The sequence below is a fragment of the Ensifer sp. ENS02 genome (genome assembly GCF_014851885.1).
GTDB lineage: Bacteria > Pseudomonadota > Alphaproteobacteria > Rhizobiales > Rhizobiaceae > Ensifer > Ensifer adhaerens.
In genome coordinates this window covers 56,679-114,349 of the sequence record NZ_JACVAO010000010.1, presented here as the reverse complement: position 1 = coordinate 114,349, position 57,671 = coordinate 56,679, and the positions used below count along the sequence as shown (strand labels likewise).

Below are 57,671 nucleotides of genomic sequence, written 5' to 3'. Positions count from 1 at the left end.
GTCCACATGCGGCGCAATGCGCGCGAAGGCCGCATCGACATCCTCGTGCTCGAAATAATGCAGCAGATTTCGCCGCCCGTAAGGCTCATCCGAACCAAACTCTGTTCGCCAGACGGTCCGCTCCAGCGAACGTCCTTCATGGATCGCGAAGCCGCCTTCGAAGAGGACGAAGTTTCCGAAATCCTCGCGAACCGTCAGGCCAACAATCTTCTCGTAGAATTCCCGGGAGTGATCGATGTCGCGGACGAAAGGGATCGGATTGATGAACCGCATGCAAGTCCTTTCGTAACGTCCCGAGCAGATAGACAAATCTATCTTCGCTGCCGCGCGGAAGCCAAGAAATTCAGGCGGCGCGCCAGCTGTCGTCTTCACCCCGCTGAAGCAAGGGCGTTTGAAACACTCCGACGACACGCTCCGGCCAATGCGGTGCACGGTCCGCAAGCGGCTGGTGCCAGCGCTCGGTCTGCAGCATGGCCGCGCCGATCGCGACCGGCTCGATGCCGCAGGCTTCCATCAGCGTCAGCCCGGCAAGGATCGACGTACCGCTGGAAATGACGTCATCGATCAGAGCCACGCGCTTACCCTCAAGCAACGGCAACATGCGCGGATCGACGTAGAGACGCTTCTTCTGGTCGGGCGTGGTGATCGAGGAGAGCGGCACGGAGAGATCGTCGACATACCAGAACTTCTTGGACGTTCCGAGTGGCACGTAGCGGCTATGGCCGAGCTTGCGGGCAACGGCAGACGCAAGCGTGAGGCCGAGCGTCGGCAGACCGGCGACGACTTCGGGCTCATAGGGTGCGAGCTTCGCCGCAAGTTCCGTTGCCAGTGCGTCCTCAACAGCAAAGCTCGCCTGATTGACGATCAGCGAGGCCAGCGCATGTTTGCCGTCGGCGAGTTGACGGATCGGCAGGAGAATCTGCCTGCCATCGCCGAGGGACGCCGGGAAGAAATCGCGATAACCCGCCTGAATATCGAAGCTTTTCGGCGGGTAGATTTCCTGCCAGAAGTCGTGGGGCTGCATCGGTCCGGTCCTCGTCTGCGCGCTTTCGCCCGAAATGAAAGGCGATCAAAAAGGCCGGCTTGCTGTTCTGGTTCCGGCCGTTTTCGTCTATACCGTTTGCGACTTCGATCAAACCGAAAGGGCGCTGCGGCTCAAGCAAAGCACGCGGAATTCACAAGCCCTTCGCGCAATGAAACATGGGAATGCCTGACGATGCGCCTGCCAGACGGAATAGCCGACGACCTCACCTTCCTCACCGACTTCCGTCGCGACCTGCATGCCCATCCGGAACTCGGCTTCGAGGAGGTACGCACCAGCGATCTCGTTGCCAAGTGGCTTGAGGAAGCGGGTCTAAAGGTCCACCGAGGCTTGGGAAAAACCGGCGTCGTCGGCACGCTGCAGGTCGGCAACGGCACACGCTCGATCGGCCTTCGCGCCGATATGGACGCGCTCGCCATGCCGGAGATCGCCGACCGTCCCTACAAATCCCGCGAGGCCGGCAAGATGCATGCCTGCGGCCATGATGGTCACACCACCATGTTGCTCGGCGCCGCCCGCCATCTGTCGAAGACCCGTAATTTCTCCGGCACGGTGCACTTCATCTTCCAGCCGGCCGAGGAAGGGCGTGGCGGTGCGAAACGTATGGTCGAAAACGGCCTCTTTGAGCTGTTCCCTTGCGACGCGGTTTACGGCCTGCACAACATGCCGGGCCTTGACCCGGACGAGATGGCCGTCGTCGCCGGTCCGCAGCTTGCCTCTTCGGATAGCTGGCGGCTCACCTTTCGCGGCGTCGGCACCCATGGCGCCAAGCCGCATCTCGGCCGCGATCCGGTGACGGCCGCCGGCACCTTCCTTGCCTCGCTGCAGTCGATCGTCGGCCGCGTCGTCGATCCCTTACAGCCAGCCGTCGTCAGCGCCTGCTCCGTGCGCGCCGGCGACCCGAAGGCGCTCAACGTCATCCCCGATACGGTGGAAATCGGCGGCACCGCCCGCGCCTATACGCCCGAAGTGCGCGATCAGCTCGAAACCGAGATCGGCCGGCTCGCGCGTGGTACCGCCGAGATGTATGGGATTTCCGTCGACTACGAATTCGAACGCCGCATTCCGCCCGTCGTCAACGACGCCGATGCCACTGCCCGGGCGTTGAGCGCCGCTCAGGCGGTGTTCGGCAAGAAGACCCGGACGTCATTTCCGCCGTCGACCGCCGGCGACGATTTCGCCTTCTTCGGGCTGGAAGCGCCCGGCTGTTACGTCTGGCTCGGCAACGGCCCCGCCGTCGACGGCGCGCTGCACCACAACACTGCCTATGATTTCAACGACGACGCGATCGGTCCGGGCGCCACCTTCTGGTCGACCCTCGTGGAACAGGAACTGGCACGCGCCGAGTAACGCTTTGATCGCGAAGAAGCAGGCGGGAGCGTGCGATCTCAAGGATTTAGAACCTGCGCTTGAAGGGCGAGGCAAGCTGTCATACGGAAATGACGTCGGACTTCAACGGCCGCTCTGCCTTAGCGGCCTTTGAATGTCAGGCTTCAAGGATCTCCAGGATCGGGCTTTCCATGACCTTGCCCGTCGCCACGTCGGCAATGCCGCGATCGGTCTGGTGCGGTCCGGCGTTGCAGGCGAGCGTCGCGCCGAAGCAGGCCTTGAAGACCAGATAAGGCGGCTGCCAATCGACGATGCGGCCGACTGCTTCGCGGAGTGCTGCAAAGCTATCCGCCACCTCTTCCAGCGGCTCCTCGGAAACCAGCCCCGCGAGTGGCAGAGGCAGGAGTGCATTGACCTTGCCGCCGGACACAGCGGCCATGCCGCCACCGGCAGCAATCACCGCATTTGCAGCGACCGCCATATCCTGCGCATTGCCGCCGAAAACCGTGAGGTTGTGGCTGTCATGCGATACCGTGGTTGCAAAGGCGCCGCGCCAGGCGCCCCAACTCGACAGCAGACCCACAGCCGGTCGGCTATCGGCGCGCCCGTGACGATGCGCCACGGCGATCAGAGTCGTCCCCTCGGGCGGAACGACGAAGCCGCCCTCAACCGCGGCAACGGCATCGCCCCATTGGGTAAAACGCGGCCGGTCGATGGTCGCGACGCGGACCTTCGTGCCATCTGCTGGAATGCGGAAGTCGTTCTCCGACAGCGGCGCGATCTTCATCGTTCCGTGCAGGGTCTCGGCGGCAATGCCGCTGAGCGGCTCGATCATCCGTCCGGCGTCTGCAATCGTCTTGCCGTCGACGATGACCGTGCGCGCACGGAAATCAGCGAGATCTTCGAAGACCACGATGTCCGCCCGACGCCCTGGCGCCACAAGTCCAAGATCATGCCGGCCCAGGCGGACCGCGCCATTCAGCGTTGCCGCCCGAAGCGCCCATTCGGCGGGCAGGCCATAGCGCACCAGCCGGCGAACGACATCGTCGAGACCGCCGGCATGGGCAAGATCGTCCGGGAAAACGTCGTCGGTGCAGAGCGTTACCGTCTGAGGAAGATGGCCCAGAGCCTTGATCGTTTTGACGAATTCCGGCAGCAGGTGATCGTGCGAACCGCGCAGTTCGATCGAAAGCCCTGCCCTGAGTTTTGCCAGCAGATCGTCGCCGGAAACGAGTTCATGGTCGGAGCTGACGCCGGCGGTCACGAAGGCCTGGAGATCAGGCCCCGCAAGGCTGCGCGCATGGCCATTGACTGGCTTGCCGGCGGCAAGCCCCGCCTGAACGATCCCGGTGATGCGCGCCTCACCGTCGATGACGCCGCGCATGTTCATCATTTCGGCGATGCCGCCGATTTCCGGCCAGCTCAAAATGTCGGCGATCACATCAGCGTCGAAATCGGCACCGGCCAGCTCCAGGCCGGGTGCTGACGGCACGCTCGACGGTGCCAGCAGCACCGTGCGCAGCGGCAGATCGCGACTGGCGTTTGCGGCCCAGCGCACGCCGGCCACACCGTTGACATTACCAAACTCATGCGGATCCCAGACGACGGTCGTCACGCCACGCGGCAGCACCGCATTGGCATAGGTCGCCGGCGTCACCATCGAGCTTTCGACGTGCATATGGGTGTCGATCAGACCGGGCGAAACGTAAGCGCCCGTCGCATCGATCATGGTTGCCGCATCGGAGCGCGTGCCCGGTTCGTGGACACTTGCGATCAACGATCCAACAAGGCCGATATCAGCCGGGCGAAGCTCGCCCGTCACCACGTCGACGAGCGTACCGGCCGAAATCAGAACGTCGAACGGTTCAGCACCACGCGCTGCCGCCACTGCCCGGCTACGGAGCGCCGCATCCATCAAGTCCTGAGGCTGCTCTATGGAACTCACTTCTGCGCTTCCTTCATCAAAGCGCCCAGGATCTGAGCCCTGGTCGTCTCGACATGGGCATCGACGGCATATTCGGCATTGAAGATCGCATGGCTTTCGCGCGTTTCGACGACGGTGCGCCCCCGGGCCAGCGTCCCTCCGAGTTCGACATCGATGCGCGCCTTGCGAAACGAGATTGCGCCCGGATTGACGAAGGCAACGGCAGCGCAAGGGTCGTAGATCGCCATGCCCGGCCGGCCGCGACTGGTGCCGATCGAAATGAAGCCGGCAAGCAGATCGGCGATGAGGGCGGCATGGACGCCACCCGCCGAGCGGATCGGCGCGACGTCATCGGGGTAGGCAAAGACCTTGCGGCAGAGATCGAGATCGACCATGCGCAGCGGCAGGCCATGAGCGATCACGATCGCCAGCGCTTCCGGATCGGCGAAGGCGTTGAATTCGGCAGATGCCGTATGGTTGCCGCTGGTGACGCCGCCCCCCATCCAGGTGAGGTCGGTGATCCGGCTCGCCAAGTCCGGACGGGCAAGGCAAAGGGCAGCGAGATTGGTGAGCGGCCCGAGCGCCAGAATCCGCTTCGGCCCCTCCTGCTCCAGCCAGGCGCAAAGTGCCGCAAAGGCTTCGCTTACCGGCAAGGCGTCGGCCTCCGGCAGCGTCAATCCCGCTGTCGGCATGCCGGCTTCGCCAAGGATGCGTTCGGCAGTTTCGAGCTTGCCGAGCACCGGCAGGGCGCGCCCCTCATGGATGGGGAAAGCCCAGCCGAAAGCGCGCGCGGCGCCGGCAGCGTTGCGCTTCACCTGGTCAAGCGGCGTGTTACCGAAAACCAGCGAAACGCCGTCGATCTCTTCACCGGCATGAAGGACGACAAGCACTGCGGCAATGTCGTCGAACCCCATGTCCGTATCGATCCAGACACCCATCGGACCTTACCCGAACTTCTTGAGGCGTGCGGCCTTCTCGACCGGCAGGTCGAAGGCAATGGCAGAACCGGTTTCACGGGCTGCAAGTGCTGCATCCTCTTCCGCCTTGATGGCGCCGAGCGGCGTATCGAGCAGGTACTCGCGCGTGCTGCCGGAGAAAGAGGCTCCGCGCACGGTGCCTTGGAAAGGACCTGAACCAAGGGTCACCATGCGCGGACGCCACGCAAGCCCTGCCGTGTCAGGCGGCAGGGATCCGGAGAGATCGATCGGGCCGTTCTCGGCCTTCAGCTTGCCGCCCTCGACGGCAAAGATGTTTTCGAAACCGACGAAGTCGGCGACGAAGCGCGAGATCGGGCGGTTGTAGATATCCTCGGGCGTGCCGATCTGCTCGATCGCGCCGTTCAGCATGACGACGATGCGGTCCGCCAGCGACAGGGCCTCGCCCTGGTCGTGGGTGACGAAGATCATCGTGACGCCGGTTTCCTTCTGCACCCGCTGCAGTTCCGTGCGCATTTCGAGGCGCAGACGAGCGTCGAGGTTCGACAGCGGCTCGTCGAGCAGCAGCACCTTCGGCTCCATGACCATGGAACGCGCCAGCGCGACACGCTGCTGCTGGCCACCGGAGAGTTCGCCCGGCTTGCGGGCGGAAAACTTCGAAAGCCCGACCGACTTGAGACCGGCGGTCACCTTGCTCTCGATCTCGTTGGCCGGCAGCTTCTTCAGCCGCAGGCCGAAGGCGACGTTTTCGAACACAGTCAGGTGCGGAAACAGCGCATAGGACTGAAAGACCAGGCCGACCGAGCGCTTGTTGGCGGACACGCGGGTGATGTCGGCACCATCGAGCTTGATCGCGCCGGACGCGGGCGACAGCAGGCCGGCGATCGAGCGCATCGTCGTCGTCTTGCCGCAACCGGAGGGCCCAAGGAAGGCCACCAGTTCGCCCTTGCGGATCGAAAGGTCGAGGTCCTTCACCGCAACGGTATCGCCATAGGCGAGCGTCAGTTTTTCAAGGCTGAGGAAGGGGGCGTCAGACATAGCGAGAGAATCCCAGGAAGCGTTCGGCAAGGAAGACGATGCCGATGGACATGAAGGCGAGCAGCGCGGAGAGGGCGGCGACCGACGGATCGTAGGTGATCTCCATGTAGGAGAGCATGTCGATCGGCAGGGTGCGCACACCCGGACCGGAGAGGAAGAGCGATACCGGCACCTGGTTGAAGCTCGTGACGAAGCCGAGGATGAAGGCGGCGAGGATGCCGCTGCGGATGTTCGGCATCACCACGCGGAAGAAGGCGCCGGCGCGCGAGGAGCCGAGCAGCACAGCTGCCTCCTCGATATCGGAGCGCAGGTTGTTGAGGCTCGCCGAGACGACCCGGACCGCATAGGGCAGAACCAGCGCGGTGTGGGCGAGGAACAGCGTCAGCGTGATGTTGAGGCCAAAGGGCACGACGATGTAACGCAAGAGCGCCAGGCCGACGATGATACCGGGCACGATGATTGGCAGCGACACGATCGTGCGGATAGTTTCGCCAAAAGGCAGCTTGTAGCGCGAGAGGGCGTAGGAGGCGGGAACGCCGAGCACGAGAGCGGCCGCCGTTCCGCCGATCGCCAGCAGCATCGAGATCGCGAAACTTTCCTGGAAGCTCTCGACCGTGAACACCTTGGCGACCCACTTGAGCGAGAAGCCCTGTGGCGGGAAGGCCAGCGTCTCGCCGCCGGAGAGCGACGCGGCGACGATGATGAAGAACGGCCCGATCAGGAAGCCGATCACCAGGAAGAGGACGAGCGGAGTAAAGATACGAGGTGTCATCGCTTGTTCCTCGCGGTGGCAAGCCGTTTCAAAAGAAGATTGGCGGCAAAGCTCATGACGATCAGGATGAAGGCGATGACGCTGGCCGCGACGAAATCGTTGGCGACGGTGACGCGCTGATAGAGCAGCGTTTCGAGCATCAGCACCTTGGAGCCACCGAGGATCGCCGGTGTGATGTAGGCCGTGAGCGAGCCGGTGAAGACCAGCGTGCCGCCGATCACCAGGCCTTCCTTGGTCAGCGGCAGGATCACCTTGAAAAACACCTGGAACCAGTTGGCGCCGAGTACGCGGGCAGCCGGGATCGCATCCTTCGGCATGTTTTCAAGCGCGCTGATCAGCGACAGGATCATCAGCGGCAGGAAAAGCTGCAAGAGACCGATGAACACGGCGGTCTCGGTAAAGAGGAAGCGGATCGGCTCATCCGAGAGGCCGACAAGCTGGAGCGCCTGGTTGACGATGCCGGTGCGGCCGAGAATGACGATCCAGGCATAGGTGCGGGCAACCGACGAGATCATCAGCGGCAGCACGACAAGGCCGATCATCTGTCCCTTGTTGCGCGGCGTCAGATTGACGATCGCAAAGGCGGCGGCATAGCCGATGACCGCCGAAACGACGGTAACCATCAGGCCGAGCCGGAAGGTGCGCAGGAAGACGGTGCGGTTCAGCGGATCGGAAAAGAAGGTCGTATAGGCCGACAGCGACCAGCTGTCGGCGCTGCGAAAGCCTTCCGCCAGCAGGATCACCACCGGCGCCAGAAAGACGATCGCCGCAAAGACCGCTGCGGGCAGAGCGAGCGCCAGGGCTTCGGCGCGGTTCTGGAACATCCTTCTTCCTTTCAAGGCATTCCGGGGCGCGTCTCATCGCGCCCGTCGCATCAGGTCTCCACCGGCGATCACGATCCGCCGGTGGAGGTCGCAATGGCTTGGTCTTACTGGCCGACCTGGGCGTTCCACTCCGACAGCCACGCTTCGCGGTTGTCGAGGGCAACGGCCGACGGGATCAGCTTCAGATTCTTCACGGTCTCTTCGCCGTAGGTGAGGTTTTCGGCGATCTCAGGCGAAACCTTCACGTCCTTGTTGGCCGGGCTGTCGACCAGCTTTTCGGCAAGCGCGGTCTGAATTTCGGTCGAGAGCCAGAAGTCCATGAACTGAAGCGCCAGATCCTGGTTCTTGCTGCCCTTGGTCAGCACCATGACGTTCATGCCGCCGGTCTGGCCTTCCTTGGGCGTTGCCCACTTGATCGGCAGGCCGAGCTTGGTGAAACCTTCCCAGGAGAAGCGACCGATCGGAGCGGCCCAGATTTCTTCCTGCTGCATCAGCTGAACGAGCTGGGAGGACTTGACGTAGAAGGTGACGATATCGTCCTTCTTGGCGCCGACGGCGGCAATCGCTTCCTTGAGGTCAGGCGTGTTCTTGCCGATGGCTTCGCCGACCATGTAGAGCGCCGGCGGGCCCTGGTTGGTGGTGACGTTCGGGAAGGCGACGTGGCTGGCGTTCTTGTCGCTCAGAAGATCGGCCCAGGAGTTCACTTCCATCTTGTCCGAGCGATAGACGATCGAAGTGGCATAGAAGGTGTAGCCGACGCTCATGCCGTCGCCGTTCGGGTCCTTGGCAAGGTCGTAGAGCTTGTTGAAGTTCTGGAGCTTCGAGGTGTCGATCTTTTCGATGAGATCGGCGCGGGTGGCCGAAAGCGCGTCGGCCATCGAGACGACGGCCATGTCGACGACCGGGCTCGCCTTGTTGGCTTCCATCTTGGCGAGGCGCTCGACGCTGTTGCCGGTTTCGACGACGAGCTTGCAGCCGCACTTCTGTTCGAACGGAGTGTAGACCAGTTCCTTGAATGCGTCCTGGGCAAAGCCGTAGACGGAAATGGTGAGCGTCTTTTCCTGAGCGGATGCGACAGGGGCGGTAACGAGCAAGAGCGCGCTCGAGGCAAGCAAGAACTTCTTCATGGCTGGTGTCCTCCTTCGGTGACGGATGTAGCTGCGGTGGCAGTGGTAAGAACGGGTTGAGACGCGGACGGTGCCGCGGCCGATTGCCGGACGACCAGATGCATCGGCACCTTGGAGGTCGCCGCCGTAACCGGTGCGCCGATCGCGGGATCGGACGGGTCGCGCTCGCTGATCGCCTTCACGAGCGCTGCGACGGCGATCGCCGCGATCTCGGTCATGTCCATGCGCGCGGTCGTCAGCGCCGGCGTGATGACCGGCGACCAGATCAGGTCGTCGAAACCGGTGACGCTCGCCTTTTCCGGCACGTTGATGCCGGCGCGCTGCAATTCGGTGAGCGCCCGCAGCGCATGGAGATCGGAGATGCAAGCAAAGGCCGTGTAGCCTTCCGCCACCTTATCGGCAAGGCCGAGCGGACAGCCCTTGCCGGCCGCCTTTTCCAACGGCTCGATCCAGAGCGTATCGGTATGGGTGCCCTCGCCGAAGACCGAGCGAATACCGCCGGCGCGGTCGTTCTGCACGTTCGAGGCGGGATTGTTGCCGATGATCAGCACGCGGCGGTGGCCGAGAGCCTTGAGGTGTTCGCCAATCTGCCGGCCGCCACCCCAATGGTCGGCGGCGACCGTGTTGCCCGGCGTCGAGGGCGTATCGATGACGGCGACCGGACAGCCGACATCGGCAATGCGCGTGCCGCGCCTGGGCACGATCACCAGGCCATCAACGTCGCGATCGATCAGGCGCTCGATCGCCTTGGTCTGGGTCGAGACGTCGCCGCGCGAGTCGGCGATCAGCACGCCATAGCCCGAGGACGAAGCCGCAAGCTCGATTGCCTGGGCGATCTGCGGGAAGAGCGGATTGGCGATATCGGGAAGCACGAGGCCGAGAACACCCGTGCGGCCGGTGCGCAGCGCCCTGCCCGCCTGGCTCGGCACATAGCCGAGCTCGGCAGCGGTCGCGCGGATCTTTTCCACCATCTCGGCGGAGACGCGCCCCTTGCCCGAGAGCGCGTTTGAAACCGTCGCCGCGGAGACGCCCAGCGTTCTGGCAATCCTCGTCAGTTTTGGTCCGGAACGCGCCAAATCAGTGGTTTCCGCTATCGCGTGATTAAACGATTAATCAGCCGATATATCAGAATCTTCCGACTGTCGAATCCTTTTGTCGACTCGTTGCATTTTGCAATTTTCGAGGGAAAAGATTTGCGAACAACAATCGATTTCCGGTTGGCGCCTGGCGTTCACAATCAGCGGAAGGAGTTCACGTCAATTCCTCAAGCACCAACGGGCCGTCCAAAGTCTGCCTGATATATCTCCGCCGACACCGAGCGATGAAAAGCGAAACACGCATCTGCCCAACCGCCGCAATCGCGGGTACAAATTTCAACTTCGCCTGACAAAAGAAATCAATTTTCCCACTAAATTACTAGGGAATAAGTATGATGCACGGCAATCGTCCGATGGCTAGAATTCGGGCGGCGGTGCGATCCGCACAACAGGCATAAGCAGGAGTTTGGGACATGACTGGCACTATCATCGGCTTTGGCAAGACCGCGGGACAAACCCGCCGGGCGCGCGGCGCAACCTTGGCAGCTACCACGCTGGCGCTGGCTCTTTCGTCGAGCACGGCCGTTCTTGCCGAGGACGCGAAATTCGATCCCAACGCCTCGATCACCATCGGCTCGCTCTATGAGCCGCAGAACCTCGACAACACCGCCGGCGCCGGCCAGGGCATCAACGAAGCCTTCAACGGCAATGTCTATGAAGCGCTGTTCACGCTGACCGATGCCGGCGACGTTCAGCCGGGCCTCGTGGCCGAGCAGAGCGTCAGCGACGATGGCCTCACCTACACTTTCAAGCTTCGCCCCGGCGTCACCTTCCACTCCGGCGATCCGCTGACGGCGACAGACGTCAAGTACAGCATCGAACGCGTGACGGCAGAGCAATCCAAGAGCTCGCGCAAGAAGAGCCTTGCAACCATCAGCGCCATCGAGGCGCCCGATGACCAGACGGTGGTCGTCAAGCTGTCTGCCCGCTCGATCTCGCTGCCCTACAATCTGAGCTATGTCTGGATCGTCAACGATGCGGCCAAGGACCTGAACGCCAGCGAAGATGGCACGGGCCCCTACCGCCTCGACGAATGGCGCCGCGGCTCGTCGCTGGCCCTGATCCGCAACGACAAATACTGGGGCACCGCGCCGACCAATGGCGAAGTCGTCTTCCAGTACTTCACCGACGCGACCGCGCTCAACAATGCGCTCCTGACCGGCGCCGTCGACATCATCACCAGCGTCCAGAGCCCGGACTCGATCGCCCAGTTCAAGGACAATCCTGACTTCACCGTCACCGCCGGCCAGTCGACGACCAAGGAACTGCTCGCCTTCAACGACCGCGTCGCCCCCTTCGACAACGTCAAGGTCCGCAAAGCGATCGCCCGCGCCATCGACGACAAGAAGCTGCTGACGTCGATCTGGGGCGAATACGGCACGCTGATCGGCTCCTTCGTTCCGCCGACGGACCCCTGGTACGTGGACCTCACCGCCGTCGATGCCTATGACGTCGAGAGCGCCAAGGCGCTGCTGAAGGAAGCGGGCTTTGCCGATGGCTTCACCTTCAAGCTCGACACGCCGAACTACGACCCTCATCCGATCGTCGCCCAGTTCATCCAGAGCGAACTCGCCAAGGTCAACATCAAGGTCGAGATCAACGTGATCACCGCCAACGAGTGGTACACGAAGGTCTACAAAGCACATGACTTCCAGGCGACTTTGCAGGAGCACGTCAATCACCGCGACATCGTCTTCTACGGCAATCCGGACTTCTACTGGGGCTACAACAATCCCAAAGTCGTCGACCTGATCAAAGCGTCGGAGGCAGCGGCCAACACCGACGAGCAGACCGCACAGCTCAAAGAAGCCAACACGATCATCGCCGAGGATGCCGCCAGCAACTGGCTCTACCTCTACCCGCAGATCGTCGTCTCGAGCTCGGCCGTCACCGGTTATCCCGTGAACGGCCTGAACTCGCAGTTCTTCGCCTTCGGCATCAAGAAGAGCGAGCAGTAAGCGGCATCGCCATCCCGCGCGCATCCGCGCCGGATGCGTAAACGACAGCCCCTGGATCCGTTCCGGGGGCTGATTGCGTTTCGCGCCAATTCGTCCGAGCACCTCTCAGGCCTTCCACAGGCACTCCCAAAGACGAGAGACGCTCTAGCCTCCCTCTTCTTTTTGGTGCAAAAGCCAGCTCTCTGATCACGGATCCCGTGAGAAGAAAGGAATGCAGCCATTCTCACCTATCTCGTCCGCCGCTTTGCCATTCTGCTTCTGTCGCTGCTGATCGCAGCGGTGGTGCTGTTCGTGCTGTTGCGCCTTTTGCCGGGCGACCCCGCCAATGCGCTTCTCTCCGTCGGCGCCGATGCCGTGCAGATCGAGAAGGCGCGCGAACAGGTCGGCTCGAACCTGCCGCTCTGGCAGCAGTTTCTGCGCTTTGCCGGCAGCCTCGCCCGCTTCGATCTCGGCACGTCCTTCGTCAGCGGCAAGCCGGTGATCGAGGAGATCGCCGCGCGGTTGACGGTCACCGTGCCGTTGGCGCTGATGGGTTTTGTGCTCGCTATCCTGATCGCCGTTCCGCTCGGCATCCTCTCGGCCGTCAAGGCCGATCGCTGGTATGGCGGACTGATCTCGACAGTTTCGCAGCTCGGCATCGCCATCCCCGTCTTCTGGGTCGGCATTCTGCTGGTCACGCTGTTCGCCGTCACCTTCCGGCTGTTCCCTTCGGGCGGCTTTCCCCGCCGCGGCTGGCAGAATGAGGGGCAGGTGCTCTATGCGCTCGCCCTGCCCGTCATGACGATCGGCCTCGTCATGGGCGCGTCACTGCTGCGCTATGTGCGCTCGGCGACGCAGGACGTTCTCGGTAGCGATTACTTGCGAACGGCGCGCGCCCTCGGCGCCAGCTTCCCCGAAGCGCTCATTCGCCACGGCATCCGCAATGGCGCCGTGCCGATCGTTTCCATCCTCGGCATCGAGCTTGCGACGACCTTGCTCGGCGCGGTCGTCGTCGAGCGCGTCTTCGCGCTGCCAGGCCTTGGCTCGATGCTGCTGCTTGCGATCGAGCAGCGCGACTATCCGAACGTTCAGGGCGTGCTGTTCATCTCCACCCTGCTGGTGCTGCTGATCGGCTTTGCCGCCGACCTCACCCAACGGCTGATCGATCCACGCCTGCGCGAACGGGCCGTCGGAGGCAACGCATGACCTCGATCGGTACATCCGTTTCTGCGCCGAAACGCCGGCGCTCGCTGGCGCTTACCGTCGGCCTTGCGCTCGTCGGCCTCAACGTCGCCGTTGCGGTACTGACGCTCTTCTGGACGCCCTATGATCCATTGAACGCCTCAGGCGGACGACTGGAAGCGCCGTCGCTTTTGCACTGGCTCGGCACTGACCGCTTGGGCCGCGACCTGCTTACCCAGCTGATGATCGGCGCTCGCACAGCGCTGCTGGTCGGCACCGGTGCGGTTGTGATCGGGGCTGCGATCGGCGTCAGCCTCGGCGTTCTCGCAGCCTTCGCCACGCGCCTTGCCGACGACGTGATGGCCGCGACGCTCGATATCCTGATCGCCTTTCCGACCCTGCTGCTTGCCATGCTGGTGGTGGCGGCAAGCGACAGCGCCAGTCTCTGGTCGGCGATCCTGGCACTCGGGCTTGCCATCTCGGCGATCGTCGCGCGGCTGACCCGCATCCTTGCCAAGCGGGTGCTGCGGCAGGATTACATCGTCGCCTCGCGCACATCGGGAACCTCCTGGGCCGGAGTCGTCTTCCGCCATGTGCTTCCCAACATCTGGCCGACACTCTCGGTCAACTTCGCCCTGCAGTTCGGCCTGGCCGTTATCGCCGAGGCGTCGCTCTCCTATCTCGGGCTCGGTGCGCCGCCCCCGAACGCCTCCTGGGGACGGCTACTGCAGGAAGCGCAAGGGACCGTCTATACGGCGCCGATCGGCGCGATCGCGCCGGGCATCGCCCTCGTCGCACTCGTCATCGGCATGAACCTCCTAGCCGACGGCCTGCGCGATATCGCCGATCCGACACGGGGGAGATCGCGATGACGCCGCTTCTCGACATCAAGGGTCTCGACATCCGCGCCGGCGACAAGCCGCTGGTCTCTGACCTTTCCCTCTCAATCCGGCCCGGCGAACGCATCGGCCTGATCGGTGAGTCCGGTTCCGGCAAATCGATGACGGCAATGGCAGCGACCGGCCTGCTGCCGCCGTCGATCACTGTCGCCGGCTCGATCACGCTCGACGGGCAACAGGTGGTCGGCGCCACAGATCGGGTGATGAACCGGCTGCGCGGCGTGGCCGCAGCGGTCGTCTTCCAGGAGCCGCTGACCGCGCTCGATCCGCTGATGAAGATTGGCCGACAGATCGCCGAGCCCGTTCGCCGGCGTCTGGAACGGGACGGCGGCAAGGCAACGAAGGAGGCGGTCCAACGCGAAGTCCGCGACCTCATCGACAAGGTGGCGTTGCCGCAGCCCGACCGCATCATCAATTCCTACCCGCACGAAGTGTCCGGCGGCCAGCGCCAGCGCGTCGCCATCGCCATGGCGCTCGCCTGCCGCCCGAAGCTCCTGATTGCCGACGAGCCGACGACCGCGCTCGACGTCACGACCCAGGCGGAGATCCTGAAGCTGCTGGACCAGCTGGTGCGCGAGACCGGCATGGCGCTTCTGTTCATCAGCCACGACCTGCCCGTGGTTGCCCAGGTGGTGGAGCGCGTCCTCGTGCTGAAGAACGGTATCGCTGTCGAGGAGGGACTGGTCGGCTCGGTCTTCGGCAAGCCGCAGCACGACTATACCAGGACGCTGGTCGAGGCCGCCCGTCTCTTCGACGAAGCGCTGGGAGCAACCGGATCATGATGCTCGATCTTCAAAACGTCAGCTTCGGCTATTCCCGCCAGCAGACCACCCTCGACAACGTCTCGATATCGGTGCGACCGGGAGTGAGCGTCGGTCTCGTCGGCGAATCCGGATCGGGCAAGACGACGCTGCTGCGACTGATGCTCGGGCTCATTCGCCCGACGAGCGGTAGCATTCGCTTCGGCGAGGAGATCCTCGACACCGGCAGCAGCGCCTTCATGCAGCGCTATCGTCGTGCCGTGCAGCCGGTTTTCCAGGACCCCTATTCCTCTCTCGACCCGCGCCAGCGAGTGATCGACATTATCTGCGAGCCGCTGCGGTCGCTGCGGATCCCGGGTGACCGGACGCAGGCGGTCACCGCGGCGCTCGAAGCGGTCGGGCTTCCTGCCGATGCACTCCACCGCTACCCGCACGAGTTTTCCGGCGGCCAGCGCCAGCGCATCGCCATTGCCCGCGCCATCGTCGCGCGACCGCAGATCGTACTCGCCGACGAGGCGGTCAGCGCGCTCGACCTTTCCACCCGCATCCGCATCGTCGAGCTGTTCAAGACACTCGCTGAGAAGCTGACGCTGGTTTTCGTCTCGCACGATCTCGGCGTCGTCGCGGCCCTCTGCGAGGAGATGGTCATTCTGGAGCGCGGCAAGGTGGTCGAAAGCGGCAAGACCCGCGACATTTTGGCCGCCCCGAAGCACCCATACACACAGCGTCTTCTTGCCAGCATTCCGCGCATGCCCGCCTGACAGGGGATTGGCGCGGATATCGCATCTTCAGCCGAATCCACCTTTATCCCCAAGGGCTTGGTGATTCGCGCGCGCATTGATCCAAGACAACCGCTGAGACGCCCTGTTGAGCATAGTGCCGTCGGCCGCAGAATCCCTGCCGCTAACGCCCTGACCGGCGATGTTCAACTTCTTCTGGGGGTCCGGAAAATCATGCCTACTCGCGCCATTCTGCCATCTGCCGTCCTTTTCGCCGCGCTTGCGGCGCCGCTCGCGCTCGCGACGGCGGCAGATCTCTCCGAGCCGGGCGCGGTCGCGGCACCGGAAATGCCTCTCGCAAGCGAGCCAGGCCCGTGGATGATCCGCGGCCGCGCACTGGCTGTCCTGCCTGACGACAAGGGCACGCTCTATCTCAACGGCAGCGCGCTCGACGGCGAAAAGGTCGGCGTCAGCAATTCCGTGGTGCCGGAACTCGACATCACCTATTTCTTCACCGACAACATCGCCGCCGAACTGATCCTCGGCACGACGCCACACACGGCACGCGGCAGCGGCTCGATCGCCGGCCTCGGCGAGATCGGCAAGGCCTGGCTGCTGCCACCGACGCTCACGCTACAGTACCACTTCAACGTCACCGACGAGATCAAGCCCTATGTCGGCGCAGGCGTGAACTACACGATGTTCTACAACGAGAAGCCCCGCGGCGATTTCTCCAGCTTCAACCTGAAGAACACCTTTGGCGTGGCGCTGCAGGCGGGCGTCGACATCAAGCTCGACGACCACTGGGGCCTGAACTTCGACGTGAAGAAGCTGTTCCTGGAACCGGAGGTCAACGCCACCCTGCCCGGCGCCGGTGCTGTCAGCGGCAAGGTCAAGCTCGATCCGTGGCTCATCGGCACCGGTATCAGCTACCGGTTCTGATGACCCCAAACGAAACGGCTTGCGGCGCCCTCTTAAAGGCGCCGCACCCTGTAGAGCCCGACCTTAGACGTGGTGGGCCGTGACGGCTCTGGCGAGTTCGCCCGACAATTGCTGGCTGCCCGCATGGGAGACGTCCCCCAGCGACAGCATACCGACCATGCGCTTGTCCTGGTCGATCACCGGCAGACGCCGCACCTGCTTCGCCTCCATCAGATGAACGGCATGTTCGATCGTCTCGTCCGTGCGGCAATAGACGATATCCCTCGTCATCACGTCCCGCGCCGTCATCGACGCCGGGTCCCGCCCGTTGGCAAAGGCGCGCAAGGCAATGTCGCGGTCCGTGACCATGCCGATCAGGCGGTCGTTTTCGCCGACCGGCAGCGCACCGATGTCCTCGTCGCGCATGATACGCGCGATTGTCTTCAGATCGGTTTCGGGAGAGATCCAGCGAGCGCCGGGATGCATGGCTTCCGATATTCTCATCTCAACCTCCTGTACGTGAAAGGGGCGAAGCATAGACCGACATCGTGGCCATTCATTGATCCAGCGATGTTCCGCGCCACTCCTTACCGCAGTTCGAGGAGGAAATAGGTGGTTGGGCCGAAGGGCCCATTGTTGGAGAGCCGGAAGGCGACGTCGCCCGTGCCTTGCGCTACCGGCGCATGCACCTTGCCGTCGAGGCCCACGGGCGAAACGCTCCAGTTCTTTGCGGTTCGCGCCAACGTCAGATCGACATAGCCTTCACGCACCCGAACCGGCAGCCGCCCAAAGTCCTCGATCACCTTCTCCTCGGTGTCGCGAAACGCCATGCCGGTGTTTTGTGCATCCGTCGCAAAGATCAGCAGTAGGCGCCGGCCCCTTGCGAGCCCTCCATCCGCATCGAGCGCCGAGAGCGCAACGAGCCCATTGCCATCGGCCCGCTCGACCCTGAGCAGGCCAAGATCGATCGGCTCTCGCAGCGTCGAGAAGGCGGCTGCCTCCGTTTTGTCGGTGACGACGCGCAATTGTCCGGCAAAGCGGTTCAACAGGATCTCGCCGGTGCTGCTCTGGTAAATGCCGGTATCGATGCTGGTACCGTTTTCATCAGAAAGCGCGCCGCTTTGGCGCAGGCTGCCGAGTATCCCTTCGCTGTCTTGCTGGCGCGGTTGCTTCACCGCCGGCACATCGCCGAGCCGGTTCACGTCTTCAAGACCGATCCGCCCGACCAACGCCAGGTCCGTCAGGCGTTCCGGTTCGCGGGCCTGCATGTCGTCGGAAAGATCCTCCTCGCCACGTACCGCAAACGGGACGGTGACGGCTGAGGTCGCCACGTCGCCGCGGCGGTAGAGAAGCGCCGACAGCGTCTCGCCGGCGCGCGCGACGGGATCGAGCGCGATGGCATAAGGCAGCATCGCCTTCTTGTGCGGGAACGGCTCGCCGTAGGAAAGAACGATCGGGCCATGGCCATGTCGGCAAAGCGCGTCCCAGCCTTGCAGCGCCGCATAGGCCGGCATCGCCAGCCCGGCCTCGTAGCGGTAGCGGTTCCAGAACAGATGATCATATTCGCTGACGAGGAACGGCCGGTCGAGCCAGCGCGTTGCCGCGATCATGCGGATATAGTTAACACCGTCGGCGATCGAGCTGACCTGCGTCGTCTTGCTTCCCGGGGCGTAGCCGCTGACCCAGTCGTGATATGTATTCATGGTCACGGCTTCGAGGCCGCGGCGGCTGAGCGACGCCTGCACCGTCGGCCAGTTGTTGTAGTTGCTGATCAAGCCGCGGTAGCCGAGCCTGCGGAGCACCTCGCTCATGCGCGCGGTCGTGGCCTCTTCCGTCTCGGTGAAGAAGGCCTGCAGGTCGCGCAGCCGCGGAGCAGGGACGTAGCGGTCCGCCGGCAGCGCCACGGATCTCGCCTCGATCGTCTCGTCCGGGCGGAGGTCAGGCCACGCCTTGGCGAGCGCCTCGGTCGATCCGTAGCGTTTGGCGAGCCACACGTTGAACGGCTTGGCAAGCTGCGGATCATAGGGCGGCTTGCCCGGCCGATCGTGCACGACGGTGTCGAACTCCATGCCGTTCTCGTTGGCGAGAATGACGACCGCCAGCGCATCGTCGCGGATTGGCGCCACGCCCGTGTAGGGGTTCACGCGCCCGAGGATCATCTCCTGCATGCGCTTCCAGTGGTCGAACGCCCGCTCGTCGACAAACAGCTCGAGCTTGAGGTTACCGCCATCGTCCCAGCGATCGTCAAAACCGCCATAAACGCCGCGCAGCGACGAGAGGCCGTCCATCATCCAGTAGATGCCGTTCTTCTTCAGCGCCGCCAGCAGGTAGTGGACACGGTCGAGCGTCTCGGGGTCGAAATCGAAGTCGCGGTCCCGGCCGAACATCAGGCTGCCATCAACGAAATGCAGCCGGGCGAGATTGTAGCCGCGCATCGCCAGCTGTCGGGCGTAGCGGTCAGCCGTTTCGTGATCTGGAAACCCGCCGGAGGCTGGGCTCCAGGCAAGCGATGCGCAGAGCATGCGCTCCGGCTTGTCCGGCGACTTCGCGAAGGCAAGCCGCCCGCCGGCACCGGCGACCAGGCGGTGATCCGCATCGATCGTGCCGTTCGGCAGGAAAGACGAAAAATCGAGAGGGCTGCCAGCCTCGAACTCGAGGGAAATTTCCCGCACGGCAAGCCACTGGTCCGATGCCTGCGCCGGCGAGCAGACAGCAGCAAGCGCTGCCGCGGCTACCAGCAATGGCCGCCGCATCATGCCGGGGCCCCGAGCAGCTTGCTTTCGATCGGCGCGTCAGGCTTTCGGCGCGCCCGGAAGAAGCCGACCGGCAGCGCCGCTGCATGGAAGAACCAGGCGACGACGGTATAAAGCCCCATGCTGAAACCGCCTTTGCGCAGGCTCATCAGTCCGACCACGCCGGCAAGGATCGCAAGAACGATGCCGAGCGCAAGGAGTTTGTCGGGCACGAAGAGCAGGATCGCAAGCGACGCCGCCCACCAGAGATAGACCAGCGCCCAAAGCTTGAGCTCCGGCAGCTCTCTGATGAGCTGGAGGAAATAGGGCTGGCCGAGCGAGGCGCGCAGCAGTTCTCCGATGCCGAACAGATACTTGCTCTTCCAGCGGCGTACGAGTAGGCGATAGGAATTGTCGGTGTGTCCGAAATGCTGGACGAAGCGTCGGTCGAGGCGATGCAGCTTAAAGCCGGCACTTCTGAGCCGGATGCCGAGGTCGAACTCCTCATAACCGTGCAGATTACGGTCCGACAGGTAACCGACCGCCTCGATCGCCACCCGGCGATAGAGGCCGCCGCCATTCATGCGGTCGATCGCGCCGATCCGGTTTTCTGGGGAATTGCGTGTGACCCGGCGGGAAAATTCAAGGTTTGAGGTCAGCATCTCCTGGACATGGCCGGTGACACCAGCCACATCGGGGTCGTCGGCGAGGAACGCTTCCGCCACTTCGAGGAAATCGTCGTCCAGCAACATGTCGCCATCGAGCAGGCAGATATGCGCGTGGCGCGAGTATTGGAAGCCGAGTTGCGGGCCGATGCCGCAGCTCGGAAGTGCCGGCGGGCTGATCTGTGCAATCACGACCGGATAGCGCGAGGCGATCTTCACCGTCCTGTCCCTGGAGCCGCTGTCGGCGACGATGACCTCGCCGCCAACGGTTTCGAGCGCCTTCAGCGCGCTTTCAATGGTCGCGGCGATGCGCTTTTCTTCGTTCAGCGTCTTGATGATGACGGATACTGCCACGCGATCCCCCAGTCTCGACGGAGCGCAGGCCTGCTCCGGTTGCCGCCGATCTTATCGGCGATATTTTGCGTTTTGGTTTACCGCCCCAGCAGTCGCAGCAGCGGCAAGCGAAAGCGATGAAGGAACCAGCCGCCAAAGACGCCGCAGGCGCCGCCAAGAAGCTTGACCATCACATCCGTTACGCGTGCGTGGCGATCGGCCGAAACCATCTGCAGCAGCTCGAAGCCGATGGCCGTCGCAAAGACCAGAACCAGCACGAGCCCCAGCCGCCTCGGATAGGCGATCGCGAACAGCAGGCCCAGCAGGCCGAAGGCACCGAACCGTTCGAGATGGACCAGGTGCCCGATGCGGGGCCGCAGGTCGAGCGGCGACATCGTCGAATAGGCGATCACGGCAAAGAGGATCCATGCGAAGAGGCTGGCGGCGCGTTTGATAGTCATTGTCGGCTTGTCTTCCAGGAGGCGTGCGAGGCACGGCAATCATCGAACGATCGGCGACGGCGCCTGCGCGTTCATCGCGTTGCGGGGGCGCGGTCGCATTTTTGAGGAGAGCGGTGCGTGGTGAACGCACGGGGCAAGCTCCGGCCGGCGACACGGCGGACGCGAACGTCCGGCTATTTCGCCAGCAACGCGCTATACACCGCCGCGGTCCTTTGTGCCACATTTGTCCAGCTATAGGCGGCTTCCGCGTGCGCCGCACGCTCGCGCACCTCCTCGTCGCTGAGCGGGGCTGCGAGTTTTTCCACGATACCGGACGCCAACGCGTCGATGTCGCCCAACGGGAAATACTCGTCGGGCGCAAGCTCCATCTCCTGATTGGCGACGATATCGCTTGCAAGGACCGGCAGCCCGTAGGCCATCGCCTCAAGCAGCGCAATCGGCATGCCTTCGTGGCTGGACGGCAACACGAAAAGGGCGGCATTGTCGAAGAGTTCCGCCAGCCTGTCGCCTGTCTGAAAGCCGGTGAGCACGACGCCCGGCACGTCGCGCGCAAGCGCCCTCACCTCCTTGACGTAGGGCGTTTCGAATTCAGCGCCGCCGGCAAGAACGAGCTTCGTATCGGCCAAGTCGCACTTGGCAAAAGCGCGGATGAGATCGAGCTGTCGCTTTTCCGGAACCAGCCGGGCAGCGAGCAGGATATAGCGCCGCCGTTCCAGGCCGAACTCCGCGAGAATGCCGGCCTCGCCGGTCGGCGGAGTGACCTGGACGCCGTTCGGGACCAGCGTCATGGAGACATGGTGCCGGGCATGCATCGTCTCGGCGATGTCCTTCGAGATCGCCACACGTCCGTTCGAGAACCGCATGCCGAGGCGCTCTCCGAGCTTCAGCGTGCGCCTGGCGAAACCGCCCCATTTCTGCCGGTCATAGTCGTAGCCATGGTGGGTCACCACGACCTTGAGCCCAAGCATGCGCGCAAGCGGCGTCATCAGCGCGGGGCCGATGGCATGAATGTGCAGGACATCCGGGCGCCGCCAGGCGGCGAGCCAGACACCGAGGAAGGTATGTACAATGGCTTCCAACGCCATGCGGCGCGGTGCCCAGAGAGGGACGACGTCGACGCCGTTCCAGGCGTAGGCGTTACGATCCTCCAGATAGCGACGACGTCCGACCACCTCGACGTCCCAGCCGTATCCGAGCAGCTTGCTCGCCAGCATTTCGACGTGCTTCTCGACGCCGCCCTGAACGTTGGGGATGCCGCGCAAGCCCAGCATCATCACGCGCTTGCGCTCGCCGCGCGCGGCCAGCGCGCCGCTCTGAACGGGATGGCCATGCTGCCGGCCTGCGAGCGCGGCGCCATGCCGAGGCAGCCGGCCGGCTCCGTCCGACAGTCCGGTCTGCACCATCTCCTGCGCAATCACCGGCTGTTGCTGGCGATGACTTCGCGAAACATCAGGCTTTCTGCTCATGTGTCGCCTCGAAGGTTGCCCGTTCCGTTTACTAGGGCGATATACTTAATCATCGCCAAGATATTTCATTCACCCCTTATATAAATGACCGAAAACCATAGGGCGAGCCCAGGTTACTACAAATTGTATCGTAACGTTAATGCCGGACGAGATCAGACCGCTCCCAGCCTGGAGTAGAGGTCGACCGTTCTTTCACGATAGGCGGCCGCGGAGAACTCACTCGCGATCCAGTGTCGACCCGAAGCACCCATCGCAGCGCGTTCGGCAACTGGCAGACCGGCCATCGTCGAGAGCACGCGGGCGAGATCATCGGCATCGCCCGAAATCGCGGTCATGCCCGTCTCACCCTCGCGGATCATTTCAGGAATGCCGCCGATCGAGGCGCCGATTACCGGTCGCCCCAAAGCATAGGCTTCAAGCACGCTGATCGGCGCGTTCTCGTACCATTCGGAAGGCAGAACCAGCGCCCGGGATTCTCCGATCAGACGATGCAGGGACTGGCCTGAGAGATAGCCGGCAAAGGTCACGTCGGCGCCGGTTTGCGCAACCAACTGGCGCAGCATCGCTTCCTCGGGGCCGGTTCCGGCGATCACCAGCCGTTGGCCCGATGTGGCCGCCGCGCGGATCAGCGTCGCCAACCCCTTCTCCGGGGCCAGGCGTCCGGCAAAGACGAAATAGTCGCCCTCGACCCAGTCGGCCGAATAGACGTCGACATCGACGAAGTTCGGGATATGGACCATCTGTTCGCGCGGCCAGCCCCACTCGACCAGCTTCTCGACATAGAATTTGCTCGGCACGACGATGCGGTCCACCTTGTTGCGGTAGAGACCGAGCGCACGGTGGACCATGGTTTCAGCGAGCACGACCGCGCTCAGCGTCGTCTCCCCCTTGATGCAGCGATGACGCAAGACGTTGTAGATATGCCCGCCGCGACAGTCCTCGCAGACGGCACCGTCACGCAGCATCTTGTAGGAGGGACATGCGAGCTTCAGATCGTGGGCGGTCATGACGACCGGAATGCCGGCCGCCTTCAGCGTCGAGAAGATCGCGGGCGAAAGATGATGGTAGACGTTGTGCGCATGGGCGACGGAGGGCCGAGCGCGCTCGATCAGCCGGCTGACGTTCTTCTGCGCTTCGCGCGAGTAGATGACGCTCGCCGCCTGTACCACCTTGCGCAGGAGGTTGGTACGCCGACCATACTCGATCTCGGAGACGAAATACTCGGACCATGGCGAGGCTTCGTTATCCTCGTGCTGCATGGCGAAGGGCACCACGTCCCAGCCGATGTCCGAGAACATCTTCATGTGGTGGAAAAAGACCGCCTCCGCGCCGCCACGGCGATAGAAGTAATTGTTGATGGCGAGCAGCCTGTTGCCGCCGTTTCCCTGCCGCGACATGCGTCCTCCTACCAGCCGAGCCTGTCGAGCGCCTGCTCGACCGGCAACACGACACAGCCCTTCTCAACCGCGTAGCGAACCAGGTTCTCGAAGGTCTCGGGCGTGCAGCCATAGGGCGTCGGGCGCGCGGCGATGTCGTGGGTGAAAAACACGAGCCAGCCAGGCCGATCGACGACATCGTCGATCCAGCCCGTGAGCGCCTGCGCGTCCGTCTCCGGCTGCCGGATCTCGACGGCCTTCAGCATCAGCGGATCGACGGCCGTGCGGTTGATGCCCTCGCCGGCCGCGCGGCAGGTGCGGTAGCGGCGCGCCAACTCCCGGCGCGCCAGCGGCCAGGCGGCGTTGTAGGGAAAGGCAAAGTTGGTCGCGGCCGGGCCGACGCCGCTTTGCCTGAGATAGGCGGCATTGCGGTCGAGATCCCGGGCAAGCCCACTTCCGCCCAAACGCCTGATCTTGCTATGGGAATAGGTGTGGCAGCCGACCTCGTGACCCCGGTAGGCGAGATCCGCGCAGCCCTCGGACGAGATCAGGGTGCGATCCGTTTCGACGCGCCCCGCAAGCCCCCCGGCGATGTAGAACGTTCCGCGCACGCTGTGACGTTCGAGAATAGCGGCGCCATTGTGAAGTGCTGTGTCCGGCACGTCGTCGAAGGTGAAGGACACGAGCGGCGCGTCGGTTATGACATCACGGGGTTTCGACGCGAGACGCCAGATCAGCCGGTTGGCGACGCGGTCGACAAGGCCGTCGACCCTCGACAGAGCCTGTGAAAAACTAGGCATGCGCCACCATCCTTTGTGCAAGCGGGCGTGGTTCGGATGCAAGCGCTGCCGAGGACTGCAGGCGCAAACCGCAAATCGCGAAAAGCAAGGTAAACCACAGCACATTCGGACCATCGAAGAAGAAGGCCTCAAGGCTGGCGCTGTAGATCGAATAGAGCCAGATCCGCAGGAACAGCCGCGTGAGGTCGCTGTGCTGCCGGGCCGGTGGAATGCGCGAGATATGATAGAGCGGGAGCACCACCAGCCAAAGCAGCGTCAGGATCAACCCCGGAATGCCGATGACGAGAAGCGTCTCGAGATAGGAATTGTGCGCATGGGCCGCGCGAACCGCCCAGGTCTCGATGCCGCCGCCGCTGAACACCACTTCCTCGGTCTGCCAGAAGGCCTTGAAGCCTCGCCCGATAAACGGCTGTTCGGCGATCACCGAAAAGGCGAAGCGCCAGACATCGGCCCGGTTCGTGAAGGTCGCGTCGATGCCGAGCGACGAGACGAATTCGCCGAGCGGCCGGAAGACGGCCGACCCGACGGCGAAAAGGTTGAACAGGGCCACACCGCCGATCGCGATCGGGATGCGCAGCAAGCGTACATGTTCGAAGAGCCACGCCAGAAGCAGAATGCCCGGCAACATCGCCGTCGAGGTCTTTCCTCCCGTATGGATGAGGAAGAAGAAGGCCAGACTAACAATGGTCAGGCCGACAAGCTTCGACCACCGGCGCAGGACGTACAGGCCGAGAAACGAGGCAAGCACCATGGCGACCGCCGCTTCGTTCTTGTGACGGAAATGGCCACGCCACAGCCCTGCATGCATCGGCTCCAACACTTCGTTGGCCTGGTGAATGGACAGAAGCGGCTTGAACAGGACGCCGTAATAGGCAACCGCGAGCATGATGAGCGTCGAGACCGCCAGCATCTTGGCGAAGTGCCGCTCGTTGGCCGGCAGCAGCAGATAGACGTTGGCGTTGACCGCAACCATCGTCGTCAGGATGATCGCCTTGATGCCGTTGGCCGGATGAGCGGAGACCTGGCAGGCAAAGAGCACCCACAAAAGCAGGATCGCAAGCAGCACCCGCGGCTGCATAAGCCCACGCCGCATCGGATGCAGCACACCGTAGCAGGAGGCGCCTGCAAACAGCAGCAGTGCCACGATCTGGTTCAGCCGGCTGGAATTGTCGCCGCCCGGTTCCAGCAGACTTTCCTTGGTCAGGTCGACGAAGGAATGAAAGGGGATCCAGTAGTAGATGGAAATGGCCAGGAACAGGAAGGTCCCGACGCGGACCCTCAAGGTTTCTGCAGAATTGGCCGGGCTGCCGCTGAGATCGGGCACGATGGCCGTCCTCTCACGGCGCCAGGGGCTGCGGACGACGGATGTATCTCCACAGACCGAGGGCAAGCGCGAGGGATATGCCGAGAATAATCCCCAGGAAACCGCCGCCGGCAACCAGAACCACGGTGCGCGGCGGCCAGCTGCGCGCATTCGGCGGCAAGGCGCGCGAGATCACGCGAACATTGGTCGTGTCGATCTGCTGGCGTTCGGTGATCTGCTGGGCGCGCGCCAGGTGGGTCTCATAGATGGCAGCCTTGGCGCGCGCGTCCCTTTCGAGGTCTCGCAGCTGCACCTGGGCTTCGTTGTCGGAGAACACGTTCGACTTCTCGTCGCTCGCCTTGGCGCGCAAGGCCGAAAAGGCCTGCTGCTCCCGGTCCATGTCCGCCTTGGCGCGATCGAGGATGCGGCGCGCCTCATCGGCCATGGCCGATTCCAGGTTCGCACGCTCCGAGCGCGCATTGACGAGGCGGGGATGGCGCTCCCCATAGGTGCGCTGCATGGACGCGATCTGCTGCTGCAGCACGTTGTACTGCTCTCGCAGGTTCGTCATGTTGACGGATTCAAACTCGGATGCACTTGCGGTCCGCCCCTGTGTTATCGCGTCGTTCATCTGCCGGTAGCGGGTATCGGCCTGGATGAAGCGCTGTTGGGCGTCGAGAACCTGGGTGTTGAGTTCGTTCGAAAGCTGATTGCTCACGAGCTGGCCGTCATTGGTCGACTGCAGCCCGTTCTTGCGGCGGAAATCCTCGACCGCGCGCTCGGATTCGGTGACGTTGTGGCGCAACTCGTCGAGCCGGGCGTTGAGGCTCTGCGCGACGCGACCGGCGCTCTCGGCGGCGGACTGAAACAGCTCCTGCTCGAAAGCCGCGACGATCGCATCCGACAGCGTCACCGCTTTCGCAGGCTCTTCGCTCCAGACCTTCATCACCACCACGAAGGAACGCTCTTCGCGCCGGGCTTCCACCCGCTCCGACAAGGCCCGCATGGCAGCAAGCTCGTTTCCGGCCTGCTGCTCCGCCTTCGTCGAGAAGAGGTTCTTCAGCGAACTGAAGGCCGAGGGCTTCACGAATTCCGGGTCCTCGGTGAGGCGCATCTGGGTGATCACCCGCGACAGCACATTGCGCGACGTCAGGATACGCAGCTTGCTTTCCACTTCCAGCAACTGCGCATCGCGCTGCGGATTGGTGGTGAAGACGTCATCGCTGACGACATTGAGGTTGGACGGATCGACGACGATATCGGTGTAGACCGTATAGCGGGGCGTCGCCGTCATCGCATAGGCGAGCGCGGCACCCACACACAGGACGAGCGCCAGCACTATCCAGATGAGCCCGTCGCGCAACCAGCCGATGATATCGTCGACGCCGATCCGGCTGAGGCCGCTCAACCCGGGAAAATAGCTATCGCGAGGCGCGCCGGCCGCACTGGACACGGGCGGTACCAAGTCAGCCGGATGGGGCGAGGCTTTCGGAATATCTCTGGATTGATGCTGGACTTCGGCGGGCCGGTCTGTTGCCGAACCGTCAGCGCCAGACTTCGCTTCGTGAAGGTCTGACGAGAGCAGATCGAGCAGCGAGCCTCTTTCGACCGGTGCACGCTGCTCGCGTGCCGGTTGGCTGGCCCCCTGTTTTCCGGCCTCGTCCGGCCTATACATAAGCATCCCTCACGCACGCCCATCAAGACGCGAAGATCGTGACCCCGCGAGCCGCCTTCTAGCGCAGAATTAAGGTTGTACGGTGAATATTCCGTTAAACGGCAGGATTGCCGCTTAACCCATCGCTTCAGAAGTCGGTCAACAACCGGCTCCAGCTCTCCGATGCCAGACCGCCCACATAGATATCGTTGCGCTGGGCCGCGTCTTTCAGATCCGCATGCCGCGTCACCATGCAGAAATAGCCGCGATGGTGGAAGGACAGCCATCTCTGGCGCGAGATCGCATTCATGAGGAACGGCTGCGAGCTGCCGACGGCGAGCGCGTAACCCTCGGCGTCAAGCGCATGGAACATCTGTGCGGTGACGGCGAACTCACGGCCGGCCTCGCAGACGACGTTGAGCACCGTTGCCCGCTCGCCGGCCTTGCCGAAGTAGAGATAAGCGCCGATGACGCGCCCGCTTTCATCCCGGACCTCGCGGCAGAGAAGCTCGCCGAGCGGCGTGTTCAGTCGCGCGACCGTCACCAGCCAGTCGAATTCGCTGCGCGACCAGACCGGCCTGACGGAAAAACGCTGCAGCATGGGTTCTGCGAGATCGATGAAGGCAGCAGGATCAATGGCGTGCGTCGTGCAGCCGGCAACGGGATCGGGCTTGGTGCGCGGGCGGCGGCGGCGCAAAAGCCGATCGGCAAGCGCAAGCGGCTTGGAAAGCATCGGGGATCTGAGCAGGCGCACTTGCCTGCCAACCGTCAGCCCCCAGGCTCTGAACGGACGGAAGGAGCGGCGCCAGTCGAGGCTCTGGATCGGCAGCACGACGCCACCACCAGCGACCCAGTGATCGGCGCTGACCGGAGACGAGTTGTCGGAAAAACACATGTCTTGCCGTGTCGCACGCATGGCGCGCGCCAGGCAGGCGGCGCCGACCGCACCGGCCTTGCCCTCGGACATGAAGGCGCAGAGAAGTTTCGCCACCGTTCGGCGGCCGTTGACCGTGAACTCCATGGGAATCGCTAGAATGGCGCTGCCGATGCCGCCGGTCCCGTCGTCGTAGACGATGCTGCCGTGTTCCGGCGCATAAAGCGGGCTGCCGAAGAAGATGGTCTCGACATAATTCTGAAGCTCCGCGCTCGCCTCTTGCTCCCGCTTGCGAAAGATCCGGGTGAACATGCTGCTGACGGCTGGGATATCCCGGGGTTCCATGGCGCGCACATTGCCCATCCGGGGCATTTCCCGTCCGGACGACCGTGCGGCCTGGATCTTCCCGAGCTCAACCTCCATGCACCACCCCCGTCGACAGGGAGGCCGCGCCGGCCTGTTCCCGATCGCGCCGCACGAAGCGCAGGAAGACCGCCCATGAGACGATCACCATCGCGGTCTCGATCACGTAGAAGGAAATAAACGTGCCTGTCGGCGGTGCGTACCAGGTCGCCCAGGCGGTGAGTGCCGCACCAAGCACGCTGCCAAGGCCCATGACCGAAGCGCGCGCCGGATGGTGGCCGGACGCACCAAGGGCCTCCATCGCCACCGACCACATGGCGAGCGGCACCACGACCCAGCACAGGATGCGAACGAAGGAAACGAGGGAGACGTAGTCCTTGCCGAAGAGATAGGGCAGCACCGGCGCCAGCACGAAAACGGCGACGGCTGCGGCAATGCTGATCGAGGTGGCCGCGAACAGAACCTTGCGCACGCGCTCGAAGGCGTGGTGCAGGCCGGCTGCCGTTGCCTTTGCCGAACCCGGATAGATCAGCCGGTTCAAGGCCTCAACCGACAGATAGCTGCTCTCCAGCATGCGCCGCGCGACGCTGTAGCTGGACATGACCTCGGCGCTCGCCACGAGGCTCAGGACTAGAAGGTCGGCGTTCTGCCGGACGGCGCGCAGGATGAACGGGATGCTGAAATAGAGACCGAGCGGCAGCTCTTCCCGCACTATGCCATAGGTCGGGCGTCCCAACCCCTTGACCGCTCGCCAGCAGCCGAGGGCCACGATTACATGGCATACGAACTGCCACACAGCCCAGGAGGCCACCGTCGCGACCCCGAAGGCGATGCAGGCAAGCGCTGCAGCTATGGTGCGCGCCAGGGCGAAACCGACGACCACCTTGTTGGCCGAGGCAAAATTCGAATGCGCAAGAAAGATCTGCTCCGCCAGCACGATGACCCGCACGAAGATGATGTTGGTCACGAGCATCAAGGTGATCACCGCGACATTGGCCGCGGGATCGGGCGAAAGCGTGAAGAAGAACGGCAACACCGCTGCGCCGAGCAACACCAGCAGCACGCCACTGATCGAGGTCAGAATGATGTTGTGGCCGAGCATCTGCGGGTACATGCCCCGGTCGCGCGCGACACGGCGCACCAGGCACTCCATCGCGCCGAGACCACAAAGGTGAACCGCGATGTTGGCAACGGCCGTTATTGCGACGAAGACACTGAATTCATGCACGCCGAGAAAGCGCGCGAGGATCGCAAAGGTCAGAAGCTGCGCAGCCGAGCCAATGACAAGGCTGCCGCCGGATGCAGCATAGGATATGATCATCGAGAGGAACGGTTTGTGCGCGCGTTCCTTCACACCTTCCGAAGCCATTCCGATCTGCCCTTGATCTCAACCCGTCATTGTTACGCGCAAAAAGCGTTCAATGACAGCGAGCACCCGCCTCTGATCACGCGCAAGGTAACAGGCAGAAATGATTGCGCGGTTAACGTGCTCGCGGCAATTGTATTTCAGCTTCCGTTTACTCAATTGCACTAGGCTGCGGTCCGCACGTCTACAGAGTTTTCCAGCGACATGAGGAGTGGCCGTGGCGCAAAACGACAGCAATCAGACCGACCGACCGACCGAAGACCGGGCCGCAACACTGCACCGCTTCATGGGTGTCGAACTGGAACTTGCGCCCGACGTCCTGGTTCCTCGGGAAGAAACAGAGCTTCTTGGAAAAAGAGCCGTATCGATCCTTGAAGGCGGCCCCCTCGACGTCACCATCATCGACATGTGCTGCGGTTCCGGCAACCTCGCCGTTGGTGTCGCCAGCGAGATCCCGTCGGCGCGTGTCTGGGGCGCGGACCTGACGGACAGCACCGTGGCGCTTGCCCGCCGCAACGTCGATCGGCTCGGCCTCGGCTCGCGCGTCTTTGTCCGGCAGGGCGATCTTTTCGCGGCGCTCGAAGGCGACGATCTCCAGGGCAAGATCGACATGGTGGTCTGCAATCCACCCTATATCTCGACCGGCCGGCTGGAGGGGGACCGCGCGCATCTGCTCGACAACGAGCCGCGCGAGGCCTTCGACGGAGGCCCCTACGGCATTTCCATACACCAGCGCCTGATCCGGGACGCGCTTGCCTTCCTGAAACCAGGAGGCTGGCTGTTGTTCGAGTTCGGCGAGGGCCAGGAGCGGCAGGCGGCTGCACTTCTCTCACGGGCGAAAGCCTATGCACCGGTCACCTTCGCATCCGACCGTGACGGCAAGCCGCGCGTCGCCATCGTCCAGAAAATCGCCGGCCCGGCAGAGGCCGGCGCCGGAGAGCAGGCCCGATGAGCGAAATCCGTTCGCTAGACCACGCGGACGTTCCAGCGGTCGCCGGAATGTTCCAGCGGGTGTTCCGTGACGAGCGGACCGCTTCGCCAGCACTTGCCGACTATATGCGGCAACTCTATCTCGACGGGCCAGGCTGCGATCCGGAAATCAGACCTCTCGTGCATGTGAACGACGAGGGTCGGATTACCGGCTTCGTCGGCGTCAACGCGCTGCCGATGACACTGAACGGCCGGCACTTGCGCGCCGCGATCTGCGGATCGCTGATGGCGGAAGACCGGGAAAGCGACCCCTTGGCCGGAGCGCGCCTCATGAAGGCCTTCCTCGCCGGTCCGCAGGATCTATCCTTCAGTGAGACAGCAAGCGAAGTCTCTGTGCAGATGTGGTCGCGGCTTCGGGGCGTGGTCCTGCCGCAATACAGCCTCGACTGGGTGCGCGTCATCCGTCCGGCGACCTTTAGCCTGAGCGTCGCCTCGAACCGCATCAAGCCCGCCCGGCTCGCCGCCCCCTTCGCGCGCGCACTCGACAGGTTCTATCGCAAGCGCATGGGCCAGGGCGAGCAGCGCTGGTCCGCCCTGCCCGAGGCGGGGGCGGCACCGGCCGGCTTCACCGCGACCGAGACGGACCGCAGCGGCTTTGCGGCCGTCGTCGACCAGTTCACCGCGCCGTTTCCGCTTCGCCCCGAATGGAGTGACGGCCAGCTCGATCACGTCCTTGCCGATGCCGAAAAGAAGCCCGAGCAGGGCGAACTCGCCTACGCGCTGGTGACGGCGCGCACGGGCGCCGTAGTCGGTGCATTCGCCTACTACGTCAAAGCCGGTGAAATCGGTCGGGTATTGCAGATCCTGGCGCGGCCAGGGCAGGCCGGGCCGGTCATTGACTGCCTGGTCGACGAGGCGTCGAGACGTGGCCTTGCGGGTTTGCGCGGGCGCACGCAACCGGCGCTGATGGAAGCCATGCTCGGCCGACGCATCGCCTTCGTGCACGTCGCCTCGACCGTTGTGCATTCGCGCGACCAGACCATTGTCGAAGCCTGCCGCGACGGACAGGGCTTCTTCAACGGCATTTCCGGCGAATACTGGAGCCGGCTGATCGGCGGCAGCTTCGATTGACGATGGCCGGCGGTGCGGCCAGGCCTCAATAGCCGGCAATTTCCTCCACGGGCTGCACCAGTTGCGGCCCGAGATGCAGGTAGCGCGTCGCCTTGCGCTTGGCGGCGATATCCGCCCAGACCCTTTCGACCTGGACCACGGTCAAGCCGGCCGCCTTGGCGACGGCCTCGATCTCGATCCCGTGATTGAGGCCATAAAGGCAGAGGTCCATGCGGTCGTAAGGCAGGGAGAAATAGAACTCCTCCTGCGTCTGTTCCAGAGAATAGGTGTCGGTCGTCGGCGGGCGACGGCAAACTTCCGCGGGAACGCCGAGATGGGCGGCAAGCGCATAGACCTGCGACTTATAGAGATGGGCGATCGGCTTTACGTCGGCGGCGCCGTCGCCGTTCTTGACGAAGAAGCCCTGGTCGTATTCCAGCCGGTTGGGCGTGCCGAGTACGGCAAAGTTCAACCGGTCGGCATGGTAGTACTCGACCTGCTTGCGAGTTCGCTGCTTCATGTTGGTGGCCGCAACGACGCCGAGATAGACCGAGGGCGGCATGCGATGTTTCGATTGCACGCCTTCCGGGCTCTGAACGACCAGCGAGGAGATGTTGTAGCCTTCTCCCTCAAGCGCGTTGGCGATGACGACCTTCGAGGCCCACCCGTCGCCATAGTCCGGAACCAGTTCCCGGATGAAGGCGTCGCGGCGCTCGTAGCAGCCCATGGCCTTGAGGGTCGGCCCGATGTCTTCGACGATCGCCGCGACGCCGAAGGTTTCAGCGACCAGCCGGCCGAAGCGCAGGCTTTCCGGATCGGAGTCGTTTTCCGGCATGAACAGGCAGAAGACGTTCTTGGCGCCGACCGCGCGCACCGCAAGCGCCACGGAAACGCTGGAGTCGATGCCGCCCGAAAGCCCGAGCACCAGACCGCGCTTCTTCATGGAGCGCAACTGTCCGCGCAAGGCGGAAACGATGCGATCGGTCTCGGCCGCGTGGTCGATCGTCAGGGTTTCGGCCGAAAACGGGCCATTGCCCCCGGTTGTTCTGATGTTCATTGTGCAGGCTCCATCGTCTCGGCGGCAAGTCGGCGGCTGACCTTGCCGGTATCCGTCTTCGGCAGTTCGGTGCGGAATTCGATGATCTTCGGCACCATGAAATCTTCGAGGTGGCGGGTGCAGTGGCGGATGATGTCCTTGTCGGTCAAGTCAGGATCCGTGCGCACCACAAGGGCAGCGATCGCGTGGCCGAGAACCGGATCCGGCATGCCGATGACGACGGCCTCGGCAATGCCGGGATGGGCATGGAGCACGGTCTCGACTTCCTTGGGCGCGACCTTCTCGCCGCGGGTCTTGATGATATCGTCCTTGCGGCCGACGAAATAGAGAAAGCCCTCTTCGTCCGTCTGGAAAAGGTCGCCCGTATAGAGCACCTTCTCCCAAGGGTTCGGCCCGGGCCGCAGCATGCGCTCGGTCGCCACGTCGTTGCGCCAGTAGCCCTGCATTACATGCGGCCCGCGGATGACGAGTTCGCCGGGAACGCCCGGCGGCACGCGGCTGCCCTCGTCGTCGACGACGAAGGCTTCCGTGTTGGGGATGGCAATGCCGACGGAGCCCGGCCGGCGATCCAGTTCCTCCGGCGGCAGGTAGGTGCAGCGCTTGCACTCCGTAAGCCCGTACATCGAATAGAGCCGTGCGCCCGGGAAAAGCTCGCGCAGGCGGGCGATATGCGGCGGCGGCAGGGCGGCGGCGGTGTTGGAGAGGTAGCGCAGGCTCGGCAGGAAACCCGGCTCCAGGTCGCGCATCTGCAGGATCATCGCCGCCATCGTCGGCACCAGCGGGAAGCCGGTGACGCCCTCCTCGCGAATACGCTCGAAGATCGCATGCGGGAACGCGAAGGACTTTTCGAGCACCAGCGTCGCCCCGAGCCTGATCGCCATCAGCAACTGGTAGAGGCCATAGTCGAAAGCGAGCGGCAGCACGTTGAGGATGATGTCGTCGTGCTCGTTGCGCAGATAGGTGGTGATCGATTCCGACGCCGCATCGATGTTGCGGTGGGTCATCATCACGCCCTTCGGGCGGCCGGTCGACCCCGATGTGTAGATGAGCATCGCCAGATCGACGTCAATGCCGCCATGCGGCACCGGCGTCGCCTCCGCCGACAGGCAACCCTCGAAGGGCACCGCGCCGGCAGGCGACTGGCCATTGGGCGCCGCGGTCGATGCGATGAAGATATCCGCCTTGCCGCTGCTCTGCGCCCGGGCGTCAGCCACCACCGGCATCAACTTGGCCTGCGTCAGGATCGCAGCCGCCTCGCAGTCGTCGATGATGTAGGCGAGCTTGTCGGCCTTGGTCGAGGCGTTGATCGGACTGAAGGTCGCGCCCGCCTTCAGGATCGCAAAGATCGAAACGGCCGCCTCCCAGCAATTGTCCATGAACACGAGGACGCGGTCGTTGCGCTTGACGCCTGCCTTTGCCAACGCGGCCGCCAGCCGGCTCGACAGATCGTCGAACTCGCCGTAGCTGAGGCGCTTGCGATCGGTGACCAGCGCCGTCTTGGCCGCATGCCTTGCCGCATTGCCGATGAGAAACTGCTCGAACCGCATGGAACGCCCTCGGGTCTTGGTTAGGCCGTGGCCGGCACTCCGGCCTTTGCCTCGATGAAGGCCGAGATGCGCGCGAGCGAATCGAGGTTCGCCGGCACGATGTCTGCGTCGGCCATGGCGATGCCGAACTGGTCTTCGATGAAGGCGACGAGTTCCAGAACGCCGGTCGAGTCGATGATATCGTTCTCGATCAGAGAGGCACCGTCGGCGAGATCGTACGAGGTATCGCCAAACAGGAAGTTCTCGATGACAAAGGCCCTGACCTTGTCCTTGATGGTTTCCGTCATTTCATTTCCTTTCCCAATGGATTTCAGGCCGCTTGAGCGGCGCGGATGCTGGTGCCGGTAAAGGTCTGCAGCCAGAGCTGCGTCGACAGGATGCCGACGAAGGCGGCATTGTCCCTAAAGCCGGTGGTTGGTTGCGACTGGCATTTCTCGTAGAGCTTGTTCACGGCCTTGGCGTTGAACAGACCGCTGTCGCCGATGCGTGTCTCGCTCATGGCATCGCGAACGTATTCCAGTTCGCCGGCGCCGGTGAAGGAATGGCTGTCGGGCGCGCGGTAGGGCTGCTTCGTGCGCTGACCGATGGTCGGCGGAAGCAGGTCCTTCGTCGCTTCGCGCAGGATGTGTTTTTCCACCAGCCCCTTCAGTTTCATTTCCGGCGGCAGACGCGTCGCGAACTCGACGAGGCGGTGGTCCAGGAACGGGAAGCGTCCTTCGATCCCGTGCGCCATGGCCATGCGGTCGCCCTGGCTGGAGAGAATGTAGCCGGGCAGAAGGAAACGGCTTTCGAGATACTGCGCCTGGTGCAGCGGATGCCAGCGACCGAAGGCAGCGGGAAGCCGGCTCGCCAGATCTTCGGCCGCGTCGTAGTCCTTCAGCGTGGCGCGCAGGTCAGGAGAAAAGAAGATCTTGGTCGCGGCCGTGCTTTTGAACCGCGGGCGGTGCGAGAACAGCGGGTCGTCGAGCGGCACGTCGCCGGCGCCGAAGAAGGCGGCGAGATATTCCGCCGATTGCTGCTGCAGGCCCGGCAGATAGGGGTAGAGCTTGCGGAACAGGTGCGGCCGGATTCGCGAGCCGGACTGGCGGCCGCAGAAGCGGCGCACCCGCGACTCCTTGAAGATATCGTATCCGGCGAAGACCTCGTCGGCGCCCTCGCCCGTCAGCACGACCTTCAATCCCTGCTCGCGCACGAGACCCGAGAGCTGGTAAAGCGGGGCGGGTGCCGTGCGGATAATCGGACGTTCGGCGAAACGGACGACCTGCGGAAAGACCTTCGCGATGTCGCCGGCACGACAGGCGACCGCGCTATGATGCGTGCCGAGCGCCTTCGCCATTTCCATCTGGAAGGCGCTCTCGTCGTGTTCGACGCTATCAAACGTCACGGAAAACGTGCGCAGACCCTGCGGCGCCATTCCGGCCGCAAGCGCCGAGACGATGGAGCTGTCGAGCCCGCCCGAGAGATAGGATCCGACGGTCACGTCGGCCCGCATGCGGATCCGGGTCGCATCGGTAAGAAGGGCGCGTAGTTCCTCGGCCGCGCTACGCTCATTGGCAAACAGCGGCGGCGCGTCGTGGTCCGGATAGTCGAGTTGCCAATAGGGGCGGATCGACGACTTGCCCTTCTCGACGATCATCAGGTGAGCCGGCTCGAGCTCGTGAATGCCACGAAAGCCGGTCCGCGGCGCGATCGGCGCCCAAAGGGTAAAAATCTGGTCGAGCGCAACGGGATCGAGTTCGGCGGAAATGCCGGGGACCTGGAGCAGCGCCTTGATTTCGGAGGCGAAATAAAATGTCCCGGCATGGGTCGTGTAAAACAACGGGCGCACGCCCATGCGATCGCGCGCCAACACCATGCGCTGACGGCGTCTATCCCAGATCGCGAAGGAGAAATCGCCGTTGAGGACGGACAGGCAGTCCTCACCCATCACGGCGTAGAGATGCAGGATGACCTCGGTGTCGCTCGCGGTGCGGAACCGCCGCCCCTTGGCGCGCAGTTCCTCGCGCAATTCGACGTAGTTGAAGATCTCGCCGTTGAAGGCGATCGAAAGGTCGCCGGTTTCGTCGGACATCGGCTGCTGGCCGTCGCCGAGACCGACGATCGACAGCCTTACATGGGCGAGCCCGGCCTCCGGTGCGGCAAGAACGCCGTTTTCGTCCGGGCCACGATGCGCGATCGCAGAGGCCATCCTTTTGAGAAGGATTTCCGCATCCGGGGCCGACCCGAAATAGCCACCGTAACCGCACATGCCGAGATACTTTCACACCGTTCGATCACTGCCGGACCATAAACCGCATGACGGAATCATGGGTTAATCTCCGGCATTTTCTAGTTGTATGGTAAATACCGCCGTTCAGGCGCCGCGTTGAGGATAAGCGCCGCTGGCCCTTGCCGTCAGCGCTCCGGAATTCGTCTTTTCGATGCCATCCTGAGCATCAGATACAGAAACAGAATCGGCCAGAAAACGCAGACCAGAAGCCCGGCCACGCGGTACATGTTCCAAGGTGCATGCGCCTGCAATCCTTCAAGGTAGGTCATCCCCACGAGAAAGAACGCCGTCAGGCCATAGGCGACACCGGCAACGTATAACCAGGACATGCAACCGCCCTCCGCGACGCGCCACAACCAAAACCAGGAAATAGCAGCAGCGAAGCTATACCACCGGAAGTAACATTTTGAAACGAAGAGTTAACTTTAAGCGGGGGCATGGTTAACCGAACCGAGTATCGTTTCGGTTCTCGGCGGATGCCCGGACATTACCGTCCTTGTCCTCATGCATGAAAGGACTTGAGCCGCCAAAGGCTCCTTAGCGGCTACCCTCGCGCGCCACGAACAGCAGGTCGAAACCGCGAAACTCCCGGCGCGCGATCGATTTGCGTAGCGCCGTCCAGATTGCCGAGGGATTGTCGAGGCGGAAGCCCTTCAGGCTACGGATCAATCCGATAGTGGCGGTCATGGTGCGAAGGACGCGCGACAGCCTGGAGCCCGTCAGCGACGCAAACAGGATCTGCGGATGAACCGCCAGCAGCACGCCGGCCGTCCGCATCCGATCGATCGTGCGGAACTGGTCCAGCGCGCGATACTCGTAACCTTCGATGTCGATCTTGAAACAGAGCCTTTCGGTCCGCGCCATGTCCTGAAGGGCTGCGATCGTCACGGTGCGCGCACGTATCGCCTCGCCGTCGTCGTCGGCGATCAGGGCCGATGTTTCGGAGCTTCCGAAACCGCCACCGACGGAATGCAGCACGAGAACGTCATCCTCCGACAGTGCGGCATTGATGACCCGCACTTCGCCGCAATTCTCCGGCTGCATTTCCTTGAGGATGCCGAAACAGACAGGGTCGGGCTCGACAGTGATAACGTTGTCGGCAATCTGCGCCGCCCAATAGGGCGTCACGCCGATCCAGCCGCCGATGTCGATGAAGGTCGTCTTGGCGTCGACCAGGCGCGCGATGTTCTGGAACGTGCAAGGCTCCCAGTCGCCGTTCTGCAGCCGCGCGAAAAAGCGCTTCTTTTCCGGCTTGTCGGGAAACTGAACGGTCTTGTGGAAATAGGTGATCGAACGCATGGCGTTTCTCTAACCCATATCCGGACGAAGCGGAATGGATTTTGCGAAGGGCTCATATGACCGAGGCGAATGGCTGCCCCGGCACATCGCCGCCTGCATTTTCGGGAAGGTTCGCCCGTACAAAGGAGGTGCCGCCGTCAGGCGTCCACCGGCTCCATCGAGCCGCGGGCCTCGCTGAGCTCCGCCGTCGTTTGCGCGAGGCGGTCGGCGAGAACGCGCATGATTTCCACCGCCATCTCGGGGAAGTCGGCCAGAAGCTTGAGGAAATCGTCCTTGCGGATGCGCAGGGCCTCGAGCGGCGTGCTGGTGCGCACCGTCGCGGTGCGTGGCGTGTTGCAGAGAATGGCGATTTCGCCGACGATCGAATTCTGCTCGACTTCGGCGATCTTGAAAGGCCCACCCGCCGTATTGATGAGCACCTCCGCCTTGCCGGAAAGAATGACATAGGCCGCGTCGCCGATGTCACCCTGATAGAACAGCGCTTCGCCGGCGCTGTACATGACCCTGTCGGACGTGAAGGCCAGAAGTTTCAGCTTTGCCGGCGGCAATCCCGAGAACAGGGTTATTCGGCGCAGCATTTCGACTTCATCTTTGAGCAACATCACAATCCGTGTCTCCGAGTTCCCGTCGGGGGCAACTTGCCTCCCGCATCGCGGCGGGACCATATGCTCGTGCCCTGACATTAATATTACATCAAGATGCCATTTCCTTGTAGTCAGGTCGTTCATCCACATTAGCGTCGTGCAGCAGGCGCCCGTTTTCGAACCGGGCGACGCGATCGAAGAGGTCCGCCAACGCCGGATTGGCGAGAACCCAGATGACCGCAGGATCACGCCCGCCCTGATCGAGCATCGCAAAGACGTTGCGGACGACCTGTTCCTGGACGCGCTGGTCGAGCGCCAGGAGCGGTTGATTGAATATGTAGTAATCGCAATTGCGGATCAGCGCGCGCGCAAGGTCGAGCTTCTGCCGCTGCGCGGCCGTCAGCCGCTTGCCGCCGGCGCCGACATTGAAGTCGAAGCCGAAAGCAAGCACTTCGTTGTAGAGCCCGCCCGCCTCGAAGAGATCCCGGACGATCGCGCGGATTTTCTCCGAGCCGTCGGCGTGTTTGTGACCGATACGTCCAAAGAGCACGTTGTCGATAATGCTGCCGGACGCGATGAATCGGTTCGGGCGGTAGTGCTCGATCATCCCGGCGAGATCCGCCGGCAGGCCTTCGTCGAACTCGCGCCGGGCGGCGACGATCTTCGCCATGACCTCATCGGTCAAAAGACCGAAACGGTGCCGCGGCTCGATGTAATCGAAGCACAGCCTGATCACCTTGATCTGGTCGTCCTCGGAGACCTCGCCCTTGCCCTTCGTGCGTACCTTCTGGAGGATGGCCTCATAGACCGGGATTTCCTCGGCGGTCATGAAGGTCAACTGTTGGAAGAACGGGTGATCCGGCGGCAAGTCGCGGAACAGTTCGACGACGTTCTCGGCGATCTCGATGCCCATCTCATAAAAGGTGTCGCGCAGGCCGACCCGCTGCAGGATCGTCTTGAAGAACGGATGGTTCTCCAGCGCATCTGCCCACATCACCTGATCGGTGATGGTGCCGAAGAGCATGTTTTCGCCGATCGTCGCCTCGACATTGTAGGTCCCGGGCTCGAAGAACACGACGAGGTCGCTGAGCTTTTCCTTTTCGAGACGCTGCCGGAGCGCACTGCGCATCTCGACGATGCCTGCGGCGAACTCCGCATGCTCGTGGGGATCGATGGTCGAGCGCACGGCCAGCGCCATGACGTCGTTGGTCAAAAGCACCGCGTCGAGAACCGGCCGGATCTGCACGAGCAGATCGTCCGGCCCGTTTGCCCCGGCGGATCCATAGTCGATCCAGTCGCTGTTGACGTCGAGATACGGGTTTCCGGCCAGCCGGGCTTCGGTCACCTCCCACTTGCGGTGCGTCGCACGCTCGCCCTCATAGATCTCGTCCGTGAGCGGCGCATGCTTCAGCCCGTAAAGGATGTTGTCACCGAGGCTGCCCTGGAAGACGTAGACGTCGGACGAGGCGTAGGCAATCCGTCGGCCGGTCACCGATTCCGGCAGCTCCAGGATGTCCTGGCCACCGACGAGCACCTTGCCGCTTGCCGGCCAGACGAGCCGGCCGAAGGCCTCGGCGAGCACTTCGCCACCACCCATCAGCGCCACCTTTTCGCCGGGCTGGACCTGCAGCGACACGTGGTCGAGCAGCGTCGAGCCGCCATCGTCGATCACCGTCAGATTGACGGCGGCAAGCGGGCCTGCGAGCGGCACGGCAGCGGTGGTTGCCACCGCCTGGACCTTGGGATCGAGCAGCGTGTCGACGCTGAACTGCTCGACCACCTGCGCATATTTCACCTGGACGTCCTGACGGGCCTGGTCCCAGTCGATCAGTTCCTTCAGCGGACCCGGCAGGTCCTTGTAGGCGCCGATGACGGCAACGAGCTGGCCGATGTCGAGGCGGCCCTGCAGGGCGAAATAGCCGCCGATCGCGTAAAACAGGAAAGGCGTGACCTGCGCGAGGAAGTTGTTGATGAACTTGACGAGGAATTTCCACTGGTAGAGGTCGTAGCGGATCTTGAAGATCCGGCCGAGCCGCGCCGCGATGTCGGCGCGCTCGTAGTTCGACGTATCGTGGCCGCGGATCGCGCCGATACCGTCGACGATTTCGCTGACGCGGCCGGAAAGCTCGCGCGCCGTCAACTGCCGCTCGCGCCCAAGCACAAGCAGCCGCTTGCGCATGCGCGGAATGATGACCGCCTGAACCGCGACGATCAGCGTTGCGATCAGCCCGAGCCAGAAGCTCTGCAGCAGGATGAACACGAGCGCCGTCAAGGCCTGGCCGCCGAGCAAGGCGGGCGAGACGAAGGCATCACCGGTGAAACCACCGAGCGGCTCGACCTCGTCCTTGATCATCGTCGCGATTTCGGCGGGCTTCACCCGCTTGAAATGGCTGGGCGGAAAACGCAGGACCCGGTCGACGAGTTCGAAACGGATGCGGCGCAAGAGCCGCTCGCCGAGCCGGCCCTTGAACGTGTTGATGTAGAATTTGAAGAGGCCGTTGACCACCACCAGCGCCAGGAACACCAGGCTGAGGGCGAGCAGCATGCCTTCGCGGCCGAGCTGGAAGCCGTCAAAGACGTTGAACGTGCCCAAATACGGCAGGTCGAAGGATATCGGCAGGAAGGCCTGAGTGGCCTCCGGACTGTCGAAGCCATCGCCCTGGATCGGCCCGTTGACGATCTGCTTCGGCAGATCGAACGACAGGAAATAAGGGATCATCGACAGCGCGACGACAACCAGGATCCAAAGCTGGTCCTTGCGCGTGTGGGTCCAGATATAGCGGGAAAGGCGTGGTTCCATGTTACTGGCGATAGGACCTTATTGAACACGACTGCTGCTGGCGGGCCGGGTTGCCATATGTCCCCAGCACGCATCACTCTTCGGCGACACCTCCGGACGGGTACCCTAAGGCACGCTCCTGAAGGGACGCCTGCATATTCCGCCCGGCGCCGAATCCGGTTGATCGATTATGCAGGTGCGAGGGAAATCTGCAATGGACGCGGTTTCCAACAGGCGGCCTTGAAGTCAACCGGCAGAGGTCGACGCTCCCGAAAGCACACGCCGTTATTGCACTCGCTCGATGCGCAGCTTACAACGACCGCATGAAACAAACCAGCCATCCCCCCTGCCAAACCAGCGATTGGTACGAGCATGCCTTCGATCTCGCGCGTGGCATCGCCGCCTATACGCGCAGTCCGCTGATCGAAGGGATCGGCCGGGTGATCGCCAAACATCCAGACGCCCACATCGCCAATGCCTTCAACCACAAGCAGGTTGCCTGCAAGGTCTGGGCGCGCGATACGCTCTTTGAGGTGGCCGGCCCCTCCTACGGCAAGATCGCCATCCTCGGCGGCTGGTACGGCATTCTCGGCGCCATGCTGCTGGAAGACCAGCGCTTCGATGTGGCCGCAGTCGACAGCTTCGACATCGATCCGGACGTCGAAGCGGTGGCGCGGACGCTGAACGCGGCCTTTCTGGACAAGTTTCATGCCGTGACGGCGGACATGTATGCGATCGACTACGCCGCGCTCGCGGCAGACGTGGTGATCAATACGAGCTGCGAGCATATCGCAGACCTCAAGGCATGGCTCGATCGCATTCCGGCCGGTACGCGGGTGCTGCTCCAGTCCAACGACTATTTCAGCGAGCCGACGCATATCAACTGCGTGGCCTCTGTCGAAGAATTCGCCAAGCAGGCGGCATTGACGACCGTGGAGTTCGCCGGCGCGCTGCCGACAAAAAAATACACCCGCTTCATGCTGATCGGCACGGTCTGAACCGATCGAGATCGCACTTGTTAGCCGGGACAGCACCCGTGCGCTCCGGCACCGCTGTCTGTCTTCGGCCTCCACGGGTACCGCCGCCCCCCGACGTTCAGTCATGCGTCTCGGCGACCCTTGTTTTCATCTCGTTCCAGAGCGACGACGCGGTTCCCGCGAAGGCCTTGTAGCCTGCCTCAAACGGATGTCCGTCGTTGTCAGGATAAAAGCGCTGCCCGGCCAGGATCGCATCCCGCAAGGCGTCGGTCGTTGCATCCACCGCACTGCGATACGGCAGATCAAGCCGGCTGGCGACCTCCCGAATTTTGTCCTCGAGTGCGATCTGACGCTCGACACTGCGGATGAAGGCGGGATCGGCAACCGCCAGCTGGCCACCGCGCCGAAGATGTTCGAAAACCACACGCTCCTTGGACGGAATCAGCAACAGTCCTACCCGTCCCAGTCCCTGCGCGGCCCAGTCGGCCGCAAAGCGTTCAAAGTCCGCAAGCATCGCCGCTGTCTCGGACGAGGCCAAATCGCTCATGCGACCGGCATCATCCACATAGCGCCTCGACACGGGTGGGATCCCGTCCGGGAACCGGTAATATTCGGACGCTTCATCGCTGCCCGTGCCAAGGAAGCGCGCATACAAGCTCGTCACACGGTCCTTTATCGCATATTGATAAGCGCTCAGAAGCGCGACGTTCTCGAACAGCTTCGTCTTGATGCTCGCCGATCGCGCCTTGGTGCATTGCGTATGGCTTCCGGTCGGACTGAAGAGAGCCTGCAGGTGAAGCCGCGCCTGCTCTGCAAGCCAGAAGTCGGAACGCGCGTTCATGATATCGCATGCCGAAAAAACGATCGCGAAGTCGTTGCCTGGGAAAATGGCGACGATCGCGCCTTTGGCTCCATTTGCCAGCGCGTCGTGGACGATCGCGTGGTAGGTGTAGATGCCGTAACTTCCGACACCGAAATTGTAGGTGTGTTCGCCGGTGATGGCCTGGAAGACGGCCGGCCAGGCCTGGCCGCTTTCGACGTTGTTGCCATAGGTCATCGAGTCGCCGATTGCGGCGACTTGCAAGCCCTGCCGTGCGCCTGCCGGGTCGCGGAAGCCGTCCTCGTCAACGCCGGAAAGGGTGGGATCGAGACGATAGCCATACTTCTCGTCAATGCTTCGATGCGACTGCGTTCCGATCGGAAAGGGCGTGAACATGCGCAGCATTACCTCCCCGGCCCCCAATGCCAAGGTCACTGAGATCAACAGCGCGATCAGATTTCTCAACTGCCCCTCCTGCCTTACGCGCTCGACGCGCCGAAATCCCCTGGCATTGCTCTGCGGCCGCCGTTCACCGCGGGTGCCCCGCTGCCTCCACGCTCGCCAGCCGGCGCCGCTGCAGCGCACAGGCGATGCCGTGCGCGAGAGGCCAGCGGATGTTGGAGAGGTAGACAAGGCAGGAAAGCCGTACGGGAAACTCTTCGCCAAGAGTATGACCCAGTCCTGGCAAGACCTTGAGTTTAGTGCACACAGGAACCCAGGTTATCGTTCGGTGGAAATGCACTGCGTATATTCAGAATCAGTATTATTGATTTCACTAACATACCATTCCGGAGACAGCCAGCCGGGACACGCAGAACGCGAGGAAAATATCCAGGCTCCGTACATACTGGCAGATAGACGAATGGTCGCCCGACCATTGGTTTGCCGAGCGACTTTTCTATTTCGGTGGTTCCGCTCAAGGGCTGCCTTCAGCGGAGACCGATGGGCACCACCGACTACGGCTAGCGAACCGTCTGAAGCCCCAGTATCTCCGCCGTTCTAGCGGCGCCGTTCAGGTCGAGCGGTGGGATCTCCGGCCTTGGCCGCGCCAGCATCGTCTCGACGTCGCGGGCCAGCCTCTCCGGTGTTACGTCCGCTTCTGGCAGAACGCCGGCAAGGCCGAGCTTTTCGAGCCTTTCGGCACGGGTCGACTGCTCGGTCTCGCCGCCGGCGACGAAGGGAATGAGCAGCGACGCACAGCCGGCACGGAAGATATCGCAGACGGTGTTGTAGCCGGCCTGGGAAACCGAGAGCCGCGCACCCGACAGAAGGCTCGCGAAATCCTTGCGGAAGCGGAACAGATGCACGTTTGCGGGCGCTGCGGCGGCAAATCCGTCATAGTCGTCCTGCGGCAGGTTCGGCCCGGTGATCAGGCACCATTTCAGGTCGCCCGCAAGCAGCCCGGCCGCCTGTAGTGCCGCGCCGATCAACTCCTTGCCGACCGCGCCGCCGCCAGCCGAAACAAGCACGTCGAACCTTTCAGCCGGAGGTTCAGGGGCATGGCCGGCGACAAGACCGGTATAGACGATCTTGTCTTCGATCTCCGCCGTATACGGATAGGTCTCCTCTAGCCGCGCAAAGGCAGGATCGCCATGCACGAGCACGAGGTCGAAATGCGCCCTGACAACGTCGAGGGTTTCTTCGGCGCGCCCGGGCTTCGTCCGCTCCTGCAGGATATCGCGCAGCGATGCGGCAACGAGGGGCCGCGGCTCCTGCTTCTCGATCACCTCCAGCAGCGGCATCAACTCGAAACGCATCTGGCGGCGGCCAAAGGGGAAGGCTTCGAAGATGACGATGTCAGGCTTGCAGGCAAGAAATGCCTCGATCAGCAGCTCCCGGCGCTCTTGCTTGAAAGCCTCGCTGACCGGATTTCCCTCGCCGTCGGCAAGTCCGCTAAACCCCTTGTCGCCAGCCAGCACCGGCGGCAGGGCCACGTGTTTCACATCGTTTGCGGGGAACCCCGGCACCGGGCTGCCGCCCGTCACGACGGTCACGTCATAGCCTTTGGCCGCCAAGGCGCTCGCGATCCGGCTTGCTCGCGCCAGATGACCGATGCCGAGCAGGTGCTGTACGTAGAAGAAGACGCGACGTGCGGACATCAGGCGGCTCTCCATTCGCTGGCGAACAGGCCGGCGAGTTGTTCGATGCTGGTGTGGTGGTCGAACTGGCCGCGAACCTTCCGCTCGGCCGCATCGCCGAACCTGTGGCGAAGTGCCGGATTGCGGATCAGTTCCTCAAGCGCGACCGCAAGTGCCTGCAGATCCTCCGACGGAACGACACGGCCGTTTTCGCCGTCCACGAGGAGTTCCGGAACGCCGGATATCGCCGTCGAGACGCAGGCCAGCCGCTGGCTCGATGCTTCGACAAGCACGTTCGGCAGCCCGTCCCGATCGCCATCCGCGGTGATCCGGCAGGCGAGCGCGAAGATGTCGCTTGCCCGATAGTGCGCAAGCACATCGGTCTGGTCGAGCGCGCCCTTCCAGACAATACGGTCGGAGACGCCGAGCTCCGTGGCGAGCGTCTTCAACTGGCCGGTCAGTTCGCCGGCGCCGATGTGCTCGAACCGCCAATGAAGCTCTGCTGGCAGCTTGGCCAGCGCCTTCAGCAACACGTCGTAGCCCTTTTTTCCAACGGCGCGGCCGACGCTGACGATGCGGACGGGATCGGCCGGATCGGAACCGGTGCGATTGGAATGCGTGCCGTCGAAATGCGGGAAACGGTCGAGGTCGAGGCCATGATAGCTCAGATGTACTCTCGATTTGTCGCTGGCAAGGCTGCGGAGATGCTCGTATCCCATGCGTGTGCAGGTCACGGTCCAGCGCGCAAGGCCGAGCTTTTCGGACAGTTCCCAGTCGGGCGAGGTCCAGATGTCCTTTGCATGCGCCGAACAGGTCCAGGGCGTGCCGGCAATCACGCTGGCATAGGCCGTCACCGAGGCAGGAGTATGGATGAAATGCGCGTGCAGCCAGCGCGGCTGTCCAGGCCATTCGGAGGCGAGCACCAGCGCCTGGCCGAGGCGGCGAAAGCGGTTGCGGCTGAAATCGCGCGGCAGGTCCTTGAGGAACAGACCCAGGACGCGCCAGAATCCGGGTTTCGGCAGACAGCGCACGAGCCCGCGTAGAACCCTTAACGGCTCCTCATGCAGATATTCCGGCAGGTAGTGGACGTCGGCGCGGATTTCGTCATGTACCGGGTGGCGCTTGCCGTCCGTTGGACGCCGAAGCGAGATCAGGACGAGTTCTATCCCGGCGCGCTCGAGGCCAAGCAGTTCCTGGGCGATGAATGTTTCCGAAAGACGCGGGTAGCCCTTCAGCACGACTGCAATCTTGCGGTCTGTCGGCAATGCTTCAGCTCGATTTCTTCACGATGTTCAGGTGGTCGCTCGACGGCCGATCGAGCCATCTGCCGACGATCTCGGAGATGTGCACGAGGCCTTCCAGCCGCAGGCCGTTGGCGCTGCTTTTCGACGGTGGCTCACGATAAGGCAGCGCCCTCAGCGCCGCCGCCAGCCGCAACGGATCCTCCGCCTCGTCCGGCAGGAGCATCTCGATCAGCCCCAGCTCGGCAGCCCGGCGCGCGCGGATCAGTTGCTCCTCGCGCGGCTGGATGCGCGGCACGATCAGCGCCGGCTTGTCGAAGGAGAGGATTTCGCAATAAGTGTTGTAGCCGCCCATGGCGACGACGCCCTTGGCGCCGGCAATGAGCTCTTCCATGCGATTGTCGAACTCGATGATCTTGATATAGGGGATCTTGCTGCCCTTGCGGATCAGCTTTTCCCGCTTCTTGACCGGCATGTAGGGTCCTAGCACGATTAGCGCCTTGTGCGTGAGCTCCGGATCCTGCTGATAGGCATGGATGACGTCGTGGATCAGGTCCGCCCCATCTCCGCCGCCGCCAGTGGTGACGAGGATGTAGTCGCCCTGAGGCTTATGACCCGGCAATTCCTCGCGCGGGACGCTGCGCTGCAGAAAACCGACGAAGTTCATGCGCTCGCGCACCGCGGGCGGCACGTCGAGTTCGGTCAGGGGGTCGTAGAAATCAGGCGGGCCGTAGACCCAGATCGTGTCGTAGTACTGCTCGATCTTGCGCATGGTATCGCGCCGCTTCCACTCTGCCTCGAGCAGGTGCGGCGCATCCATGACCTCACGCAGGCCGAGGACGAGCGTCGTGCCGTGCGCTTTCAGATAGGTCAGCGTTTCCTCGACCTCGCCGCGCAGGCCCATCGGCTCCTTGTCGACGATGAAGATGTCCGGCTTGAAGGTCTCTGCCGTATGGCGAATGATCGCCTGGCGCATCTTCAGCGTTTCATCGAGTTCGATATGGCGGTCGAGCGAGGTGTAGTCGCCATTATGCAGCTTGATCACGCTCGGGATCTTCACGAAATCCACGCGCGCGCGATAGTCGAACGCGCCGGCAATCGTCGCCCCGGAAATGATCAGGATGTTCAAGCCGCGATAGTCTTCCACCAGCGAATGCGCGATCGTGCGGCAGCGCCTGAGGTGTCCGAGCCCGAACGTGTCATGGCTATACATGAGGATCCGGGCATCTTCAAAACGCCGCATCATGCAAGAAACCTTTCACTCAGGGTACGATGAACCGTTTCACGCGGGCCGTATGGCTGCGTCAAACCGGGCTTCATTTGTAGGGATCCGCCGCGTCACGCAACCCATCTCCCAAGAAGTTGAACGCCAAAATCACAAGAATGACCGGAATTGTGGGAAATAGGAGCCAGGGATAGAAGGCAATGACGCTGACGCTTTTCGCCTCCGTCAGCAGAATGCCCCAGCTGGTGATCGGCGGCCTGAGACCGAGGCCAAGGAAGCTGAGCGCCGTTTCCCCGAGGATCATGCCGGGAATAGAGATGGTCGCGGTGGCGATCAGATGCGACATGAAACCGGGCACGAGGTGCCGGCCGATGATGCGGCTGCTCCTTGCACCCATGAGCTGGGCCGCAAGCACATAGTCTTCTTCACGCAAGGCCAGCAGCTTCGAGCGGACAGCGCGCGCAAGCCCGGTCCAATCGAGCAGGCCGAGGATGATCGTGATCGCCAGATAAATGAAGATCGGACTCCAGGTCGCCGGCATGATCGCCGCCAGCGACAGCCAGAGCGGGATGCTCGGGATCGATTGCAGCACCTCGATGACACGCTGTACGATGAGATCGAAGACGCCGCCGTGGTAGCCGGCAAGACCGCCGATGACGATACCGAGCACGAAGCTGACGGTAATGCCGAGAAGGCCGATCGTCAGCGAAATCCGCGCGCCATAGATGATGCGCGACAGCACGTCGCGCCCGAGGCGGTCCGTTCCGAGGAAGAAGGCCTCGCCGCCCGTTGCCGGGCAGACGAAATGCACGTTGCTTTCGAACAGCCCCCAGAAGCGATAGCCGTCGCCGCGGCAGAAGAAGCGAAGCGGCTGCACATCCTTGGTATCGTCGGCGTAGTTGCGCTTCAGCGTATCCATGTCCAGCGTCATCGTGCGGCCGTAGACGAAGGGACCGACGAACTTGCCCTCATGGAAGAGATGCACCGCCTGCGGCGGCGCATAGATATAGTCCATGTTGCGGGTGTGCAGGTTATAGGGCGCCAGAAACTCGCAGACGACGATCATCAGGTAGAGCGCGACGAGAAAGACGCCGGACGCAAGCGCCAGCTTGTGACGGCGGAATTTCCACCACATCAGCCGCAGCTGCGAAGCCTGGTTGACGCGCACCTGCTCGTCCGTCATCGCCTCGACGGAATAGGGATCGAACGGAGCCGTCGATACGTAGTGCGGCATGGGCTCGCCGGGCGCCGGAAGAAATGACGTCACTTGGTGCTCCTGCCTTGCAGCCGAATTCGAGGATCAAGAATGGCGAGCGCGATGTCGGAGATCAACACGCCGATCACCGTCAGGAAGGCCAGGAACATCAGGAACGACCCGGCAAGATACATGTCCTGGCTCTGCAACGCCTTGATCAACATCGGGCCGGTGGTCTCGAGCGAAAGCACGATCGCGGTGATTTCCGCGCCGGAGATGATCGCCGGCAGGATCGAACCGATATCCGAGATGAAGAAGTTCAGCGCCATGCGCAGCGGATATTTCACCAGCGTGCGCATCGGCGAAAGCCCCTTGGCGCGTGCCGTCACCACATATTGCTTCTGCAACTCGTCGAGCAGGTTGGCGCGTAGGCGCCGGATCATGCCGGCGGTTCCCGCCGCGCCAACGATGATGACCGGAATCCAGATGTGTTCGAGGATCGATTTCGCCTTTTCCCAACTCATGGGTTCAGCGAGATATTTCTGGTCCATCAGGTGGCCGATGGAAATCCCGAACCAGATGTTGGCGAAGTACATCAGGATCAGCGCCAGCATGAAGTTGGGGATGGCGATGCCGATCAGGCCCATCAGCGACAGGCCATAGTCGCCCCAGCTGTACTGATGGGTCGCCGAGTAGATGCCGATCGGGAAAGCGATCAGCCAGGTGAAAATGATGGTGACGAAGGAAACTAGGATCGTCAGCCACAGGCGGTCGCCGACGACGGCGCTCACCGGAAGCTCGTATTCGAAGGAATAGCCGAAATCGCCCTGCAGCATGCCGCCGAGCCAGTAGACGTAGCGCAGCACCGGCGGCTGATCGAAGCCGTACTCCTTCCGGAGCGCCTCGATCTGCTCCATGTCGACGCCTTCGCCCTGCGCCTTGATCTCGGCAACATAGCTTTCGAAGTAGTCACCCGGCGGCAGCTCGATGATGGTGAAGACAAGAGCGGAAATGATGAGGAGGGTCGGAACCATCGCCGCGATACGCCAGAGAATATATCGCAGCATGTCAGCCTTCCTGTTCGATCCAGAAGGTGTCGGGTTTGTAGACACCGAAATAGCACGTGGGGTCGAAGCCGTAGAGCGCAGTGTCGGGCACGTTCCTCAGCTTCTTTGCCACGAGGATCGGCTGGAGCGAGGCGTTGACGATGCCGATCGAGAACACCTGGTCGGTGTAGATCGAGAGCATCCGGCTCCAAATCTCCGTCCGCTCGGCATCCTCGGCCGAATGCCGCCAGCGCTGCAGCAGTTCCGTCAGTTCGACGGCTGCCGGAAGGTCCGGGGCCTGGCCCATTTCGCCGTGGGAAAGATAATTCAGCCCCCAGACCGGCCATTGCAGCTGGTCGTCCGCGGTCGGCGCAAGCTGGCCGGGGTTCATGCTGGCCGTCGGCACGCCGTTGTCTATGCCGAACCACATCGACATGATGATCTCGCCACCGACGGCGCGGCTGCGGAACGTGTCGCGTTGCGAGGTCCGGATGAAGAGCGATATCCCGACCTTCTGCCAGTAGTCGGTGATGAGCTGCAGCACGTCCGTCTCGAGTGTGCTTTCCCCGGCCGTTTCCACGACGATCTGCGCAGCGCGGCCGTCGGAGAGAATACGGATGCCGTCGCTGCCCTTGTTCGTAAGGCCTGCCTTGTCGAGCAGCGCATTGGCCTGTTCCGGATCGTGGGCGACCCAGGCACTGGCAAACTCGGGCCGGAAGAGCGGGCTGTCCGGCAGAATCGTATCGGCGCTTTCCTTCGTCAGGCCGTAGAACACCGCCTTGTTGATTTCGGTACGGTCGATCGCAAGCGACAGCGCGCGGCGAACGCGCACATCCTGCAGCAGCGCCCGCCAGACCTCATCCGAGCAGTTGAGATTGGGAAGCAGCGCCAGGCGCGAGCCCTGCGTCTTCTTCCACAGAAGCACTTTCACCGGATAGCGCTTCTCGGAATCCTTGAGGAAGGTGTAGTCGACGAAGTCGATACTGGTCGCCTGCAAGTCGCTCTCGCCGGTGCCGGTCTTGGCCGGGATTAACGCCGAGGAGCTGACGCTAAGCACGAACTTGTCGATATAGGGTAACTGCAGGCCGTTCTCGTCGACGCGATGATAGTAGGGATTGCGCTCGAAGACGAATTGTTCGGCCGGAAGCGGCGTCGTGTTGCGCCAGGGGTCCAGCGTCGGCAGGTCCGGGTTTTCCGGGCGGTAGGAACGGGCCATGCGCATGTGCAGCTGGCTCCATTTCTTCACCCGTTCCTCCTTCATTAGGGCCTTGAGCTTGTCTTCTTCCTGATACTTCTCATGAAACTGTTTCAGGTAGGCCGATGGCATCACCACCACCATCGGCTGGGGGCCGGCGAGCTTCTGCAGGAAGTCAGGATTGGGTGTCGACCAGGAATAGCGCACCGTGCGTTCGTCGATGATCTCGAACTTGGCGGCCTCGCCATCCATGACCAGCGCCGTCGGCAGCCCGGCCGGGCTCAGCTTCTCGTTGTTGAGAACGTCGTCCCAGCAATAGCGGAAATCCTCCGACGTCAGCGGCGTGCCGTCGGACCACTTGTGGCCTTCGCGGATGTGGAAGGTGAAGATGCGGTCCTCGACCGTTTCGAAGCTTTCGAGAACGTCTGCTTCGATCTTCAGCGCTTCGTCGAAGCCGACCAGACGGGCATAGCCGTAGATGGTCATCAGGCGGATGTCCTTGGCGCTGCCGATCAGCATCCGCACCTCGCCGCCGTACTTGCCGGGCTGGCGCCCCATGGCCGCGACGTTGATGACACGCGGCGTCTTCGGCAGGCGCTCGGCCAGCGGCGGCAGCTTGCCGTCGGCAATCTGCTTTTCCCAGAATGCGGGCTCGCCTGCAGCTGCAAAGAGCCGCGTCGGCAGAGCCACGGTCGCAAGCAATGCCAGTACAGTTCGGCGGGTGATCATGGCCGCAACTCCCTTGCATCCACGGATCGGCGTGCCAGCACAATGTGGTCACCACCGAGATCCGCGGGGATCAGCGCGTCGCCGGCATCATCGTCCCGGAACTGCGGTCCCCAGCGCCGCATGTCCGAACCTTCGCTGTCCTTCAGCAGTTCGAAATCCAGCGGCCGGTCGAGATCCGGATAAGGAACCGCCGCCAGCAGCGACTTGGTATAAGGATGAACCGGATTGCGCATCAGCACCTCGCGCGGCGCCAGCTCGACGATACGCCCGGCACACATCACGGCGATGCGGTCGGCCATATAGTCGACGACAGCCAGATTGTGCGAGATGAACAGGCAGGTCAGCCCCAGCTCCTTCTGCAGGTCCTTCAGCAGGTTGAGGATCTGCGCCTGGACCGAGACGTCGAGCGCGGAAACCGGCTCGTCGCAGATCAGCAGCTCCGGCACCAGCGCCAGTGCGCGCGCGATCCCGATGCGCTGGCGTTGACCGCCCGAGAAGGAATGCGGGTACCGGTTGATGAAGCGCTGGTCGAGACCGACGGCCTGCAGCAGCGAACGCACCGTTTCTTCGCGCGATTTGCCCGTTCCGCGCCCGTGGATCTCAAGCGGCTCGCTGAGGATGTTCTTGACCGTCATGCGCGGCGAGAGCGAGGAGACCGGATCCTGGAAGACCATCTGGATCTTGGACCGCATGGCCTTCAGGTCGTCGCCCTGCACTTTCAGCACATCGACCGGCCCCTCGCCATTGTCGAAGATCACCGAGCCCTGGTCGGGCGTGACGGCCCGCATCAGGATCTTGCTGACAGTGGTCTTGCCGCAGCCGCTTTCCCCGACGAGGCCGAGGCACTCGCCACGGCGGATATCGAAACTGACATCGTCGACGGCGCGATGCAGCGTATCTTCGCCACCACCGAACCAGGACGATTTGCGCGTTCCATAGGTCTTCGAGACATTGCGGACGGACAAAAGCACGTCGGGACCGGTGCGCCGGTCGGCGGCCGAAGTCCCGAGCAGCGTTCCGGCCTTGACCGGCACTTCGCGCAGTGCCTTCAGCCGCTCACCGGGCTTCATGTCGAAATGCGGAACCGCGGCCATCAGGCCCTTGAGATAGGGATGCTGCGGGTTGCGGAAGATCGCCTCGACCGGACCCGCCTCGACGATCTGGCCGTGATAGATCACCACAACCTCGTCGGCCATGTTGGCGACGACGCCAAGGTCATGGGTGATCAGCAGCATGGCCATGTTGAGCTTGACCTGAAGCTCGCGCAGGAGTTTCAGGATCTGGGCCTGAACCGTCACGTCGAGCGCCGTCGTCGGCTCGTCGGCGATCAACAGCGCCGGCCGGCAGATCAATGCCATGGCAATCATCGCGCGTTGCCGCATGCCGCCGGAAAGCTCGAACGGATACATGTCGTAGGCGCGCTTCGGATTGGCAAAGCCCACATAGCCGAGCAGCTCTTCCGTTCGCGCCCGACGTTCCGCCTTTTCCGCGTCGGTGTGGATCTTCAGCACTTCGGAAATCTGGTTTCCGATCGTGTGGAGCGGCGACAGCGATGTCATCGGCTCCTGGAAGATCTTGCTGATGCGCGTGCCGCGCAGGCTGCGGATCTCCTCCCCTTCCCGCTCCAGCGAGAGCAGGTCGATCGGCTTTGCCGCCGTCGTCGGGTCGTTGAACAAAATTTTGCCACCAACCTTGGCGACGTTGGGCAAGATGCCCATCACTGCCTGGCTGATTGCGGATTTCCCCGATCCGGACTCGCCGACGAGCGCCGTCACCTTGCCGGGCAAAATTCTGAAATTCGCGTTATTGACGGCTTGTACTTCGCCGCCGAGCACCGAGAATGTGATCCGCAGACCTTCAACTCGAAGCAGGTCCGCCCCAGATGTCATAGCAGCACGCTTCCCTCATTGCTTTTTATCCGCCGCCTCTAAAAAAAGACTAGCGCAGCTTCCAAGGGCTGTCCAGCACACCCGGTTGCAGACGAGGCTCTACCCACCTGCATCTTCAGATGGTTAGAACGAAGGGCAGGCACCGCCCTTCAACACGTCGGCGCAATTGGCCGAGCGTCGGAAGTCGTCGTAAAACAGCGTCCAGTCGGTTTTATCGGCCGCCCGGTAGGGGCCGAACTTGAAGTACTGGTTCTTGCCGAGCCCCTTGTCGTCGTGACCGATATGACCCGTCACCGTGATGATTGGCTTGTCGTTGGCGAAGAGTTCGATGCGACCCGTGCCATTGGCTCCCGGCAGCGTGTAGATCGCGAAATCGATCCAGCCGGACTTCGGGTCGGGCAACGGATTGCCGTGGTTCGTCACCTTGATCGCATCGGTGCATGCATTGAAGAGACTGCCGTCGATCAGCTCCCAGTTGCTGTCTGCGGCGACCAGCATGCGCATCTGGTTGACGCCCGGCCGCCCCCATACGGGGATCTCGCCCGGTTTGCAGCTCGCCGGCTTCCCCTCAGGACCGGCCCAGAGCGGCGCGATATAGTTCGTTTCCACAGTGGCGAAGAGTTTGCCGGCCTCGAGCCTCAAGGCAAGGAACGGGCTGAAATCACCCTCGGCACCCGGATCGATCTCGCGTTTCCACTGGGCGATCAGGTAACGATGGTCTTCGTTCGGGATCGGGTCGGCAAACTTGACCGCGAAACCATACCAGACGCCCTGGTCGTATGGCACGCGCAGCGCCGTCTTTTCCCAGATCTCGGCCCGCTCGCTGCAACCGTCGAGCGAATCGGGACAGGTCGGAACGACGCTCAGCTTGAGCGCGCCGTTGCCGTTATGCTTGACCTCGTTCTGAAACTCCACCGTGCCGGCGGTCTGCTCGAAGTTCTCGCGATAGTAGAGCCCGCCCTCAGGCGCAAAATCCCGTCCCTCGAAACCGTCGGAAAGCTTGGTTTCCCATGGCTGCGCCATCGCGCTCCCGGCCATGACGATGGAAGCGACGAAAAGGACGGTGCGAAACATTCTTCCCCCTATTGAAGCATCTTGTCGATGAGGCCGCGCGGCGGCTGGAGCGGACGCGTATTGCGATGAAGCAACATGACATGCTCCGCCTCGGAAAGTCCATCCTGCAACACGTCGTCGAAGCGTTCATCGGCCCTTGCGAGCAAGGCAGCGTCGTTGGGGTAGAGGATCGTGAATTTCTGCCGCACGCCGCGGAGCTTTTCCTGGCCGAGGGCCGTCCAGTCGCCGCCGCAATAATTGACGAAGGCTTCGCTCGCGACGACGCTGTGGGCGTATTTCTTGGTCAGGTTCTGCAACCTCTGGACTTCGTTGACGGCCGAGCCGAAGGCCGAGAACGTCAGCCGGTCGCGCAGGCCCACATTGCCGAACATCACGTTGCCCACATGCAGACCGATGCCGTAGCCGATCGGATCGCGTGCCTGCTTGCGCCGCTCGCCGTTCAGCATGTCCATGCGTGCGGTTGCCGCGCGCACGGCGGCAAAGGCCTCGCGGGCGGCAAATTCCGAGGGCTCCTTGTGGCGCCCACAGGGATAGACGGCGATGAAGCCGTCACCGACGAAGCTCAGAATATGACCACCGTTGCGATTGAAGGGGGCTGCGATCGCATCGAAATAGGTGTTCAGGGTCTCGATATAGGACTGACGCCCTTCCTTTTCCGCCAGCATCGTCGAGCGGCGCATGTCGCCCATGACGAGGACGGCGCGCACGGTCTCGCCGTCGCCGCGGCGAACCTGGCCGCTCATCACACGCCGGCCAGCGCTGGAGCCGAGATAGGTGGTCAGCATGTTGTCGGCGAGCTTGCCGAGCACCGCCATCTTCGCGGCGACTGCCAGATGGTATTGCAGCTTCAAAAGCGCGCCAATGACATCGTCAGTGAAGCCGCCGTGCCGATCGGTCGTCCAGGATCCGACCATGCCGTGGCCGGAATCGGCGCCGAGAGACTGCATGAAGGCGAGATAGTCCGTCGCACCCTGCTCCTTCAGATCGTCGAAGATCGGAAATTCGGACGGGGTATCCTGGTAGATGCGCCGGCGGACATGCTCGAGATTGTTGTTGAGCAGGTAATAGTAGGGGCTCTGCAGGAACCGCTCGGGATTAAGCGCCAGTTCCTCGTGCCGAAGGCCGCTGACCTCCACGCCCTTGCCGCGCACCCAGGTGAAACCCAGAGCATCGTAAAGCGGGTGCAGCATCGAGAAGGAAAGATGGACGCGCATCAGCGGCAGGCCGGCGGCCGCCAGCCGCTCGCAGAAGCCTTTGACGATCGTCTCCAGCGGCGCGTCGCTCAGCGATGTGCGCATCAGCCAGTCGGCGACCTTGTCGATGAGAATTTCGGATACGTTGTCGTTCGTCGGGCCCATTTCGCGTCCTCGCATGACAGACCGTCCCGCGTCAGCATCCGGAGACGGCGAACGCCCCGGCAATTTGCCGGTTCATGTTCGCAGTGGATGATGATGAGCCGTGCCCGTTAAGAAAATGCTCCAACCGATTCCGGCGTCGATGACGTGCAGGCACCCGGAATGCGGCACTTATATGTTGCAGATATTCACGCGCGCCGCCAATTTCCAGAGGCGAACGAAGATTTTTCCGACCTGTTGCAGCATGAAGATTTGATAGCCGGCTCAACGGCCTGCCAGCGGCCCTGGTGCCGGGCCTCGCTTGACTTGGGGCTTGTTTCTCTCCAACAAACCACGACATGTTCGCGCGCCGCGCCTGTCTGTCCACGAGATCCGGAACCGAAACTTGACCTCACCTCATTTCGAAAGCCTGCTGTCGTCCATCTCCGCCCGGAGCGCCAAGGTCGGCGTCATCGGGCTCGGCTATGTCGGCCTGCCATTGGCGATTGCGGCAGCGCGCGCGGGCTATTCCGTCATCGGTTTCGACATCGATCCCGGCAAGATCGTCGCGCTCGATGCGGGCAAGTCCTACATCGGGGCGGTCTCGGACGCTGTCCTTGCCCGGGAGAGCGGTGCTGGCCGTTTCCGTTCCACGACGGATTTCCTCGAACTGTCCGGCTGCGACGTCATCATCATCTGCGTGCCGACGCCCCTGACCAAATATCGCGACCCGGACCTTTCCTTTGTCGAAAAGACGTCGCGCGCGATCGCCGCAACCCTGCGTCCCGCGCAGCTCATCGTCCTGGAATCGACCACCTACCCCGGTACGACCGATGGCATCGTGCGCAGCATCCTCGAGGAAACCGGGTTCAAGTCCGGCGCCGAATTTTTCGTCGGCTTTTCGCCGGAGCGCGAAGACCCGGGCAACCCGGTCTATGAGACCGTGAGCATTCCGAAGGTGGTTGCCGGCGACGGCCCCGAGGCGGCAAAGCTGATGGAGGCGTTCTACGCCTCCGTGGTCAAGACGGTCGTTCCGGTCTCGTCCAACGCCACGGCGGAAGCCGTGAAACTCACCGAAAACATCTTCCGCTCGGTCAACATCGCGCTCGTCAACGAATTGAAGATTGTCTACGAGGCGATGGGCATCGACGTCTGGGAAGTGATCGAGGCCGCCAAAACCAAGCCGTTCGGTTATATGCCGTTCTATCCCGGCCCCGGCCTCGGCGGCCACTGTATTCCGATCGACCCTTTTTACCTCACCTGGAAGTCGCGCGAATACGAACTGCCGACGCGTTTCATCGAGCTTGCCGGCGAGATCAACTCGGCCATGCCGCGCCACGTCGTCAGCCGACTGGCCGAGGCGCTGGACCGGCACGCCGGCAAGGCGCTCAGC

At 63.0% G+C, this 57,671-nt stretch carries 49 protein-coding genes (2 of these 49 cut by a window edge); 11 read left to right on the top strand and 38 right to left on the bottom strand.

Annotated elements, in window-relative coordinates:
• Window positions 1-273: the 5' portion of a VOC family protein gene (locus IB262_RS22030; protein WP_060644310.1), read on the bottom strand. Its footprint begins 129 nt before the window's first position; only the first 273 of its 402 coding nucleotides appear in the window; it begins with the start codon at window positions 271-273; its stop codon lies beyond the left edge, outside the window.
• A gap of 70 nt (window positions 274-343) precedes the next feature.
• Window positions 344-1,060: a phosphoribosyltransferase gene (locus IB262_RS22025; protein ID WP_280138786.1), complete on the bottom strand. Its 717-nt coding sequence runs from the start codon at window positions 1,058-1,060 to the stop codon at window positions 344-346.
• A gap of 156 nt (window positions 1,061-1,216) precedes the next feature.
• Here IB262_RS22025 and IB262_RS22020 point away from each other — a divergent pair, with 156 nt between their 5' ends.
• On the top strand, window positions 1,217-2,392 hold the full coding sequence (locus IB262_RS22020) for a M20 aminoacylase family protein (RefSeq protein ID WP_127889935.1): 1,176 nt from the start codon (window positions 1,217-1,219) through the stop codon (window positions 2,390-2,392).
• Window positions 2,393-2,528: 136 nt separating this feature from the next.
• Here the strand turns inward: IB262_RS22020 and IB262_RS22015 are convergent, their stop codons facing one another.
• From IB262_RS22015 to IB262_RS21985, 7 genes are all read right to left on the bottom strand, one after another.
• On the bottom strand, window positions 2,529-4,316 hold the full coding sequence (locus tag IB262_RS22015; RefSeq protein WP_113136237.1) for an adenine deaminase C-terminal domain-containing protein: 1,788 nt from the start codon (window positions 4,314-4,316) through the stop codon (window positions 2,529-2,531).
• Complete coding sequence (locus IB262_RS22010; protein WP_060586137.1) at window positions 4,313-5,233, bottom strand: nucleoside hydrolase; 921 nt, start codon at window positions 5,231-5,233, stop codon at window positions 4,313-4,315. The genes IB262_RS22015 and IB262_RS22010 overlap by 4 nt, the downstream gene beginning before the upstream one ends.
• Window positions 5,234-5,239: 6 nt before the next feature.
• On the bottom strand, window positions 5,240-6,268 hold the full coding sequence (locus IB262_RS22005) for an ABC transporter ATP-binding protein (protein WP_060521736.1): 1,029 nt from the start codon (window positions 6,266-6,268) through the stop codon (window positions 5,240-5,242).
• Window positions 6,261-7,040, bottom strand: coding sequence for an ABC transporter permease (locus tag IB262_RS22000; protein ID WP_060586135.1), 780 nt, complete (start codon window positions 7,038-7,040; stop codon window positions 6,261-6,263). Before IB262_RS22000 ends, IB262_RS22005 begins: the two co-directional genes overlap by 8 nt.
• Entirely contained in the window at window positions 7,037-7,864 is an 828-nt protein-coding gene (locus IB262_RS21995; RefSeq protein WP_060586133.1) for an ABC transporter permease, read from the bottom strand. The genes IB262_RS22000 and IB262_RS21995 overlap by 4 nt, the downstream gene beginning before the upstream one ends.
• 104 nt (window positions 7,865-7,968) lie before the next feature.
• Entirely contained in the window at window positions 7,969-8,991 is a 1,023-nt protein-coding gene (locus IB262_RS21990) for an ABC transporter substrate-binding protein (RefSeq protein ID WP_060586131.1), read from the bottom strand.
• Window positions 8,988-10,067 carry a LacI family DNA-binding transcriptional regulator gene (locus tag IB262_RS21985; RefSeq protein WP_113186999.1) on the bottom strand — a complete coding sequence of 360 codons (1,080 nt, stop codon included), beginning with the start codon at window positions 10,065-10,067 and terminating at the stop codon, window positions 8,988-8,990. The genes IB262_RS21990 and IB262_RS21985 overlap by 4 nt, the downstream gene beginning before the upstream one ends.
• Window positions 10,068-10,501: 434 nt before the next feature.
• Between IB262_RS21985 and IB262_RS21980 the strand changes: the two genes are divergently transcribed.
• From IB262_RS21980 to IB262_RS21955, 6 genes are all read left to right on the top strand, one after another.
• On the top strand, window positions 10,502-12,046 hold the full coding sequence (locus tag IB262_RS21980) for an ABC transporter substrate-binding protein (protein WP_113136239.1): 1,545 nt from the start codon (window positions 10,502-10,504) through the stop codon (window positions 12,044-12,046).
• Window positions 12,047-12,265: 219 nt separating this feature from the next.
• Entirely contained in the window at window positions 12,266-13,231 is a 966-nt protein-coding gene (locus IB262_RS21975) for an ABC transporter permease (protein WP_090295980.1), read from the top strand.
• On the top strand, window positions 13,228-14,079 hold the full coding sequence (locus IB262_RS21970) for an ABC transporter permease (RefSeq protein ID WP_060521747.1): 852 nt from the start codon (window positions 13,228-13,230) through the stop codon (window positions 14,077-14,079). Before IB262_RS21975 ends, IB262_RS21970 begins: the two co-directional genes overlap by 4 nt.
• Window positions 14,076-14,888, top strand: coding sequence for an ABC transporter ATP-binding protein (locus IB262_RS21965; RefSeq protein ID WP_060530262.1), 813 nt, complete (start codon window positions 14,076-14,078; stop codon window positions 14,886-14,888). Before IB262_RS21970 ends, IB262_RS21965 begins: the two co-directional genes overlap by 4 nt.
• Window positions 14,882-15,628: an ABC transporter ATP-binding protein gene (locus IB262_RS21960; protein WP_060586127.1), complete on the top strand. Its 747-nt coding sequence runs from the start codon at window positions 14,882-14,884 to the stop codon at window positions 15,626-15,628. The genes IB262_RS21965 and IB262_RS21960 overlap by 7 nt, the downstream gene beginning before the upstream one ends.
• 192 nt (window positions 15,629-15,820) lie before the next feature.
• Window positions 15,821-16,528, top strand: coding sequence for an OmpW family protein (locus tag IB262_RS21955; protein ID WP_060530260.1), 708 nt, complete (start codon window positions 15,821-15,823; stop codon window positions 16,526-16,528).
• Window positions 16,529-16,591: 63 nt separating this feature from the next.
• On the opposite strand, the gene IB262_RS21950 is transcribed toward IB262_RS21955, so the two are convergent.
• The 11 genes from IB262_RS21950 to IB262_RS21900 form a co-directional block, all read right to left on the bottom strand.
• The gene (locus IB262_RS21950) at window positions 16,592-17,011 is read right to left on the bottom strand and encodes a CBS domain-containing protein (RefSeq protein WP_034799235.1); all 420 of its coding nucleotides are present in this window, start codon (window positions 17,009-17,011) and stop codon (window positions 16,592-16,594) included.
• Window positions 17,012-17,094: 83 nt separating this feature from the next.
• Window positions 17,095-19,260, bottom strand: a complete 2,166-nt coding sequence (locus tag IB262_RS21945) for a hypothetical protein (RefSeq protein ID WP_060601574.1) — start codon at window positions 19,258-19,260, stop codon at window positions 17,095-17,097.
• On the bottom strand, window positions 19,260-20,258 hold the full coding sequence (locus tag IB262_RS21940) for a glycosyltransferase (protein WP_192493779.1): 999 nt from the start codon (window positions 20,256-20,258) through the stop codon (window positions 19,260-19,262). The genes IB262_RS21945 and IB262_RS21940 overlap by 1 nt, the downstream gene beginning before the upstream one ends.
• A 77-nt stretch (window positions 20,259-20,335) precedes the next feature.
• Entirely contained in the window at window positions 20,336-20,698 is a 363-nt protein-coding gene (locus tag IB262_RS21935) for a VanZ family protein (RefSeq protein ID WP_034799228.1), read from the bottom strand.
• 173 nt (window positions 20,699-20,871) lie between these two features.
• Complete coding sequence (locus IB262_RS21930; RefSeq protein WP_034799732.1) at window positions 20,872-21,972, bottom strand: glycosyltransferase family 4 protein; 1,101 nt, start codon at window positions 21,970-21,972, stop codon at window positions 20,872-20,874.
• Window positions 21,973-22,316: 344 nt separating this feature from the next.
• Entirely contained in the window at window positions 22,317-23,561 is a 1,245-nt protein-coding gene (locus IB262_RS21925; protein ID WP_192493778.1) for a glycosyltransferase family 4 protein, read from the bottom strand.
• 8 nt (window positions 23,562-23,569) lie between these two features.
• Window positions 23,570-24,340 (bottom strand): polysaccharide deacetylase family protein, encoded by a 771-nt coding sequence (locus IB262_RS21920; RefSeq protein WP_060601519.1) that lies wholly within the window; start codon window positions 24,338-24,340, stop codon window positions 23,570-23,572.
• The gene (locus tag IB262_RS21915) at window positions 24,333-25,664 is read right to left on the bottom strand and encodes an O-antigen ligase (RefSeq protein WP_192493777.1); all 1,332 of its coding nucleotides are present in this window, start codon (window positions 25,662-25,664) and stop codon (window positions 24,333-24,335) included. The genes IB262_RS21920 and IB262_RS21915 overlap by 8 nt, the downstream gene beginning before the upstream one ends.
• A gap of 13 nt (window positions 25,665-25,677) precedes the next feature.
• The gene (locus IB262_RS21910) at window positions 25,678-27,318 is read right to left on the bottom strand and encodes a GumC family protein (protein ID WP_060601525.1); all 1,641 of its coding nucleotides are present in this window, start codon (window positions 27,316-27,318) and stop codon (window positions 25,678-25,680) included.
• Between the two features lie 127 nt (window positions 27,319-27,445).
• Window positions 27,446-28,594 carry a GNAT family N-acetyltransferase gene (locus IB262_RS21905; RefSeq protein ID WP_089043725.1) on the bottom strand — a complete coding sequence of 383 codons (1,149 nt, stop codon included), beginning with the start codon at window positions 28,592-28,594 and terminating at the stop codon, window positions 27,446-27,448.
• Window positions 28,584-29,903: a lipopolysaccharide biosynthesis protein gene (locus IB262_RS21900; RefSeq protein WP_089043724.1), complete on the bottom strand. Its 1,320-nt coding sequence runs from the start codon at window positions 29,901-29,903 to the stop codon at window positions 28,584-28,586. The genes IB262_RS21905 and IB262_RS21900 overlap by 11 nt, the downstream gene beginning before the upstream one ends.
• Before the next feature lie 283 nt (window positions 29,904-30,186).
• Here IB262_RS21900 and IB262_RS21895 point away from each other — a divergent pair, with 283 nt between their 5' ends.
• The gene (locus tag IB262_RS21895) at window positions 30,187-30,852 is read left to right on the top strand and encodes a HemK/PrmC family methyltransferase (RefSeq protein ID WP_083523544.1); all 666 of its coding nucleotides are present in this window, start codon (window positions 30,187-30,189) and stop codon (window positions 30,850-30,852) included.
• On the top strand, window positions 30,849-31,961 hold the full coding sequence (locus IB262_RS21890) for a hypothetical protein (protein ID WP_060601533.1): 1,113 nt from the start codon (window positions 30,849-30,851) through the stop codon (window positions 31,959-31,961). The genes IB262_RS21895 and IB262_RS21890 overlap by 4 nt, the downstream gene beginning before the upstream one ends.
• 25 nt (window positions 31,962-31,986) lie before the next feature.
• Here IB262_RS21890 and nadE read toward each other — a convergent pair whose 3' ends face one another.
• From nadE to IB262_RS21850, 8 genes are all read right to left on the bottom strand, one after another.
• Window positions 31,987-32,997 (bottom strand): NAD(+) synthase, encoded by a 1,011-nt coding sequence (nadE, locus tag IB262_RS21885; RefSeq protein WP_060521765.1) that lies wholly within the window; start codon window positions 32,995-32,997, stop codon window positions 31,987-31,989.
• Window positions 32,994-34,544, bottom strand: a complete 1,551-nt coding sequence (locus tag IB262_RS21880) for an AMP-binding protein (RefSeq protein ID WP_060601535.1) — start codon at window positions 34,542-34,544, stop codon at window positions 32,994-32,996. The genes nadE and IB262_RS21880 overlap by 4 nt, the downstream gene beginning before the upstream one ends.
• A gap of 20 nt (window positions 34,545-34,564) precedes the next feature.
• A complete protein-coding gene (locus IB262_RS21875; protein ID WP_034799210.1) occupies window positions 34,565-34,831 on the bottom strand; it encodes an acyl carrier protein in 267 nt (88 codons plus the stop codon).
• A 23-nt stretch (window positions 34,832-34,854) separates the two neighbouring features.
• On the bottom strand, window positions 34,855-36,792 hold the full coding sequence (gene asnB, locus IB262_RS21870; RefSeq protein WP_192493776.1) for an asparagine synthase (glutamine-hydrolyzing): 1,938 nt from the start codon (window positions 36,790-36,792) through the stop codon (window positions 34,855-34,857).
• Between the two features lie 146 nt (window positions 36,793-36,938).
• Window positions 36,939-37,142, bottom strand: a complete 204-nt coding sequence (locus tag IB262_RS21865) for a hypothetical protein (RefSeq protein WP_034799207.1) — start codon at window positions 37,140-37,142, stop codon at window positions 36,939-36,941.
• 208 nt (window positions 37,143-37,350) lie between these two features.
• On the bottom strand, window positions 37,351-38,112 hold the full coding sequence (locus tag IB262_RS21860) for an FkbM family methyltransferase (RefSeq protein WP_034799205.1): 762 nt from the start codon (window positions 38,110-38,112) through the stop codon (window positions 37,351-37,353).
• A 137-nt stretch (window positions 38,113-38,249) separates the two neighbouring features.
• Complete coding sequence (locus IB262_RS21855) at window positions 38,250-38,714, bottom strand: Crp/Fnr family transcriptional regulator (protein WP_034799203.1); 465 nt, start codon at window positions 38,712-38,714, stop codon at window positions 38,250-38,252.
• Between the two features lie 91 nt (window positions 38,715-38,805).
• Complete coding sequence (locus tag IB262_RS21850; RefSeq protein ID WP_034799202.1) at window positions 38,806-41,496, bottom strand: ABC transporter transmembrane domain-containing protein; 2,691 nt, start codon at window positions 41,494-41,496, stop codon at window positions 38,806-38,808.
• 302 nt (window positions 41,497-41,798) lie between these two features.
• Here IB262_RS21850 and IB262_RS21845 point away from each other — a divergent pair, with 302 nt between their 5' ends.
• Window positions 41,799-42,473, top strand: a complete 675-nt coding sequence (locus IB262_RS21845; RefSeq protein WP_060601542.1) for a class I SAM-dependent methyltransferase — start codon at window positions 41,799-41,801, stop codon at window positions 42,471-42,473.
• Window positions 42,474-42,570: 97 nt separating this feature from the next.
• Here the strand turns inward: IB262_RS21845 and IB262_RS21840 are convergent, their stop codons facing one another.
• From IB262_RS21840 to IB262_RS21795, 10 genes are all read right to left on the bottom strand, one after another.
• Complete coding sequence (locus tag IB262_RS21840) at window positions 42,571-43,737, bottom strand: hypothetical protein (protein ID WP_113187005.1); 1,167 nt, start codon at window positions 43,735-43,737, stop codon at window positions 42,571-42,573.
• A 497-nt stretch (window positions 43,738-44,234) separates the two neighbouring features.
• Window positions 44,235-45,371 (bottom strand): glycosyltransferase, encoded by a 1,137-nt coding sequence (locus IB262_RS21835; protein WP_192493775.1) that lies wholly within the window; start codon window positions 45,369-45,371, stop codon window positions 44,235-44,237.
• Window positions 45,371-46,615 (bottom strand): glycosyltransferase family 4 protein, encoded by a 1,245-nt coding sequence (locus IB262_RS21830; RefSeq protein WP_060601552.1) that lies wholly within the window; start codon window positions 46,613-46,615, stop codon window positions 45,371-45,373. Before IB262_RS21830 ends, IB262_RS21835 begins: the two co-directional genes overlap by 1 nt.
• Window positions 46,616-46,619: 4 nt before the next feature.
• Window positions 46,620-47,837: a glycosyltransferase family protein gene (locus tag IB262_RS21825; RefSeq protein ID WP_060521778.1), complete on the bottom strand. Its 1,218-nt coding sequence runs from the start codon at window positions 47,835-47,837 to the stop codon at window positions 46,620-46,622.
• 70 nt (window positions 47,838-47,907) lie between these two features.
• The gene (locus IB262_RS21820) at window positions 47,908-49,083 is read right to left on the bottom strand and encodes an ABC transporter permease (protein WP_060539369.1); all 1,176 of its coding nucleotides are present in this window, start codon (window positions 49,081-49,083) and stop codon (window positions 47,908-47,910) included.
• Window positions 49,080-50,078: an ABC transporter permease gene (locus IB262_RS21815; protein WP_043613700.1), complete on the bottom strand. Its 999-nt coding sequence runs from the start codon at window positions 50,076-50,078 to the stop codon at window positions 49,080-49,082. The genes IB262_RS21820 and IB262_RS21815 overlap by 4 nt, the downstream gene beginning before the upstream one ends.
• A gap of 1 nt (window position 50,079) precedes the next feature.
• Window positions 50,080-51,981, bottom strand: coding sequence for an ABC transporter substrate-binding protein (locus IB262_RS21810; protein ID WP_127889919.1), 1,902 nt, complete (start codon window positions 51,979-51,981; stop codon window positions 50,080-50,082).
• A complete protein-coding gene (locus IB262_RS21805; RefSeq protein ID WP_060530247.1) occupies window positions 51,978-53,870 on the bottom strand; it encodes an ABC transporter ATP-binding protein in 1,893 nt (630 codons plus the stop codon). The genes IB262_RS21810 and IB262_RS21805 overlap by 4 nt, the downstream gene beginning before the upstream one ends.
• Before the next feature lie 123 nt (window positions 53,871-53,993).
• Complete coding sequence (locus tag IB262_RS21800) at window positions 53,994-54,944, bottom strand: polysaccharide lyase (protein ID WP_060601559.1); 951 nt, start codon at window positions 54,942-54,944, stop codon at window positions 53,994-53,996.
• An 8-nt stretch (window positions 54,945-54,952) separates the two neighbouring features.
• A complete protein-coding gene (locus tag IB262_RS21795; RefSeq protein WP_060521782.1) occupies window positions 54,953-56,302 on the bottom strand; it encodes an adenylate/guanylate cyclase domain-containing protein in 1,350 nt (449 codons plus the stop codon).
• 382 nt (window positions 56,303-56,684) lie between these two features.
• Here IB262_RS21795 and IB262_RS21790 point away from each other — a divergent pair, with 382 nt between their 5' ends.
• Window positions 56,685-57,671 carry the 5' portion of a nucleotide sugar dehydrogenase gene (locus IB262_RS21790; protein WP_162741102.1) on the top strand. The gene runs 351 nt beyond the window's last position, so the window shows 987 of its 1,338 coding nt (coding positions 1-987); the start codon lies at window positions 56,685-56,687; the stop codon falls past the right edge of the window.

What these genes read in the sequence shown, in the direction of transcription:
- IB262_RS22020 (WP_127889935.1), top strand. Translation starts at nt 1,217, where the DNA reads ATGCGCCTGCCAGACGGAATAGCCGACGACCTCACCTTCCTCACCGAC.
- IB262_RS22010 (WP_060586137.1), bottom strand. Translation starts at nt 5,233, where the DNA reads ATGGGTGTCTGGATCGATACGGACATGGGGTTCGACGACATTGCCGCA.
- IB262_RS22005 (WP_060521736.1), bottom strand. Translation starts at nt 6,268, where the DNA reads ATGTCTGACGCCCCCTTCCTCAGCCTTGAAAAACTGACGCTCGCCTAT.
- IB262_RS22000 (WP_060586135.1), bottom strand. Translation starts at nt 7,040, where the DNA reads ATGACACCTCGTATCTTTACTCCGCTCGTCCTCTTCCTGGTGATCGGC.
- IB262_RS21995 (WP_060586133.1), bottom strand. Translation starts at nt 7,864, where the DNA reads ATGTTCCAGAACCGCGCCGAAGCCCTGGCGCTCGCTCTGCCCGCAGCG.
- IB262_RS21990 (WP_060586131.1), bottom strand. Translation starts at nt 8,991, where the DNA reads ATGAAGAAGTTCTTGCTTGCCTCGAGCGCGCTCTTGCTCGTTACCGCC.
- IB262_RS21980 (WP_113136239.1), top strand. Translation starts at nt 10,502, where the DNA reads ATGACTGGCACTATCATCGGCTTTGGCAAGACCGCGGGACAAACCCGC.
- IB262_RS21970 (WP_060521747.1), top strand. Translation starts at nt 13,228, where the DNA reads ATGACCTCGATCGGTACATCCGTTTCTGCGCCGAAACGCCGGCGCTCG.
- IB262_RS21965 (WP_060530262.1), top strand. Translation starts at nt 14,076, where the DNA reads ATGACGCCGCTTCTCGACATCAAGGGTCTCGACATCCGCGCCGGCGAC.
- IB262_RS21955 (WP_060530260.1), top strand. Translation starts at nt 15,821, where the DNA reads ATGCCTACTCGCGCCATTCTGCCATCTGCCGTCCTTTTCGCCGCGCTT.
- IB262_RS21950 (WP_034799235.1), bottom strand. Translation starts at nt 17,011, where the DNA reads ATGAGAATATCGGAAGCCATGCATCCCGGCGCTCGCTGGATCTCTCCC.
- IB262_RS21945 (WP_060601574.1), bottom strand. Translation starts at nt 19,260, where the DNA reads ATGCGGCGGCCATTGCTGGTAGCCGCGGCAGCGCTTGCTGCTGTCTGC.
- IB262_RS21935 (WP_034799228.1), bottom strand. Translation starts at nt 20,698, where the DNA reads ATGACTATCAAACGCGCCGCCAGCCTCTTCGCATGGATCCTCTTTGCC.
- IB262_RS21930 (WP_034799732.1), bottom strand. Translation starts at nt 21,972, where the DNA reads ATGATGCTGGGCTTGCGCGGCATCCCCAACGTTCAGGGCGGCGTCGAG.
- IB262_RS21925 (WP_192493778.1), bottom strand. Translation starts at nt 23,561, where the DNA reads ATGTCGCGGCAGGGAAACGGCGGCAACAGGCTGCTCGCCATCAACAAT.
- IB262_RS21920 (WP_060601519.1), bottom strand. Translation starts at nt 24,340, where the DNA reads ATGCCTAGTTTTTCACAGGCTCTGTCGAGGGTCGACGGCCTTGTCGAC.
- IB262_RS21910 (WP_060601525.1), bottom strand. Translation starts at nt 27,318, where the DNA reads ATGTATAGGCCGGACGAGGCCGGAAAACAGGGGGCCAGCCAACCGGCA.
- IB262_RS21905 (WP_089043725.1), bottom strand. Translation starts at nt 28,594, where the DNA reads ATGGAGGTTGAGCTCGGGAAGATCCAGGCCGCACGGTCGTCCGGACGG.
- IB262_RS21900 (WP_089043724.1), bottom strand. Translation starts at nt 29,903, where the DNA reads ATGGCTTCGGAAGGTGTGAAGGAACGCGCGCACAAACCGTTCCTCTCG.
- IB262_RS21895 (WP_083523544.1), top strand. Translation starts at nt 30,187, where the DNA reads ATGGGTGTCGAACTGGAACTTGCGCCCGACGTCCTGGTTCCTCGGGAA.
- IB262_RS21890 (WP_060601533.1), top strand. Translation starts at nt 30,849, where the DNA reads ATGAGCGAAATCCGTTCGCTAGACCACGCGGACGTTCCAGCGGTCGCC.
- nadE (WP_060521765.1), bottom strand. Translation starts at nt 32,997, where the DNA reads ATGAACATCAGAACAACCGGGGGCAATGGCCCGTTTTCGGCCGAAACC.
- IB262_RS21880 (WP_060601535.1), bottom strand. Translation starts at nt 34,544, where the DNA reads ATGCGGTTCGAGCAGTTTCTCATCGGCAATGCGGCAAGGCATGCGGCC.
- IB262_RS21875 (WP_034799210.1), bottom strand. Translation starts at nt 34,831, where the DNA reads ATGACGGAAACCATCAAGGACAAGGTCAGGGCCTTTGTCATCGAGAAC.
- asnB (WP_192493776.1), bottom strand. Translation starts at nt 36,792, where the DNA reads ATGTGCGGTTACGGTGGCTATTTCGGGTCGGCCCCGGATGCGGAAATC.
- IB262_RS21865 (WP_034799207.1), bottom strand. Translation starts at nt 37,142, where the DNA reads ATGTCCTGGTTATACGTTGCCGGTGTCGCCTATGGCCTGACGGCGTTC.
- IB262_RS21860 (WP_034799205.1), bottom strand. Translation starts at nt 38,112, where the DNA reads ATGCGTTCGATCACCTATTTCCACAAGACCGTTCAGTTTCCCGACAAG.
- IB262_RS21855 (WP_034799203.1), bottom strand. Translation starts at nt 38,714, where the DNA reads ATGTTGCTCAAAGATGAAGTCGAAATGCTGCGCCGAATAACCCTGTTC.
- IB262_RS21850 (WP_034799202.1), bottom strand. Translation starts at nt 41,496, where the DNA reads ATGGAACCACGCCTTTCCCGCTATATCTGGACCCACACGCGCAAGGAC.
- IB262_RS21845 (WP_060601542.1), top strand. Translation starts at nt 41,799, where the DNA reads ATGAAACAAACCAGCCATCCCCCCTGCCAAACCAGCGATTGGTACGAG.
- IB262_RS21835 (WP_192493775.1), bottom strand. Translation starts at nt 45,371, where the DNA reads ATGTCCGCACGTCGCGTCTTCTTCTACGTACAGCACCTGCTCGGCATC.
- IB262_RS21825 (WP_060521778.1), bottom strand. Translation starts at nt 47,837, where the DNA reads ATGATGCGGCGTTTTGAAGATGCCCGGATCCTCATGTATAGCCATGAC.
- IB262_RS21815 (WP_043613700.1), bottom strand. Translation starts at nt 50,078, where the DNA reads ATGCTGCGATATATTCTCTGGCGTATCGCGGCGATGGTTCCGACCCTC.
- IB262_RS21810 (WP_127889919.1), bottom strand. Translation starts at nt 51,981, where the DNA reads ATGATCACCCGCCGAACTGTACTGGCATTGCTTGCGACCGTGGCTCTG.
- IB262_RS21805 (WP_060530247.1), bottom strand. Translation starts at nt 53,870, where the DNA reads ATGACATCTGGGGCGGACCTGCTTCGAGTTGAAGGTCTGCGGATCACA.
- IB262_RS21800 (WP_060601559.1), bottom strand. Translation starts at nt 54,944, where the DNA reads ATGTTTCGCACCGTCCTTTTCGTCGCTTCCATCGTCATGGCCGGGAGC.
- IB262_RS21795 (WP_060521782.1), bottom strand. Translation starts at nt 56,302, where the DNA reads ATGGGCCCGACGAACGACAACGTATCCGAAATTCTCATCGACAAGGTC.